Genomic DNA, 56,503 nt, shown 5'->3' on the forward strand with positions numbered 1-56,503 from the left:
CCAGCAGGAGCAAGCGGAAAGCATGCTGACGGCGATCATGAACGAGCTGAACTACGTCGGCGTGATGGCGATGGAGTGCTTCGTCACCGCCGAGGGGCTGCTGATCAACGAGCTGGCGCCGCGCGTACACAACAGCGGCCACTGGACGCAAAATGGCGCCTCCATCAGCCAGTTTGAGCTGCATCTGCGAGCGATGACCGACCTTCCTCTGCCGCCGCCGGTGGTTAACAGCCCGTCGGTGATGATCAACCTGATCGGCACCGATCTCAATTACGACTGGCTGAAGCTGCCGCTGGTCCACCTGCACTGGTACGATAAAGAGGTGCGCCAGGGTCGTAAAGTCGGCCACCTGAACCTGACCGACAGCGATACAGACCGTCTGAGCGCGACGCTGGAAGCGTTGAAGCCGCTGCTGCCAGCGGAATACGCCAGCGGTATCGTCTGGGCGCAGGCGCAGCTCAGCTAAGCCCTTCGTGCCGGGGATTTGATCTATCCCCTTCCCCGGCACACCTTGAGGCGCGTACAATCCCCCCCTTGCTGTAAAGCCCATTTCTGTTTTGACTTCAGAGGATACCCCATGACCAATGGGACGGATTATCGCGCCATTCTCGCCAGCGATACGCCACTGATTGACGTGCGCGCCCCGGTGGAGTTTAGCCAAAGCGCGATGCCGGCGGCGATCAACCTGCCGCTGATGAATGATGAAGAACGCGCCGCGGTCGGCACCTGCTACAAGCGCCAGGGGCCGGAAGCGGCGCTGGCGCTCGGCCATAAGCTGGTCCAGGGCGACCTGCGCGCCAGCCGGATCCAGGCCTGGCTGGAAGCGTGCGCTCATTACCCGCACGGTTTCCTGTGCTGCGCTCGCGGCGGCCAGCGCTCGCATATCGTCCAGCAGTGGCTGAAAGAAGCTGGTGTGGATTACCCCCTGATCGTCGGCGGCTATAAAGCGCTGCGCCAGGCGGCGATCCAGGCCACCGACGCGCTGGTACAGCGACCGATCGTGCTGATTGGCGGCTGCACCGGCAACGGCAAAACCCAGCTGGTTTGCTCGCGCCCGGACGGTATCGATCTGGAAGGCCATGCCCACCACCGCGGCTCTTCGTTTGGCCGCACGCTACAGCCGCAGCATCCGCAGGCCACCTTTGAAAACCATCTGGCGGTTAGCCTGCTCAAAAAAGCCGAACAGCAGACGCGCTGGGTGCTGGAAGATGAAGGCCACATGATCGGCGCCAACCATCTGCCGGAGTGCCTGCGCATCCGCATGGCGCAATCGCCGCTGGCGGTGGTGGAAGATCCGTTTGACGTTCGCCTCGAACGGCTGCGCGAGGAGTATTTCGATCGCATGTATCGCGACTTTATCGCCGCCTATGGCGAAGAGAAAGGCTGGCAGGCATATGGCGAGTATCTGCATCACGGCCTGTTCGCCATCCGCCGTCGCCTGGGACTGCAGCGTTTTGCTCAGCTCACCGCCAGGCTTGATGAAGCGCTGCTTGAACAGCAGAGAACCGCCGACACCGAGGCGCACTTCGCCTGGCTGGTGCCGCTGCTGGAAGAATACTACGACCCGATGTATCGCTATCAGTTGGGGAAAAAAGCCGGGAAGATTATTTTTCGCGGCAACTGGCAGGAGGTCGCCGCCTGGCTGGCGGAGTAATCACACCCTCTCTTGTCCCGGCTTGCGGCGTAAACGCCTTAGCCGGGCTACGGGTCCGCAGACGGCGGTGAACCTGTAGCCCCGGTAAGCGCAGCGTCACCGGGGAATGGTTTCCGCTTAGAAGTCGTAGCGCAGACGCACCAGGTTCATATCGCCCAGGTTGTCGGTGCTGGAGGTAAACACGTGCTCGTAGTCAACGCGGAAACCATAATCCAGCTGGAAGCTGATCCCCAGACCGTTATCAATACGCTGGTAGTTACGGCCGTTCACATATTCCAGACGGTCGCCCATAAAGTACGGCTGAATAGATTTAACGGCATATTGATTGATCGGGAATTTATAGCCCGCAAAATATTCAATCCCCCAGGCGTCGCCGGCGAAGTAATTATGGACATCGGTTTTTTTGGTAGTGAGGAAGTTCTGATACCAGCCGCCGCCAAAGGAGAAAGTCCAGTTATCCGGGGTCCAGCTCAGCGCGGTACCGACGATGTTCTGGTCATAGGTTTTGCTGTCGGAACTTGACGGGTCGCGCATTTCGGCGCGGGTGTAGTTCCACGCGGTCCCCCAGGTCAGATCCTTCATGATGTGGTAGTCCGCGCCAACAGAACCGCCGCCTTTACGTTTATAGCGCAGACCATTACCCGGCAGGTATTCGCTGTCTTCGAACAGATAGGAGCCGTAAAGATCGACATCGCCAACGGTTTTCTTATATTTCAGCATATTACGTGAACGATAAGAGCCATCGTAATCGCCGTTAATACCGTTGCCTGGCGCCTGGGCAATCATATCGTAGTCCCAGATATCGGTTTTCACCCCGACCACATCATAGTAAATACTGTTTTGCTGACCGTAGGTTAACGTCCCCCAGGTATCGCTTTTCAGGCCGGTATACAGCATGCGGCGGGTGGTATTGTTCGCCCCTTCCGCGTAGTGATTATCCCAGTCGAACAGCGCCGGAATATTCACCCCCAGCTCGTAGTAGCTGATCCAGCTAATATCATCGAACAGATAGTAGTCCGCGGCGAAACGAAAGCGGGTGCCGCCGTCGAAACCGTTGCGCTTATAGGAGCCTTTATCCCCGTCGCCGGTCATCATATTGAACTGCGGGCGGATACTTCCGCCGACGGTAAAGTTAAGCCGGCTTAACGGATCCCCCGCCTGCGGATCCTGTTTTAGCAGGGTGATCTCCGCGTGGGCAGCCAATGACGTTAACGCTAATGCTGCGCCGATCGAGATCGCCAGCGTTTTTATTGTGTGTGCCATAGTTTTTCCTTGATTAATAAGCAACCTTATATTTTCCAGTTGAATATTAACCGCGAATCAGCACAGCGTGTTGCTGGGTTTTTAATGTTTCGTGCGCTTAAAAATCAATGATTTATCAATTTGTGCGCTTAAAATAAAAGCGCCGCCAAAAACGGCGGCGCATCATCAACATGTAATATTCTTACTGGCTAAACTGACGGAATAGCGCTTTTCCTTTTAATAAACGCAGCCCCAGCCCGCCGCCGCACAGGGATAACAACACCGCTCCCGTCAGCGGCAGCATCACCCACAGCCGCCAGTCCGGCGCCCAGGGAAAATCAAAGACTTTGGTCTGCAGCATCGCCAGCGCCACTTCGGCGCCTATCGCCGCCACCAGGCCGGAGACCAGCCCCAACAGGGCAAACTCCGCCCACAGCGTGGCGCGCAGCAGCGATTTCCCGGCCCCCAGCGTGCGCCAGACCACCAGCTCCTGATGACGCTGACGCATACCGACCTGCACCTGCGCCAGCAACAGCAGCACGCCGCAGGCCGTCACCAGGCCTACCATCACCTCCAGCGCCCGGCTGACCTGGGAGAGCACCTGGCCGACCTGGCGCAGGATAGCGCCAATATCCAGCAGACTGACGGTGGGAAACTCGCGGTTCAGCTGGGTCAACATCGCGGGACCGTTATCCCAGCGGAAGCTGGTGAGCCAGCTCTGCGGCTGCCCGTCCAGCGCCCCGGTGGGGAAAATAAAGAAGAAGTTTGGCCGCAGGCTCTCCCAGTCGACTTTGCGCACGCTGCTCACCTTCGCGCTGAACTCCTGCGTATCGCCGTTAAAGGTCACCGTATCGCCGATTGTCACTCCCAATCGCTGCGCCAGCCCCTCCTCAATCGATACCTCGCCCTGCTTCGGCGGCCAGCTGCCGGCCACCAGCGGATTATGATCCGGACGCTGTTCGCTCCAGGTGAGATTAAGCTCGCGATTCAGCGCTTCGTCTTTATTCCCGTCCGTGGACTGGCCGTTGATCTGCGTCAGACGAGCCCGGACGATCGGATAGAATTCCGCCGCCCGCGTCTGATGTTCGGCGAGGAAGGTCTTCACCGGCATTATCTGCTCAGGGGCGATATTGATCAGGAAGTAGTTCGGGCTCTCCGGGGGCAGCTGCTGCTGCCAGCGGTCGAGCAGATCGCCGCGCAGCACCAGCAGGAGCGCCAGCAGCATAAATGACAGGGAAAACGCCGCCAGCTGGCTGAGGGTCGACCACGGCTGGCGCAGCAGGCGATTCACCGCCAGACGCAGCGGCAAGGCGCTGAGCGTCAGGCGTTTGAGCAGCCACAGCAATCCCCAGCCCACCAGGCCGCACAGCAGCGCCAGCACCACCGCCCCGGCCAGCACTGACCACAGCAGCGGACTGCCGCCCATCAGCCACGCCAGCAGGCCCACCACCACGGCGCTGACCGTCGGGATCCAGATTTTTAACGGCCAGACGCTGGCCACCACGTCCTGGCGCAGCACTCGCAGCGGCAGGGTCGCCAGCAGCAGCCGATACGGCCGCAGGCCCACCAGCAGGGAAATCACGCCGGTCGCGCCCACCGCCCACAGCCACGGCCAGCCGCTGGCCGGCGGGAGCGCGGCGGGCAGAACCGGTTTGAGCACCAGCAGCAGCAGGCGCTCCAGCGCCAGCCCCGCCACCCCGCCGGTTATCACCGACAGCGCCAGCAGCAGCAGCCACTGACCGACAATCAGCTTGCGCAGCTGCGCCCGTCCGGCGCCCAGCGTCTTGAGTATGGCGACCAGATCGTAGCGGCTGCGGCAGTAGTGGCCCATCGCCACGGCCACCGCCGCGACGGCCAGCAGCAGCGTCAACAGCGCGGATAACAACAGGAATTGCTGCGAGCGTTCGAGGGATTTGCCCAGTGCGCTGTCGTCCTGTTCAAGACCAATCCAGCGATGCTCCGGGCCGAGTTTCGGCAGCAGCCACTGCTCATAACGGGCCAGCTGTTCAGCGTCGCCGGCGAACTTATAACGCCATGCGACGCGACTGCCGGGCTGCACGGCGCCGGTCTTTGCCACGTCGGCCATATTCATCATCAGCCGCGGCGCCATCTGGAAGGGGTTAAACCCCGCATCCGGCTCCTGAATCACTTCCCCGGCAATGCGCAGCGTGGCGTCGCCAACGTCAATCGTATCGCCGGTTTTCAGGTTCAGCAGCGCCATCAGCCTTGGCGCCAGCAGGACGCTGCCCGCCCGGGGCTTCAGCCCCGGCGGCTGCGTCTCGAGAGTGCCATACAGCGGATAGCGGTCATCCACTGCCTTGACGTCCGCCAGCTGCGGCGTATCGCCCGCAAAGGTCATGGTGGCGAAGCTCAGCTGTTCGCCGACACTCAGCCCTGACTTCCGCGCTTGCGCGATCCACTCAGCGGGCACCTCGCGCGAACTGCGCAGCGTCCGGTCGCCCGCCATAAACTCACGGCTTTGCTGGCTGAGGCCTTTCTCCATTCGATCGCTTATCGACCCCAGGGCCAGCACGCAGGCCACGGCGAGGCTTAACGCCAGCCAGACGATCAGCAGCGACGGCGAGCGCCATTCGCGCCAGAACCAGCGGGCGATCATGCTTCCTCCCGCAGCTGGCCATCCACCAGGCGCAGACGGCGGTCGCAGCGCGCCGCCAGCAGCGGATCGTGAGTGACGAGGATCAGGGTGGTGCCGTGTTCGCGATTAAGCGAGAACAGCAGATCGGCAATTTTGTCCCCGGTCTGGCGATCGAGGTTGCCGGTGGGCTCATCGGCGAACAGAATGGCCGGACGCCCATTGAAGGCCCGGGCCAGCGCCACCCGCTGCTGTTCGCCGCCGGAGAGCTGCGCCGGCAGGTGGTGCAGGCGTTTGCCAAGCCCCAGCTGCTCAAGCAGCGCCCGGGCATCGCCCCGGCTCTGGCTATCGCTGGCGCCGCGCAGCAGCGCCGGCAGCTCGACGTTCTCCAGGGCGTTGAGCGTTGGGATCAGCATAAACGACTGAAATACAAAACCGACGTGCTGCGCCCGCAGCGCCGCCCGCGCCTCCTCATCCATCCGATGCAGCGGTTTGCCCAGCATCGATACTTCCCCGCTGCTGCCATCGTCCAGGCCGGCGAGGATCGCCAACAGGGTCGATTTACCGGAGCCCGACTCGCCGATCAGGGCGATGGTCTGCCGCGGTTTGACAACCAGCTCAACTCCGGTAAGGATGGTGAGCTGATGCTCCCCCTGACCGACGGACTTCTTAAGATGATGAACTTCAAGTATGTTTTCCGCTGGCATGTGCCTTTCCTGTTTTTGTTCCTGTTTACCTGCCGCGCGATGGCGGCGGACACGCTGCTGATCCTCGGCGACAGCCTGAGCGCTGGCTATCGGATGGCGGCCAACGCCGCGTGGCCTGCGCTGCTCAATGAGAAGTGGCAGGCGAAAACGCCGGTGGTGAACGCCAGCATCAGCGGCGATACCTCCCAGCAGGGACTGTCCCGTCTGCCAGCGCTGCTTAAGCAGCATCAGCCGCGCTGGGTGCTGGTTGAGCTCGGCGGCAACGACGGGCTGCGCGGCTTTCCGCCGCAGCAGACCGAGCAGACGCTGCGCACCATCATTCAGACGATCAAAGCGGCCAACGCCGAACCGCTGCTGATGCAAATTCACCTGCCGGCGAACTATGGCCGCCGCTATAATGAAGCCTTCGGCGCGATTTACCCGGCCCTGGCCAAAGAGTTCGCTATTCCTCTCCTGCCCTTTTTTATGGAGGAGGTGTATCTGAAACCCCAGTGGATGCAGGACGACGGCATTCACCCGAATCGCGACGCGCAGCCGTTTATCGCCGACTGGATGGCGAACCGGCTGGCTCCCTTAGTTAATCATGACTCCTGAACGCCAGGGGTCGCTGACAGGTAAAGTTATGCAAAAAACGGTTTTAGTGACAGGCTGTTCCAGCGGAATTGGTCTGGAAAGCGCGCTGGATTTAACCCGCGAGGGCTTTCGCGTGCTGGCGGCCTGCCGCAAAGCGGAGGACGTGGCGCGAATGCAGGAGCTGGGGCTAACCGGTATTTTGCTCGATCTGGACGACCCGCAGAGCGTGGAGCGCGCGGCGGCGGAGGTGCTTGCGCTGACCGATAATCGTCTCTACGGCCTGTTCAATAACGCCGGATACGGCGTCTATGGCCCGCTGAACACCATCAGCCGCCAGCAGATGGAACAGCAGTTTTCCGCCAACTTTTTTGGCGCCCATCAGCTCACCATGCTGCTGCTGCCGGCGATGACCCCGCACGGCGAAGGGCGCATCGTGATGACCTCCTCGGTGATGGGGCTTATCGCCAGCCCCGGCCGTGGGGCCTACGCCGCCAGCAAATATGCCCTTGAGGCATGGTCCGATGCGCTGCGCATGGAGCTGCGCCACAGCGGTATTCAGGTCAGCCTGATTGAACCGGGCCCGATCCGCACCCGCTTTACCGATAACGTCAATCAGACGCAAAGCGACAAGCCCGTTGAAAACCCGGGCATCGCCGCCCGTTTTACCCTCGGGCCGGAGGCGGTGGTGGAAAAAGTGCGCCACGCTTTTACCAGCGATAAGCCGAAGTTGCGCTACCCGGTCACCCTGGTCACCCACGCGGTGGCGCTGCTCAAACGCCTGCTGCCAGCCCGCGCGATGGACAAAATTATCCACGGCTGAGTTGAAGCGCGGAATGCCGCCCCCATGTAAAACAGAAATCGACTAACGAGAAATGCCCATGTCCGAACAGAATATTGTCAACATTAGCGAAGCGAACCTGCAGCAGACGCTACAGCAGTCTATGAACGTCCCGGTGCTGTTTTACTTCTGGTCTGCCCGCAGCCAGCACTGCGAACAGCTGACCCCGGTTCTTGAGCGTCTGGCCGCGCAATACAATGGCCAGTTTACGCTGGCGAAGGTCGATTGCGACGCTGAGCAGATGCTCGCTTCACAGTTTGGTCTGCGCGCCATCCCTACGGTTTATCTGTTCCAGAACGGCCAGCCGGTGGACGGTTTTGAAGGCCCGCAGCCGGAAGAAGCGATCCGCGCCCTGCTGGATAAAGTCCTGCCCCGCGAAGAGGAGCTGAAAGCTCAGCAGGCGCTGGCCCTGATGCAGGAAGAAAAATACGCCGATGCCCTGCCGCTGCTGAAGGAAGCCTGGCAGCTGTCGAATCAGGAGAGCCAGATTGGCCTGCTGCTGGCGGAAACGCTGATTGCCCTGCACCGTTCCGATGAAGCGGAAAGCGTGCTGAAAACCATCCCGCTGCAGGATCAGGATACCCACTATCAGGGTCTGGTGGCGCAGATTGAGCTGCTCAAACAGGCCGCCGACACGCCGGAAATCCAGCAGCTGCAGCAGCAGGTGGAACAGAATCCGGAGGATGCGCTGCTGGCCTCCCAGCTGGCACTACAGCTGCATCAGGTCGGGCGTAACGAAGAAGCGCTGGCGCTGCTGTTCAGCCATCTGCAGAAGGATTTAGGCGCCGGCGACGGCCAGGCGCGCAAGATGCTGCAGGAGATCCTCGCCGCCCTCGGTACCGGCGATGCGCTGGCCGCCAAATACCGCCGTCAGCTCTATTCGCTGCTGTACTAATTCGTTGCCTGCCCCGGATAGCGCTGCGCTATCCGGGCTATGCGAACGAGGCGCAACGCAGCCTTAGTAACCCGGGATCGTTCACGGGCGTTTTTTCAGCTGCGTCACCACCAGCTGATGGCGGGCGTTGAAGAACTTCCGGTAGGTCAGATAGCCGGCGATAATCGTCGACAGGCTGGCGGTCGACAGCAGCATAAAAGTTACCATGATCTGGTACTTAATCGCCTTCACCGGGTCAATACCGGCAAAAATTAGTCCCGACATCATCCCTGGCAAACTCACCAGGCCGACCGTTTTCGCTGAATCGACGGTGGGAATCAATGACGCGCGGATGCTGTCGCGGATCAGCCGCGCCGAGGCCATCTTCGGCGTCGCGCCGAGGCTGAGCTTCTCCTGAATCTGCTGCTGCTCGCTGCTGAAGCGCTGGCCCATATTGTTGTAGCACAGCCCCACCGCCACCATGGCGTTCCCGGCCACCATCCCGGCAATCGGAATCACCTGCATCGGCACGAAGGCTATCGATCCAGAGAACACCAGCACCGCCAGCGTCAGCCCGGCGCCGGTGGTGATGGCGATAAATGACGAGACAAACGCCTTATCGATATATTTACTGCGCTTTTTGGCATTCCACGCCGCGTTAAAGCAGATAAACAGCACCATCAACAGCGTCAGAACCGCATGGTTGACGTTAAAGATATATTTCAGCACATAGCCGACGATAATCAGCTGCACGATCGCCCGGCAGATGCTCCAGAGAATATCTTTTTCCAGCGCCAGCTTTTCCCGATAGCTCACCAGAATAGCGATCAGCACCAGCACCATCGACAGCGCCAGCGATTCGTTCGTAATGTTATGCCCGTTCATGCTGTGCCTCCTGCATGTTTCCGCCGGCAGGTTGCAGCGTAATTACTTCATCGGCATGCGAAATTTCATTGCGATCGTGGGTGACCCATAGAACAGCGACCTGTTTTTCCGTCGCGTAGCCATGAATAATGTCATTCACATTCTGTTTATTACTGTCATCCAGCGCGCTGGTAATTTCGTCCAGCAGCAGCACGCGCGGCAGAAATTGTAAATTGCGGATCAGCGATACGCGCTGCTTTTCACCGCCCGACAGTTCGTTAATCGATTTTTCCAGCATATTTTCGCCAAGACCAAAGCGCTGCAGATCGGCCACCAGCGCCTGCGGATCCGGTTGTTTATTACGGATCTGCCACGGAAAAATCAGGTTATCGTAAACCGAATCCCCGAACAGCGCCGGCGTCTGCGCACAATAAGAGACCTGCTGGCGATACCTTTCCGGCGACAGCGTCGCGACATCGGCATCGTCGAAAAACAGACGTCCGGAGGTCGGGCTGAGCAGCGAGGCGATAATTTTCAGCAAGGTGCTTTTCCCGCAGCCGGAAGGCCCGGTAATCAACTTGAATTCCCCGGGTCTGAGCTGAAGGTTGATATTATGTAAAATAACTGCGTCGTCGGTCTTAAATCCCACATCCTCGAGACGCAAAAGCGCGTTATTTTCCTTCATGAGTCTTCCTGATTATTTTCTGAAACACCGCTAGTTTACCCCACTTTCCTTTCTCCAGGATGAGGAGAAAGATATACTCAATTTAAACATGCGCTATTTCCTTGTAGCGCCCCACCAGGCAACAAGACAGGAGGTTTTTGATGCTGATTTTTATTCCTATCCTTATTTTCGTCGCGCTGGTCATTGTGGCCGCGGCGGTGAAAATCGTCCCGCAGGGCTACCAGTGGACGGTGGAGCGCTTCGGGCGTTTTACCCAGACGCTGCAGCCGGGATTAAGCTTAGTCGTGCCGTTTATGGACCGCATCGGCCGCAAAGTGAACATGATGGAGCAGGTGCTCGACATCCCGTCACAGGAGGTGATCTCCCGGGATAACGCCAACGTCACTATCGACGCCGTTTGCTTTATTCAGGTGGTTGACGCGCCGAAGGCCGCCTACGAGGTCAGCAATCTTGAGCAGGCGATCGTCAACCTGACGATGACCAACATCCGTACCGTGCTCGGCTCGATGGAGCTGGACGAAATGCTCTCCCAGCGTGACAGCATTAACACCCGCCTGCTGCATATCGTTGACGACGCCACCAACCCGTGGGGGGTGAAAATCACCCGCGTCGAAATTCGCGACGTTCGCCCACCGGCGGAACTTATCGCCTCGATGAACGCCCAGATGAAAGCCGAACGAACCAAGCGCGCTTATATTCTCGAGGCCGAAGGGGTGCGTCAGGCGGAAATACTGAAAGCGGAAGGGGAAAAGCAGTCGCAGATCCTCAAGGCGGAGGGCGAGCGGCAGTCCGCGTTCCTGCAGGCGGAGGCCCGCGAGCGTTCCGCTGAAGCGGAAGCCCGCGCCACCCAGATGGTCTCCTCGGCGATCGCCTCAGGCGATATTCAGGCGATCAACTACTTCGTGGCGCAGAAATACACCGATGCGCTGCAGCAGATTGGCGCCGCCAACAACAGTAAAGTGGTGCTGATGCCGCTGGACGCCAGCAGCCTGATGGGATCGATCGCCGGGATCAGCGAGCTGATCAAAGAAGGCGCTGGCGATCGGAAAAAATCATGATCGACCTGATCCTCGCCCACCCCCATATGTTCTGGCTAAGCCTCGGCGGGCTGCTGCTGGCGGCCGAGATGCTGGGCGGCAGCGGATACCTGCTATGGAGCGGCGTCGCCGGCGTGGTGACCGGCGCCCTGACCTGGCTCCTGCCGCTGAGCTGGGAATGGCAAGGCACGCTGTTTGCCGTCCTCACTCTGCTGGCGGCGTGGCTGTGGTCGAAGTGGCTGCGCAAGCGCGTCAAACTGCAGCGTCCTGCCGATGCTCAACTCAACCAGCGCGGGCTACAGCTGATTGGCCGCCGTCTGACGCTGGATACCCCGCTGGTAAACGGCCGCGGCCACGTGCGCGTGGGCGACAGCTCCTGGCCGGTGATGGCTGACGAAGACCTCGCGGCGGGCAGCAAGGTCGAAGTGGTCGCCGTGGAAGGGATTACGCTGCGGATCAGACCCGTTGTTCGTTAAGCCTGCGCCTTGCGATGACAACAGCCGGAAAGATTATCGATAATCGGGCACTCCGCGCTGTCGTCGCCGGGGCAGGATTCAGCCAGCGCCAGCAGGTGCGCGCGCATATTTTGCAGCTCGCGGATATGGTTCTCGATATCCGCCACTTTCTCCAGCGTGCGTTTTTTCACATCGGCGCTGTGCCGTGACGGGTCGTTGAATAGCGCCACCAGCTCGCGGCACTCTTCCAGATTAAACCCCACCTGCCGCGCCTGGCGCAGCAGCGTCAGCTCATCGAGATGCTGCTGACCGTAGGTGCGGTAGCCGTTTTCGCTCCGCAACGGCGGCGTCACCAGCCCCTTCTCTTCGTAAAAACGAATCGCTTTGCTGGTTAAGCCGGTTTTTTTCGCCACATCGCTGATATTCATTTTTTCTCCTTGACCTTCCCCTTGCTGGAAGGTTTAACCTTCTTAATACTCGATGAAAGAGTGGTTCTGGTCAATCGTTGACCGGAAAATTATTCAGGAGTTATTTATGTCTAACACTATCGACCTGACGCTGGATGGCCTCTCCTGTGGCCACTGCGTTAAACGCGTGAAAGAGAGTCTGGAGCAGCGTCCTGACGTTGAGCAAGCGGAAGTCACCCTCACTGAAGCCCATGTGACGGGCAGCGCCAGCGCACAAGCGCTGATTGAAACCGTTAAACAAGCCGGATACGGCGCGGAGCTCAGCCACCCAAAGGCTAAACCGCTGGCAGAATCATCAATCCCGTCGGAAGCACTGACAGCGGCCACTCCTGAGCTTCCGGCAGCCCATGACGAAGATGACAGTCAACAGCTGCTGATCAACGGCATGAGCTGCGCCAGCTGCGTCTCCCGGGTACAGAACGCGCTTGCCGCGGTGCCGGGCGTCTCACAGGCACGGGTTAACCTGGCGGAACGCACGGCGCTGGTGATGGGCAGTGCGTCCGCCGCAGAATTAGTGCAGGCGGTGGAGAAAGCGGGCTACGGCGCGGAGGCGATCGAGGACGATCTGGAACGCCGCGAACGGCAGCAGGAAACCGCCATCGCCACCATGAAACGTTTTCGCTGGCAGGCGATTGTCGCCCTGCTGGTCGGCGTGCCGGTGATGGTCTGGGGCATGATCGGCGATAACATGATGGTCAGCGACGACAACCGTTCGCTGTGGCTGGTCATCGGCCTCGTCACCCTGGCGGTAATGGTCTTCGCCGGCGGCCACTTCTACCGTAGCGCGTGGAAAAGCCTGAAAAACGGCACTGCCACCATGGATACGCTGGTGGCGCTCGGTACCGGCGTCGCCTGGCTGTACTCGATGAGCGTCAACCTGTGGCCACAGTGGTTCCCGATGGAAGCCCGCCATCTCTATTACGAAGCCAGCGCAATGATTATCGGCCTGATTAACCTCGGCCATATGCTGGAGGCCCGCGCCCGCCAGCGCTCCTCAAAAGCACTGGAGAAACTGCTCGACCTGACGCCGCCTTCGGCGCGGGTCGTCACGCCCGAGGGCGAGAAAGATCTGCCGCTCGCTGAAGTTCAGGCCGGCATGACGCTGCGCCTGACGACCGGCGACCGCGTCCCGGTCGACGGCGTGATAAGCCAGGGGGAAGCCTGGTTTGATGAAGCGATGCTCACCGGCGAACCGGTACCGCAGCAAAAAGGCGATGGCGACGCCATTCACGCCGGCACCGTAGTGCAGGACGGCAGCGTGCTGTTCACCGCCAGCGCCGTCGGCAGCCAGACCACGCTGGCGCGTATTATCCGCATGGTGCGCCAGGCGCAGAGCAGCAAGCCGGAGATCGGCCAGCTGGCGGATAAAATCTCCGCGGTGTTTGTCCAGGCGGTGGTCGCCATTGCGCTGATTAGCGCTGCGATCTGGTACTTCTTCGGCCCGGCGCCGCAGATCGTCTATACCCTGGTGATCGCCACCACGGTACTGATTATCGCCTGTCCGTGCGCCTTAGGCCTGGCGACGCCGATGTCGATTATCTCCGGCGTTGGCCGGGCGGCGGAGTACGGCGTACTGGTGCGCGACGCCGATGCTCTGCAGCGCGCCAGTGAACTCGACACCCTGGTATTCGATAAAACCGGCACCCTGACCGAAGGCAAGCCGCAGGTGGTGGCGGTGAAAACTTTCGCAGACGTTGATGAGATGACCGCGCTGCGTCTTGCCGCCGCGCTCGAGCAGGGTTCAAGCCATCCGCTGGCGCGAGCGATCCTTGATAAAGCCGGAGACAGCCCGTTGCCGGAAGTGAGCGGCTTCCGCACCCTGCGCGGCCTGGGCGTCAGCGGCGAAGCGGAAGGCCATCGCCTGCTGCTCGGTAACCAGGCGCTGCTCAACGAGCAACATATCGCCACCGGCGATATAGAAAGCGAGATGATGGCGCAGGCCTCGCGCGGGGCTACGCCGGTGCTGCTGGCGGTAGATGGTCAGGCGGCCGCGCTGTTCGCCATCCGTGACCCGCTACGCGAAGACAGCGTCGACGCTCTGGCGCGCCTGCATCGTCAGGGCTACCGCCTGGTGATGCTCACCGGGGATAACCCCACTACCGCGAATGCTATCGCCAAAGAAGCCGGCATTGATGAGGTGATTGCCGGCGTGCTGCCGGACGGTAAAGCCGACGCCATTAAGCGTCTGCAGAGCCAGGGGCACAAAGTGGCGATGGTGGGCGATGGGATTAACGACGCCCCGGCGCTGGCGCAGGCGGATGTCGGGATCGCCATGGGCGGCGGCAGCGATGTCGCCATTGAAACGGCGGCGATCACCCTGATGCGCCATAGTCTTCACGGCGTGGCCGATGCGCTGGCGATTTCGAAGGCGACCTTACGCAATATGAAGCAGAACCTGCTGGGGGCCTTTGTTTACAACTCGCTGGGCATCCCGATTGCCGCCGGGATCCTCTGGCCGCTGACCGGCACGTTGCTCAATCCGGTGGTCGCCGGCGCGGCGATGGCGCTGTCGTCGATTACCGTGGTGAGTAACGCTAACCGCCTGCTGCGCTTTAAACCAAAAGCGTAAGCGCTGTCCAGGAAAGCGGGCGCTGACAGGGTCGGCGCCCGCTTTTTTACCGGGACAAGAAAAGCCCGCCGGAAGGGTGACGTGTATCACCATATGCGCTAGCATGAATGCCTCACACTTCGGAGCGCGTATGGGCCTGTTAAACCGGATAAAAATGCTGTGGCGAGCCGCCGTCGGCTCGTCTTATTCCTGGCCTGCGATGGATATCGTCCTGCCCGGCGAACGCTATCTGCACCTCGTCGGCAGCATCCATATGGGCACCCGCGATATGGCGCCGCCGCCAGCGAAGCTGCTGAAAAAAATACGCCAGGCCGATGCGTTAATCGTTGAGGCCGATATCAGCGGCAATGAAACCCCGTTTAGCCATCTCCCCGCTTATCCGCCGCTGGCGGAGCGCCTGAGCGACGCGCAGCTGAGCGAGCTACAGACGCGAGCCGGTGAACTCGGCCTGTCGGTCGCGCTATTCGACAGCCAGCCGCTGTGGCAGGTGGCGATGGTTCTGCAGGCCACCCAGGCGCAGAAGCTGGGGCTGCGGCCGGATTACGGTATCGATTATCAGTTGCTGATGGCCGCCCGCGAGAGCAACATAGCGGTGATGGAGCTGGAAGGCGCCGACAGCCAGATCGCGCTGCTGCGCGACCTGCCCGATGGCGGAATGGCGCTGCTGGAGGATACGCTGACCCACTGGCGCACCAACGCCCGTTTACTGCAGGTCATGATCGGCTGGTGGCTGGAGCAACCGCCGTCGCGCGGCGCGGTATCGCTGCCGACGACCTTCAGCCAGTCGTTATATGATGTGCTGATGCACCAGCGCAATCTCGCCTGGCGCGAGACGCTGCTGGCCCTGCCGCCGGGGCGCTACGTGGTCGCCGTCGGCGCGCTGCATCTGTATGGCGAAGGGAATCTGCCGGATATGCTGACATAAAAAAATGGCCAATATTGCTATTGGCCCGTCAAAGAGGAATTTCATCATTATTATTATCCCGGGATTTGCATCCCGGATCGTCTGATTGTCGCTCAAAGTGACCATCACTGCCAACACTATTGCGCAAGATGGTACTATTTTTTAGACAACCTGCGGGCGTATTCTGACGTCACGCAAAACCGGTTGGTAAGAAGGATAGCTATGACTCCCGCCGTTAAATTACTCGAAAAAAACAAAATCCCCTTTCAGATCCACAGTTACGATCACGATCCCAATGAGACCAACTTCGGTGATGAAGTGGTGCGCAAGCTCGGCCTCAATGCCGACCAGGTTTACAAGACCCTGCTGGTCGCCATAAATGGCGATATGAAGCATCTGGCGGTCGCCGTCACCCCGGTCGCCGGGCAGCTGGATTTGAAGAAAGTGGCGAAAGCGCTGGGCGCCAAGAAAGTCGACATGGCCGACCCGATGGTGGCGCAGCGTATCACCGGCTATCTGGTGGGCGGTATCAGTCCGCTGGGGCAGAAGAAGCGCCTGCCGACGGTGATTGACGCCCCGGCGCAGGAATTTGCCACCATTTACATTTCCGGCGGCAAACGCGGGCTGGATATTGAGCTGGCGGCCAGCGATCTGGCGCAGCTGCTGGATGCGAAGTTCGCCGATATCGCCCGCCGCGATTGATGACGCGCCCCGTGCCCGGTAAGCGCAGCGCCACCGGGAAAGCGCCCGGATAGCGACGCAGCGCGCTTTATCCGGGCTTCCCCTCAGGGTTACTGCCAGCTCACCTCGCCTTTCGGCTCATAGGCGGCGGCATCCAGCGGCGAGTTCTTCTCGATATACTCTTTCAGCACTTCGGCATCGATAAAGCCGGTATTCACATACCCGGGTTTATCGGCGATGTTCGGATAGCCATCGCCGCCGGTGGCGTTAAAGCTCAGCGTCGCCATCCGGTAGGTCTTCGCCGGATCCACCGGTTCGCCTTTGATTTTCAGATCGTTCAACTTGCCGTCTTTGGCCACAAAGCTGACGTTCGCAAACTGCGGATAGGCGCCGGAATCCGGCTTCATCTGCGCGACGGCGGTCAGGTAATCCACCACCTCTTTGCCGCTCATATCGACATAGGTCAGCACATTGCCGAACGGCTGGACCTTCATCACATCCTTGTAGGTGATATCGCCCGCCTCGATGGAGTCGCGGATCCCGCCGCCGCTCATCACCGCGAAATCCGCGTTACTGCGCGCCATCTGCGCCGCCAGCAGCAGGTGGCCCATATTGGTCTGTACGAAGCGCACTTTACTGCGATCGCCCTCCAGATGACCATTCACGCTGCCGATCTTGACCTGCAGTTGCGCCTTACCTTTGTTCTGGAACGGCGTCAGCAGCGACATCATCTGCGGGTTCTCCGCGATCTGCGGCGTATACAGCACCCGCTCGCTTTGGCCGTTATCGTATGTCACTTTTTTCTTCAGGTTGACCGGGATCAGCTGATAGTGCACCAGTTTCATCTCGCCGTTGCGGAACTCAAAATCGGCGCGGCCGACGTATTTGCCCCACTCATGCGCCTGGACGATCCAGATACCGTTCTGACGATCCGGGGCGCACGGCGTCCCTGGCACATAGTCGACCTGTTTTTTATTTTCCGACGCCATGCACACCGGATCCTGCGAGTGACCGCCGACGATCATCGCCAGCGAGCCCGCGGGTAAACTGCGTGCCATCTCGACATCCCCCGGCGCGTTAGAGCCGTGGTTGCCGTTGTCATAGTGGCCCATATGGGTGGTGGCCAGGATCACGTCCGGCTTTTCATTCTGCTGCAGCTCCTGGATCACCAGCTTCGCCTCTTCCGCCGGTTTGCGGAATTCGATATCGGTGAAATATTCCGGATTGCCAATCTTGGCCGTATCGTCAGTGGTTAAGCCAATTACCGCGATTTTTAACCCGCCGCGTTTAAACAGCGCCCAGGGTTTGAACAGCCGTTCGCCGGTGCTTTTCTGATAAATATTGGCCGACAGGAACGGGAACTTCGCCCACTTTTCCTGCTGGCGCAGCACGCTCAGCGGATTATCAAACTCATGGTTCCCCACCGCCATCGCGTCGTAGCCGATCAAGTTCATGCCGCGAAAATCGGGCTCTGCATCCTGTAAATCAGACTCCGGCACCCCGGTATTGATATCCCCGCCGGACAGCAGCAGAACGCTACCGCCTTCGGCCGCCACCTCTTTACGAATACCGTCCACCAGCGTTTTCTGCGCCGCCAGGCCATATTCGCCGTAGTCATTGCGCCAGAAATGGCCGTGGTGATCGTTGGTGTGCAGGATGGTAATTTTATAGGTTTTATCCTGCTCATAGGCCTGCGCGGACAGGCTGCCCAGCGATAAAGCGGCGAATAACGCCAGCGCCACGCTGTGTTTGAAATAATGCATGCTTCACTCCCTGACTTAATCCCAAGTGCCGAAAGTATAGCGAGTTAGCCGCGTTGACAAATATGTTTTCAGAATTGCGACTTCCTTCAAACCTTATCTGCAGGTATGTTAGTCGGATAATAATTCTACCCGTCATACTTCAAGTTGCATGTGCGTTGGCAATAACTCGGCCCATCCCTGGGCCTCGCCCTTACGGGCGCAGTGAACTGCGTTCAAATTCGTTCCTGACGAATTTGTCCTCGCTCACCCCAGTCACTTACGAGAGTAAGCTCCTGGGGATTCGCTGCGTCGCCGCCTGCCTGCAACTCGAATTATTTAGGGTAACAACCTGCATTCTCTACAACAAATCGAACTCGCTGAAGTGAACCTATGACAACCAACCAATCCGCTCAGACCTTACCCAGTACCGACGCGCCGCCGCAAAAAGCGCGCACCTCGTTTGGCATCTTAGGCGCGATCAGCCTGTCCCATTTGCTTAACGATATGATCCAGTCGCTCATACTCGCTATCTACCCGCTGCTGCAGGCCGAGTTCTCCCTTACCTTCGTGCAGATTGGGATGATCACCCTCACCTTCCAGCTCACCTCATCGCTGTTCCAGCCGGTGATTGGCTACATCACCGATAAACGATCGATGCCGTGGTCGCTGCCGGTGGGCATGTGCTTTACCCTCTGCGGTTTGATCCTGCTGGCGCTGGCCGGTAGCTTCGGTATGGTGCTGCTGGCCGCCGCGCTGGTGGGTACCGGCTCCTCGGTTTTCCATCCGGAATCATCCCGCGTGGCGCGAATGGCCTCCGGTGGCCGTCACGGCCTGGCCCAGTCGCTGTTCCAGGTCGGCGGCAACTTCGGCAGTTCGCTTGGCCCGCTGCTGGCGGCGGTGATCATCGCCCCGTATGGTAAAGGCAACGTCGCCTGGTTCGTGCTGGCCGCCCTGCTGGCTATCGTCGTGCTGTCGCAAATCAGCCGCTGGTACGCCGCGCAGCACCGGATGAATAAGGGCAAACCGAAGCCGGCGATCGTCAATCCGCTGCCGCGCAATAAGGTGATTCTGGCGGTAGGTATTCTGCTGATGCTGATTTTCTCGAAATACTTCTATATGGCGAGCATCAGCAGCTATTACACCTTTTATCTGATGCATAAGTTCGGCTTATCGGTGCAAAATGCCCAGCTGCATCTGTTTGCCTTCCTGTTCGCGGTGGCCGCCGGGACGGTGATTGGCGGGCCCGTTGGCGATAAGATTGGACGAAAATATGTTATTTGGGGCTCTATCCTCGGCGTGGCGCCTTTCACCCTTGTTTTACCCTATGCCAGCCTTGAATGGACCGGGATTTTAACGGTGATCATTGGTTTTATCCTCGCCTCGGCCTTCTCCGCTATTCTGGTCTATGCCCAGGAGCTGCTGCCGGGACGTATCGGCATGGTTTCAGGCCTGTTTTTCGGCTTCGCCTTTGGTATGGGCGGCCTTGGCGCCGCGGTGCTGGGCCTGCTGGCGGACCATACCAGCATCGACCTGGTGTATAAAATCTGCGCCTTCCTGCCGCTGCTGGGATTCCTGACGATATTTCTTCCTGATAACCGGCAAAAAGCCTGATTATCCGGCGGCCAAAGTGTAACGCTGGCCGCCGTTACCCCTTGCGCCATCGGCCTGATGCGCGCATTCCTCTCTCGATTTTTCCTTCTGTGCCTTTTCAGCGTCCAATTGTATTTTTTTGCACAATTCAAGAATTATTCATAAACAAAGTGAACGTTTTTGTCATAAACTATTACGCGGACAGGGTAGCAAAATGGACCGATTCACCACTGGAAAGGAGACGGAATGCACCACGCAACACCGCTAATCACCACCATTGTCGGCGGCCTCGTGCTCGCCTTTATTCTCGGCATGATTGCCAATAAGCTACGTATTTCTCCTCTGGTGGGATATCTCTTAGCGGGCGTGCTGTCCGGCCCTTTCACCCCTGGCTTTGTTGCTGACACCAAACTGGCTCCGGAACTGGCGGAGCTCGGCGTGATCCTGCTGATGTTCGGCGTCGGCCTGCATTTCTCCCTCAAGGATCTGATGGCGGTAAAGTCGATCGCCATTCCCGGGGCCATCGCCCAGATAGCCGTGGCGACGCTGTTGGGTATGGCGCTCTCCGCCGCCCTTGGCTGGTCGCTGATGACCGGCATCGTCTTTGGTCTGTGCCTCTCCACCGCCAGTACCGTGGTGCTGCTGCGCGCCCTGGAGGAACGACAGCTGATTGACAGTCAGCGCGGGCAGATCGCCATCGGCTGGCTGATTGTGGAAGACCTGGTGATGGTCCTGACGCTGGTCCTGCTGCCGGCGGTGGCCGGTATGGCGGAGAAAGGCAACCTCGGCTTCGCTTCCCTGGCCCTCGACCTCGGGATCACCATTGGCAAAGTGGTGGCCTTTATCGCCATCATGATGCTGGTCGGCCGTCGGCTGGTGCCGTGGATCATGTCGCGCAGCGCGGCCACCGGCTCGCGCGAGCTGTTCACCCTGTCGGTGCTGGCCCTGGCGCTGGGCATCGCCTTCGGCGCCGTGGAGCTGTTTGATGTCTCCTTCGCCCTCGGCGCCTTCTTTGCCGGCATGGTGCTTAACGAATCCGAGCTGAGCCACCGTGCCGCTCATGACACCCTGCCGCTGCGCGACGCCTTCGCGGTGCTGTTCTTTGTCTCCGTCGGCATGCTGTTTGACCCGATGGTGCTGGTCCAGCAGCCGCTGGCGGTGCTGGCGACGCTGGCGATCATTATCTTTGGTAAATCCGCAGCCGCCTTTTTCCTCGTGCGTATGTTTGGCCACTCGCCGCGTACCGCACTGACCATTGCCGCCAGCCTGGCGCAGATAGGTGAATTTGCCTTTATTCTCGCCGGCCTGGGGATGGCGCTTAACCTGCTGCCGCAGGCCGGGCAAAACCTGGTGCTGGCCGGAGCGATCATCTCGATTATGCTCAACCCGGTACTGTTCACTCTGCTGGAGAAATATCTCGATAAAACCGAAACCCTCGACGAGCAGACCCTGGAAGAGGTGCTGGAAGACGAGAAGCAGGTGCCGGTCGATATCTGCAACCACGCGCTGCTGGTCGGTTTCGGCCGCGTCGGCAGCCTGCTGGGCGAGAAGCTGATGGCCCAGGGGATCCCGCTGGTGGTGGTTGAAACCTCGCGCACCCGCGTGGATGAGCTACGCGAGCGCGGGATCAGCGCGGTGCTGGGCAATGCCGCCAATGAAGAGATCATGGAGCTGGCGCATCTCGACTGCGCCCGCTGGCTGCTGCTGACCATTCCCAACGGCTATGAGGCCGGCGAGATTGTCGCTTCCGCACGAGAAAAATGTCCGCATATCGAGATTATCGCCCGCGCCCATTATGATGACGAAGTGGATTACATTATCGACCGTGGGGCCAATCAGGTGGTGATGGGCGAGCGGGAAATTGCCCGCGCCATGCTGCAGCTTCTGGAAACGCCACCCGCCGGTGAAGTGGTCACCGGCTGATGTTCTGCCCTCTCCCGTCGGGAGAGGGACTCGCTTACCGATCCCAGTACGCCTCTTCCAGGCTGTCCTCACGTTCCGGCAGGCCGCGGGTTAAGCGCGGCGAGTGCTGGTTCAGCACCTGATAGCTCACGCGGTTGGCATATTTACACACCTGCGCCAGCGAGGAGTAGGTCAGCCATTTGCATTTGTGTTTGCTGGAGTTGGGGACGTTATTGCGATGGTAGTTATTGGCGGTGATGTCATGCAGCAGCGCCGCCAGCGCGCCGTCCCCTGCGCCGTTGGTGTTCATGATCTTCTCCGGGCCGCCCATATACGGCGCAATATGCGAATAAATCCGCAGCGGATTGACGCAGTCCTGGTGACGCATCGCGCGACTGAATTCGAACTGGTTAAATTCCGGGATCGCCCCCGGCAGCAGCGGATGCTGGGTCTTACGCTTCGCCTCTTCTTCAGTGAAGCCCGCCATATACAGCCCCGCCGGTCCGGCGGTGCACAGCACCAGGTCGACCCAGTCCAGCGCTTTATCCGCCGCCGACAGCGGATCGGCAAAGCCGGTCAGCGCTTCCCCTTCCTCTTCATTCATTGCCAGAATCGAGACATGCTCCTGCAGGAACTGCTGCCACCACGCCGGGTTATCGGCAATCACGTATTTGGTTCCAAGAGTCAACACCACCGGCACATCATGCTTTTTGGCATACTCGATGGCTTTCATCGTCGCGTCCGGCATCGGCTCGCCCGGCTTGCAGCGAACCAGGTAGGAGGTCAGCACCAGCGCCGAGGCGCCGGCGATCACCGCTTCCGGAATGCTTTCCGGGCGCAGCTTGTTCATATGACCCGGGCTGATGGCGAAGGTGCGCTCGCCGCTGTCGCTGATCAGGGTGAAGCAGCGGCCAATGGCGCCGTCCACGCCCTGCAGATAGTTCAGATCGGTACGGCTGGAGGTATTGCACAGGTAGCGATAGGCATAGCCGCCGATTTCGATATTGCTGCACATGACGCCAAGCAGCACCGAGCGATCGTCCGCCAGCACCGAGTAGTTGTGCATGGTATTGCCGATCGTGCCGCCGGCAAACTGATGGGTAATAAGATTATTGCGCACCAGCTCCTGGTACAGCGCCTCGGCGACGTCATCTTCAATCACCAGCGAGTGGCCCGCGCTCAGGCCGTAGCGCACGATAAACGCCTCATCCACTTTCGCTTCGATATCCACCAGCGTCTGGTCGATACCCACCACCCAGGAGACGCTGGATTCATTCTCCGGCTGAATTTGCTGCAGCAGCGGGTCGCGGGCGTTAACGGGAAAATAGTGTTTGGATTTGCGTTTACCGGGAAATTTCATAGTGGCGCTTAAATAACAGGGAACAAGCGGGAAATAGTAGCATATTCCCCGCCCTGCGCGCGATCAGCGATAAGGCGCCGTCAGGTTGACCATCATCTCAATATGCGCGGCGTCCGCGTTAAGCGCTGGAATGTATTCATATTGCTTTCCGCCCGCTTCGAGGAATATTTCCCGGTTCTGGACGGCGATCTCTTCCAGCGTTTCGAGACAGTCGGCGGCAAACCCCGGGCACAGCACCTGAATATGCTTCGTCCCTTTCTCGCCGAGCATCTTCAGCGTCTCATCGGTGTACGGCGTCAGCCAGGGTTCCCGACCAAAGCGCGACTGGAAGGTCATCATCACCCGCTCCGGCGGCAGCCCCAGCGCGGAGACCAGTTCCCGAGTGGTATCGCGACAGCGCTGAGGATAATCATCCCCCTGATTGGCATAGCGCTGCGGGATCCCATGATAGGAGAGCAGCAGCAGATCCGGTTCCCCATGAACGGCAAACGAGGCGCGCACGCTGGCCGCCAGGGCATGGATATAGTCCGGGTGCCCGGCGTAATCGCGAATAAACGAGATACCGGGAATGGCGCGTTTCTTCGCGAGGATCCGCGCCAGCTCATCCCAGACGGCAGCCACCGTCGAGCAGGAATATTGCGGATACAGCGGCAGCACTACGATGTGCCCCACCCCCTGCGCCAGTAAATCATCCACCGCGCTGGCCAGCGACGGCGATCCATAGCTCATGCCCAGCGCCACCGGGATATCCGGCAGTCTGGCGGCCAGCGCCTGCTGCTGGCGACGGCTGTATACCATCAGCGGCGACCCCTCTTCCATCCAGACGGACTGATAGAGTTTAGCCACGCGGGGAGAGCGAATCGGCAGTATGACGCCGCGCAGCAGCGGCCACCATAGCAGACGAGACGTATCCACCACCCGTTTGTCGCTGAGGAATTGTCGCAGATAGCGCTTCACCGCACCGGGGGTGGGCGCATCGGGAGTGCCTAAATTGGCCAGCAAGATACCTGTTTTCGTCTGATGCATTACCGCCTCTTAACCATTTGAATCGCAGCCAATTGTAGCTGAAATGGCGCTAAACGGAACCAATCATAGCAAAAGGTAGGAATGAGAGGAGTTCTCATCCTGCCGCAGCAGGATGAGAAAAGGCTTTATCAGCCGAGAATTTTTTCCAGTTCGGCGCGCACGTCAGCCACCGCTTTGGTGCCGTCGACTTTGGCGTATTTGGTGTTGCCCGCCTGCGCTTCTTTGGTGTAGTAGCCGATCAGCGGCGCCGTCATCTGATGATATTCCACCAGACGCTTACGCACGGTCTCTTCCTGGTCGTCTTTACGGGTGGTCAGCTCTTCGCCGGTCACGTCGTCTTTGCCTTCCACCTTCGGCGGATTAAATTTGATGTGGTATACGCGACCGGATGCCGCGTGAACGCGACGGCCAACGATGCGGTCGACGATCAGTTCGTCCGGCACATCGAATTCCAGCACGTAATCAACGGTAATGCCCGCTTCTTTCATGGCGTCAGCCTGCGGAATAGTGCGCGGGAAGCCGTCCAGCAGAAAGCCGTTACGGCAATCTTCCTGGGCGATACGCTCTTTGACCAGCGCGATAACCAGCTCATCGGTCACCAGCTTGCCGGCGTCCATGATGTCTTTCGCTTGCTTACCGAGCTCGGAGCCGGATTTTACCGCAGCGCGCAGCATATCGCCGGTGGAGATTTGCGGAATACCGTATTTCTCCATGATGAACTGAGCCTGAGTTCCTTTACCCGCGCCCGGAGCGCCAAGCAGAATAATACGCATTACGAAAATCCCCTCAAAAGTCGATTTAATTTTTCAAAAACGCTAAACCATACCACCAGAACGGCGATGGCTCAAGGAAGGCGGTGCGGCTGAAACGGTTAATGGTGAGATATTTTATGCCATCCAATGTGAAATGCCCCGCCGGAGCAAATCGCTCAGACGGGGCATTTATCCCGTTCCCGGCGTCGCGTCGCTCGGCCGGGCTACTCGTTCAGGTTCGCGTCAGGAAGCCAGCAGCTGGTTCATACGGCGGATAAACTGGTTCGGATCTTCCAGCGTGCCGCGCTCGGCCAGCAGCGCCTGATCCAGCAGCAGTTCCACCCATTCGCCGAACTGCGCGTCATCCTGGGTATCGGCTGCGCGTTTCACCAGCTGATGAGCCGGGTTCAGTTCGAAGATGTATTTCACTTCCGGCGCCGCCTGGCCCGCAGCCGCGAACAGCTTCGCCATCTGGGTGCTCATCTCGTCGGCATCGGTGGTGACAATCGCCGGGGTATCGGTCAGACGATGGGTCAGACGCACCTCTTTGACCCGGTCGCCAAGCAGGTTTTTCACACGCTCAACGAACGGCTCCAGCGCTTTTTCGGCTTCTTTGGTGGACTCGTCCACTTCGTCCGCCAGTTTGTCCAGCGACTCGTCGGCTTTAGCGACAGACTGGAGCGCTTTGCCGTCGAATTCGGTCAGGTAGCTCATCATCCACTCGTCGATGCGATCGGAGAGCAGCAGCACTTCGATCCCTTTCTTACGCAGCAGTTCGAGGTGTGGGCTGCTTTTCGCCGCCGCATAGCTGTCGGCAGTGATGTAGTAGATCTTCTCCTGACCGTCTTTCATACGCGAGACGTACTCTTCCAGCGACACGGTCTGCGCGGAGGAGTCGGTATGGGTGGTCGCGAAGCGCAGCAGTTTGGCGATCGCCTCCTGGTTGCTCGGATCTTCCGCCGGGCCCTCTTTCAGCACCAGGCCGAACTGTTTCCAGAAAGTCTGATATTTTTCGGCGTCGTCTTTCGCCAGCTTATCCAGCATCTGCAGCGCGCGTTTGGTCAGCGCGGTGCGCAGGTTACGGGTCACGCTGCTGTCCTGCAGGATTTCACGGGAGACGTTCAGCGGCAGATCGTTGGAGTCTATCAGGCCGCGTACGAAGCGCAGGTAGTTCGGCATAAACTGCTCGGCGTCATCCATAATGAACACACGCTGGACGTACAGCTTCAGGCCGTGTTTATGATCGCGGTTCCACATATCCCACGGCGCCTGCGACGGGATATACAGCAGGCTGGTGTACTCCTGCTTACCTTCCACGCGGTTGTGGCTCCAGGTCAGCGGGTCGCTGTAGTCATGGGCAATGTGCTTGTAGAACTCTTTGTACTCGTCGTCGTTAACTTCAGACTTGCTGCGGGTCCACAGGGCCTGCGCCTTGTTGATTTTTTCCCAGCTGATAACGGTTTCGCCGTCTTTCTCTTCCTGTTTTTCAATCTCAACCGGCAGCGCGATGTGGTCGGAATACTTGCTGATGATGGAGCGCACGCGCCAGTCGTTGAGGAAATCGTCCTCACCTTCGCGCAGATGCAGGGTGATTTCGGTCCCGCGATCGGCTTTGGTGATGTCGGCCACGGTATATTCCCCTTCGCCGGCGGATTCCCAGAACACGCCGTTTTCAGGTTTATCGCCTGCCGCACGGGTGCGCACGGTCACTTTGTCCGCCACGATGAAGGCCGAATAGAAGCCGACGCCGAACTGGCCAATCAGCTGGCTATCTTTTGCCTGGTCGGAACCCATGGATTCCAGGAACGCTTTGGTGCCGGATTTGGCGATGGTGCCGAGATGGTCGATAACCTCTTCCCGGTTCATGCCGATACCGTTATCGGCGATGGTCAGGGTACGGTTGTCTTTATCAAACGAAACCCGCACGCGCAGCTCGCCGTCTCCCTCATACAAATCCGGCTGCGACAGCGCGCGGAAACGCAGCTTATCGGCCGCATCAGAGGCGTTGGAAATCAGCTCACGCAGAAAGATTTCTTTGTTGGAATAGAGGGAATGGATCATCAGGTGCAGAAGCTGTTTTACTTCTGACTGAAAACCACGAGTTTCTTGTCCTTTCATCTGATTCAACCTCAACAATGCCATTTTAAATGGGTAAAAAACCGTTGAGTGGGAGATGGGGACAGCGGGGAAATTTTTCAAGCGGAGGCGGCGATGGCCGCCTCCATTTGTTCAGAAAGTAATCTTGTGGCGACCGGCCAGCGAGTGGGACAGCGTAGTGCCGTCGACCATCTCCAGCTCGCCGCCCACCGGCACGCCGTGGGCGATTCGGCTGGCGTCGACGCCATACTGCGCGCACAGCTCTGCGATGTAGTTGGCCGTCGCCTCGCCCTCAACGGTCGGGTTAGTGGCAAGGATCACCTCGGTGATCGACTCCGCCTCCAGCCGTTGTTCCAGGCGATCGAGCCCGATGTCGTCAGGCCCGATGCCGTCGAGCGGCGACAGGTGCCCCATCAGCACGAAGTAGCGGCCGGAATACTGCCCGGTCTGCTCAATGGCGTAGATGTCCGCCGGACTCTCCACCACGCAGATTTGGCCGTTTTCCTGGCGACGCGGGTTGCTGCAGATATTGCACACCTCCTGCTCGGTGAAGGTGCGGCAATCGGCGCAGTGGCCGATCTCCGACATCGCGCGCGTCAGCGCCTGCGCCAGACGCATCCCGCCGCTGCGATCGCGCTGCAGCAGGGTAAACGCCATGCGCTGCGCGGACTTCGGGCCGACGCCCGGCAGACAGCGCAGCGCTTCCATAAGCTGAGTTAACAGCGGGCTGGTTTGCATCAGAACGGCATCTTGAAGCCTGGCGGCAGCTGCATACCGGCAGAGACGGAAGCCATCTTCTCTTTCTGGGTCTCTTCGATACGGCGCGCGGCGTCGTTGAACGCGGCAGCCACCAGATCTTCCAGCATCTCTTTGTCATCTTCCAGCAGGCTTGGGTCGATCTCCACGCGGCGGCAGTTGTGCGCGCCGTTGATGGTCACTTTCACCAGACCTGCACCGGACTCGCCGGTCACTTCCAGCTGAGCGATCTCTTCCTGCATCTTCTGCATTTTGTCTTGCATCTGCTGGGCCTGCTTCATCAGGTTACCCAGGCCGCCTTTTCCACCAAACATAGGCTTCTCTCTCAGTCAGTCATCATTAAAGGTACTGACTGCAAGTCAAACTTGCAGTCAAATGGGGCGGATACTCTCTTCATCCAGATCGGCGTCGAAGAAACGACGCAGGGTCTGGATGTTATTATCCGCAATAATCGCGTCGCGCGCCTGCGCGAGCTTCTCTTCATAAATAGCCTGCCGCCACTCCAGCGGCGTGCGCATCGCGGGATTATCGTCTTCCACGATGGTCAATTCAACCGGCGTACCGTACAACACCCCCAGCGCTTCAGCCAGCTTTTGCTGCGCGCCGGCGGAATTGAGGTGGCGCTGACTGGGGCGCAGATGCAGACAGACGCGATTGCCCTCCTGCTCTTTCCACGCGTTGAGCGCCACCTGCTCGACCAGCTTCGGTACCGCCAGCTGGCTCACTTCCGCCGCCCAGCTGTCGCGCTCGACCGCTTCAACGGCAAGCTTAGCCGCCAGCTCCGGCGTTTTTTCATGCTCCAGCGCTTTTTTCAGCGCTTTAGGCGTGGCGACTTCGACTTTGGTCTCTTCAACCACCGTCGTCGCCTTCCAGCGATAGGCCTCTTTCTTCGCCGGGGCCTGCTCCAGCGCCGCCGCGGCCGGACGAGCCTGGACGCGCTCGGTAATCGAACTCAGTCGCTCCAGCGCAGCGTTATTCACCGGCCGCGCGCGGGAAGCGGCTGCCGGTTCACTCTTTTTTGGGGTGGTTGCTCCCTGGCTGCGCTGCAGGTGGCTGCGGGCCGCCAGCACCTGGCTGGTGGTCGGCGGCAAACTCTGCGACGGCTGCGGCGGCATCGCTGCGGGGGAAACCGGCTGGCGCGGCGCGGGCGCGGCGGCCAGTGCCGGCTGCACCTCCGGCTCGGGCAGCGGCTTACGCGGATGAAACGCCAGGGCGCGCAGCAGCGTCATTTCGACGCCCATCCGCCGGTCCGGGGCATAGGGCAGCTCTTTGCGGCCAATCAGCAGCGTTTGGTAGTAGAGCTGAACGTCGCCCGGCGGTACGGTGCGCGCCAGTTCGCGCATTCGCACTTCGACCGCGGCCATGTCGGCGCCCAGCGCCGAAGGGGACAGCTGAACCATGGCGATGCGGTGCAGCAGGCTCTGCATCTCCACCAGCAGCGCCTCCCATTCAACGCCGCGCGCGGCGGCGTCATTGACGCCCGCCATGACCCGCTCGCCATCGGCGGCGACCAGGGCTTCAATCAGCGACAGCGCCTGATCGTCATCGAGGGTGCCGAGCATGGCGCTCACCGACGCCGCCGTCAGTTGCCCTTCTCCACTGGCAATAGCCTGATCGGTCAGACTTAATGCATCACGCAGACTGCCGTCGGCGGCGCGCGACAGAAGCTGCAGCGCGCGGGGCTCGAAGGCAATCTGCTCTTCGCCAAGAATATGCTCCAGCTGATGGCGGATCTGTTCAACGTCCAGCGCCTTCAGGTGGAACTGCAGGCAGCGGGATAAGATCGTCACCGGCAGCTTCTGCGGATCCGTCGTCGCCAGCAGGAATTTGACGTGCGCCGGCGGCTCCTCCAGCGTCTTTAATAACGCGTTGAAGCTGTGGCGCGACAGCATATGGACTTCGTCGATGAGATAGACCTTAAAGCGGCCGCGGGCCGGCGCGTACTGGACGTTATCCAGCAGGTCGCGAGTATCTTCGACTTTGGTTCGCGAGGCGGCGTCAATCTCAATCAGATCGACAAAGCGCCCCTGTTCTATTTCCCGGCAGTTATCGCACACGCCGCAGGGGGTGGCGGTGATGCCGGTTTCACAGTTTAACCCTTTCGCCAGCAGGCGGGCGATGGAAGTCTTACCGACACCGCGGGTACCGGAAAAGAGATAAGCGTGATGAATGCGCCCTAACGACAAGCCGTTCGCCAGTGCGGTCAGCACATGTTCCTGGCCGACGACGTCAGCAAAGGTTTGTGGGCGCCATTTACGGGCTAAGACCTGATAACTCATGGGCTGGCTCTGAAACGCTGGAAGGTGAAATCACGAAGGGGTCATGCTATCACAGCCCCGCCCGATCGGCGAGGCTATGTGGAGGGATTTGCTTAGTGGCCCGGGAACGGCACCAGACTGTAGCAGTGGACCCCCAGCTTCTCCAGGCGCTGTTCGCCGCCCAGATCGAAGAGATTGATAATGAAAGCGGCATCCTGTACTTCGCCGCCGAGACGGCGGATCAGTTTGACCGTCGCGTCGATGGTTCCGCCGGTCGCCAGCAGATCGTCCACCACCAGCACTTTGTCGCCCGGTTTGATGGCGTCAACGTGGATCTCCAGCTGATCGGTGCCGTACTCCAGCTCATAGCTCTCAGCGATGGTTTCACGCGGCAACTTACGCGGCTTGCGTACCGGAACAAAGCCCACGCCCAGCGCCAGCGCAACCGGTGCGCCGAAAAGGAAGCCACGCGCCTCAGTCCCTACCACTTTGGTAATTCCCGCGTCTTTGTAGCGCTCGGTCAGCAGTTCAATGCTGAGCGCGTAAGCTTTCGGGTCTTCCAGTAAACTGGTGACATCGCGGAAAAGAATGCCAGGTTTTGGATAATCCTCGATACTCTGGATGCTGTTCTTCAGATATTCAAGCTGCTGTGCAGTTGCGGTCATAAGTGTATGCCTGATTGAAACGGTGTTACCCACGGGCGTGCAAAAGGGGCCAAAGAAACATTTGTTTAACCTTTGACCAGGCTTACCCGCGCTCGAAAACGCCAGAATTTACTGGCTGTCAGCAACAATTGCAACAGGCATTATTGCGCATCAGTGCTTTTGTTGCTTTGCGTCAACCACCGGAATGCGCCACATAAAGATCAGCAGACAGGCCAGAATGACCAACAGCATGATGCGCACCCACGTAAGCTTAACCAGCCACAGTGAAATAGCAAAAGTCGCTACGATCATGGCAATGGCACGCGGTTTGGCGCCGCGGGGCATGGCGCGGTACTGCTGCCAGTGGCGAAGATAGCCGCCGAACCATGAGCGATACAGCAGCCACTGGTGAAAGCGCGGCGATGAGCGGGCAAAGCACCAGGCGGCGAGCAGAATAAACGGCGTCGTCGGCAGCAACGGTAAGAAAACGCCCAGCGTACCCAGCGCTACCGCCAGCCAGCCGATAATGGTTAAAATAACAGGTGGCATAATGCGAATCGTTATCAAACAGATACGGCTACTGTAGCACAGTTGGCTGATGGAAAATGGAGGGGGCGGGTGAAAACAGCTCAACTTTTACAAACGCTGAACAATCAGCTCAGCGAGCTGGCCGCGCTGGTGGCGCCGCTGGCGGAGCACGCGACCCTCAGCCCGCGCTTTGACCGCCAGCTCTTCCACACCCGCAGCACGCTGATGCAGGCCTATCTGGCGGAAGCCCAACACAACTTCAGCCAGCTCCGCCAGGCCGTCGAGCGCCAGCAGCTGCCGCAGGTAGCCTGGATCGCCGAGCGGCTGGCGGCGCAAATCGCCGCGCTGCGTCGCGAAACCGCCACCTGGTCGCTGCGCAGTTGGGACCATGCCTCGCCAACGCTGAGCCGCTGGCAGCGCCGTCGCCTGCAGCATCAGGAGTATGAGCGCCGCCTGCTGGCGATGCGCGACCAACGCCAGCGCCAGCTGACGCAGGCTACCAGCCTTGACGAGCAGCAGCGGCTGGCCAGCGAAGTCGAGGTCTACAGCGGACGGCTGGCGCGCTGTCGACAGGCGCTGGACAAGATTGAAAACGTACTGGCGCGGCTGACGCGCTAACAGGAGAGTCTGATGTCGCTGGAAAATGCCCCCGATGAGGTCAAACTGGCCGTCGATTTAATCATGTTGCTGGAGTCGCATCAGATCCCGGCGCAAACGGTGCTGGACGCGCTGGAAATTGTCAGGCGGGATTATGCAAACAAGTTAAAAAACGCGGAAAGCGCCTCGCAAACGCCGCAGAAGTAAGATGTTGCCCACGACGAAGTGCTGGCAGAGTGGTCCTCTGCGCATGACGCCGATGGAGGCAATATTGATGGAAAAGGTCAGTCAAACCCCGCACGATGCGGTTTTTCGCCAGATGCTGATGCATCAGGCGGTGGCGAAGGATTTCCTGCAGCTGTATCTGCCCGCGCCGTTTCTGGCAATTTGCGAGCTGGATTCACTGCAGCTGGTCTCCGGTAGCTTTGTTGAAGAGGACCTGCGCGCCAGCTATTCCGATATCCTTTACTCACTGCGCACCCGCCACGGACCGGGCTATGTTTACGCGCTGATTGAGCACCAGAGTACCCCGGACAAGCTGATGGCGTTTCGCCTGCTGCGCTACGCGCTGGCCGCCATGCAGCGTCATCTGGACGCTGGCCACGACACGCTGCCGCTGGTGGTGCCAATTCTGTTTTATCACGGCAAGGTCAGCCCCTGGCCCTGGCCCCGCAACTGGCAACAGCTATTCGCCGAACCGGCGCTGGCGAAGGCGCTCTATAGCGGTGATTTTCCGCTGGTGGACCTCACCGTTATGCCAGATAATCAGATCGTCCGTCATCGGCGTATGGCCATGCTGGAGCTGTTGCAAAAGCATATCCGCCATCGCGATCTGGCCGAGCTGCAGGTGCCGCTGATTGCGCTGATGACGCAAGGCTATCTGACAGAAGCGCAGTTAAATACGCTGCTGCGCTATATGTTGCAGGCGGGTACCACGGAACATCCGGGGGCGCTGATCCGCGCGCTGGCGGCGCAGTCGCCCAGACATAAGGAGCTGATGATGACCATTGCCGAATGGCTGGAAGAGAAAGGCCGTAAACAGGGGCAGCAGGAGGGCGAACAGGAAGCCACTCGCAGCATCGCCGTCAGAATGCTGGCGCGCGGCCTCGAACGTCAAATCGTGCGGGAACTCACCGGGCTTAGCGACGAAGAGCTCGCCGCGCTGACGCCCTGATGCAGCAGGGGCGGCTTTGCGCCGCCCCTTTTCAGTTAAGACGCGACGGAGGGCGCTAAATCGTCACCCTTTCCGTCCCGCTTCACTTCCGTGACCTCGTCGCCCTTTTCATTTCGCAGATGGACTTCCAGCTGGTTAAAGGCAATGTTGATGTCATTCTCCCGGCACAGACGGTCGATGGCGCGGTTGAGCTCATCCACCGTGTAGCTGCGATCGCGCAGTTCACGGACATACAGACGCAGTTCATGATCCAGGGTACTGGCCCCGAAGGTGGTGAAGAAGACCGCTGGCGCTGGCTCCTGCATCACTTTCGGATGATCGTGCGCGACCTTCAGCAGCACCTCCTTCACCTTATCCAGATCGGAACCGTAGGCGACGCCGAGGCGGATCACCACGCGGGTCACGGTGTCGGAGAGCGACCAGTTGATCAAGCGCTCGGTAACGAACGCCTTGTTCGGGATGATCACCTCTTTGCGATCGAAATCGGTGATGGTGGTGGCGCGAATACGGATTTTGCTTACCGTACCGGAGAAAGTGCCGATAGTCACCGTATCCCCAATGCGCACCGGACGTTCGAACAGAATAATCAGGCCGGAGACGAAGTTACCGAAGATCTCCTGCAGACCAAAACCTAAACCAACCGACAGCGCGGCCGCCAGCCACTGCAGTTTATCCCATGAGACGCCCAGCGACCCGAATACCGTCATCGCCCCGATGGCGATAATCGCATAGTTAAGAATGGTGGTGATGGCGTAGGAAGTCCCCTGGCGCATGTTGAGACGCGACAGGACCAGCACCTCCAGCAGCCCCGGCAGGTTGCGGATCAGCGCCCAGGCAACCATCGACGCCACAATGGCAAACAGCAGGCTGCCCATCGTGACGCTGCGCACCACGCTGGCCCCTGCCTCGGTGCCGTTGTAATGCCAGAGGGTAATGCTGTCGAGATAGGCGAAAACGGTGATCAAATCCGACCAAATCGCCCAGAACATGACCGCGAACAGCGCGATCATCACCAGCATGGTGATGCGTAACGTCTGCTGGTTGACCTGCTCGAGGGCGATAGTCGGCTCCTCCTGCGGCTCGGCGCCTTCCGCGCCCTCCTTCACCAGATGCTGACGGCGCGCCAGCGCCCGGCGCCAGGCGATGCGCCGCGCCGCCACGCTCAGGCCGCGCAGCACAGTCTGGTACAGCAGGTTCCAGATCATGACCAGATAGACGGTCTCGATCCAGCGTCCCGCCAGGCGCAGCGTGGTGTAGAAGTAGCCGGTCGCCGTTAGCACCATCAGGGCCACCGGAACGATAGACAGCACTGTGATCGTCAGCAGGCGCAGGCTGTGCGACTCTTTATCGCGCCAGCTTTCCCGGCACATCGGCCAGACCAGCACCGCTATCAGCAGTAAGTTGAAGAAAATCACCAGCTGCCCCAGCACGTCGTCCATCAGGTTCAGCGGCGACAGCTCGGAAATCACCGACCAGAAATTCAGCGGCAGCAGCGCCAGGCTGACGCGAACAATCTGCCGCCGCCAGTGGCTGGTCAATTGCGCCGGCATATTAAAGTGGCTGACCGCTACGCCGTTCTTTTCCAGCACTTTCCAGCACAGGCCAAACACCAGCCAGAACATCGCCAGCTTTTTACTGTATGCCCACAGTAGAGCACTGATATTGAGCTGCATGGTGAGTAAGATCAGGCCAATCGCCAGAATCACCAGCACCACCGGTAAGGCGCGGATCAGGTCGATAAGGATCGCCTTCGGCGTATGCAGTTGGGTATCATTCCGCAGCTGGCCTACCTGGGAGGCAAGCTTTGCCTGATAATCCTTGAGCCACTGCAAACGCCAGCGGATCAGGCCGGCAATCAGCAGCAGCGGTAATCCGGCAAGAAAAGCGACAAACACCGCCGGCCACGCTTTTTCCCAGTTCACGGTGATTTTCATCGCCTTAAACTGACCTTTCAGCGCTTCCGGGAAGGCCTTAATCCACTCCCAGTCCATCGGTTTATTGCTGTTCACCCAGAAAATTTGCTGGGTCAGAATTTCTTTCAAGCTGCTCGAGACGCTCATCAGCTGCTGCTGGTTGATCTGCAGGTTGATGGCCATCATCAGCTGATTCCCCAGCTGTTTATTGAACTGGTCGAGCAGCTCCCGGCGCATGTCGATCACTTCCAGCAGCGCGGCGTGCACTTCATCGTTTACTTCAGCGCTGTGCCCCTCTTCCAGCTTAGCGACATAGGCATCGCTCTGGAACAGCGCGTCGCGTTTCTGATTCACCTCGAACTGTTCGAGCCGCAGATCGGCAATGCGATTGGTCATATCCTGCAGCTCATCCGCCGACGGCAGCGTCTGCTGCTGCTGGTAGAGAATGCGCGACAGCAGCAGGCTGCCCTTGAGCACGGAAATTTGCTCTTTAATATCCCGCTCAGACTGCAGGGCGCGGTCGAGCCAGTTCTTCACCTGAATATTGCGCTGCACCAGCTGGTTGCCGTTCTCCGTCGCCTGAATCAGTTTCTCGCTCAGCTGGTGGTTGATATCCAGCTCCTGCTTGACCAGCGGGTTGGCCTGAATACGCGCCGTTTCGTCGGGCGTGACCGCCTCCTGGGCGGTTTTCTCAGTCAGGGTCAGCCGCTTGCTGTTCACCGCCTCCTGCAGCAGCTGCAGCTGATGCTCCAGCCGGTTGCTCCAGGCGGTGACGTAGTCACGCTGCTTCTGCAGGGTATCCTGCAGCACCGTATTGCCTTCGAGGCTCTTGCGCTGCTGCTCGATCTGCGCGTTAAGCAACGCCTGCTGGGCCTGCAGCAGCACCTGCTGGGTCGGACGCAGAGTCTCATCCCCCACCGAGGTGCCATTCAGACGATTGCGGATCTGCTGCAGCTGCTGGGAGGCTTTGTACATCGCATTTTGCACGCGTTCCGGCTGCGTTTGCAGGGAAACCAACTGGCTGTTGTAGGTCGCCAGATCGTTTTGCGCATTCTGCAGATCGTCCAGCGTTTGGGTGACGCGCGATTCCAGCTGACGCAGGGAGAGCGTGCTCAGCGTTTTGCGCGTCGCGTCGTCGTTCGGGACATCGCTCAGATTGTTAAGGCTGTCCACCGCCTGGCGCAGCTTCGCCGGGGCTTGCTCGACCTGCTGGCGGAGCTGCGTCGTCTCGCTCTTGATGCGATCGATTTTATCCAGCGTTTCCAGGGTCTGGGTCAAATCCTGCTGGACCAGTTTGTCCTGCGGAGTCAGTTCTTTTTGCTTGTTTAATGTATTGAGCTGACTCTGCACCTCCGCCCGGTCAGGGAGGTCCGCGGCGCGGCCCTGAACTGGACTGAAAAGGCCAATAAAACAGAGCAGCATAATGATAAAGATGAACGTGGCGCGTTGCCTGGAGATCGTGTGCAGCATAGTTAATATGAATGAATGCAAATGCCGGAGAATACCGGGGGTCGTCGCAAGCGCGAAGAATAGCACTTCTCATCGCTGGCGAATAGCGGCGGACGGCGCTAAAAATTCACGTCCCTCCGCGCGCGACGTTTACGCTGACAGGTTCTCCGGGCCGCGCAGCGTGGGGCAGAACTGATACATCTCCAGCAGGATGGCGACATAGTCGCGCGCTTCCGCATGCAGGTCGAACGAGTCGGGGGCAAACAGCCAGTTCTCCATCAGGCCGGAAAGATAGCTGCGCATTAAAATCGCCGCTCGCCGGGTGAGTAAATTGGCGGGCAACAGCTTCGCGGCGATGCACTCTTTCAAGGTCTGCTCGATGCGCTCGTAGCTCGCCAGGGATAACTGCCGCTGGGCCTGCTGCACCACGGTCATTTCACCGACGAATTCACACTTATGGAAGATAATCTCCATCATCAACCGACGGCGCTCCTCTGTCACCGTCGCTTCAAGAACATAGACTAGTATCTCCCTGATAACTGAGAGTGGATCGTTAGGGAATTTTGCCCGATACTCAATTTCGAGATCGCTAATACTGGCGTCTGACAGCTCCCAAATTTCGTTGAATAAATCTGATTTATTCTTGAAATGCCAGTAGATAGCCCCCCTCGTTACACCCGCAGCTTTTGCAATTGTTGCCAACGAGGTAGATGATACGCCTTGCTGCGAAAACAGACGCAGAGCAACATCCAGAATCAGTTGCCGGGTTTCACGTGCCTGTTGTTTGGTTTTTCGTGCCATAGGTTAATGACTTTACAGAGGTTACGTTTACATACATTTGTGAATGTATGTACCATAGCACGACCATAATAGAAAGACTGTAGTGGGTTTGTGGTTGTTTGAGCCACTGAACATTTTGAAATTGGACACTCGAGGTTTACATATGAACAAAAACAGAGGGTTAACGCCTCTGGCGGTCGTTCTGATGCTCTCAGGCAGCTTAGCGCTAACAGGATGTGACGATAAACCGGCTCAACAGGGAGCCCAGCACATGCCGGAAGTCGGTATTGTGACGCTCAAATCCGCACCTCTACAAATGACCACCGAACTGCCAGGCCGCACCAGCGCCTATCGCATTGCGGAAGTCCGCCCTCAGGTCAGTGGCATTATTTTGAAACGTAACTTCGTCGAAGGTAGCGATATCCAGGCCGGCGTCTCCCTGTATCAGATCGATCCAGCCACCTATCAGGCCAGCTATGACAGCGCCAAAGGCGACCTGGCAAAAGCCCAGGCGGCGGCAAACATGGATCAACTGACGGTCAAGCGTTATCAGAAACTGTTAGGCACTAAGTATATCAGTCAACAAGACTACGATACCGCCGTCGCGACGGCGCAGCAGAGCAATGCGGCCGTGGTCGCGGCGAAAGCGGCCGTGGAAACCGCGCGCATCAATCTGGCCTACACCAAAGTCACCTCGCCGATCAGCGGCCGCATTGGTAAATCCGCGGTGACCGAAGGGGCGCTGGTGCAGAATGGTCAGTCAACCGCTCTGGCAACCGTTCAGCAGCTGGATCCGATCTATGTTGACGTCACCCAGTCGAGCAATGATTTCCTGCGCCTGAAACAGGAGCTGGCCGATGGCCGTCTGAAACAGGAAAACGGTAAAGCGAAAGTGGAGCTGGTGACTAACGACGGTCTTAAGTATCCGCAGTCCGGCACCCTGGAGTTCTCGGATGTGACCGTCGACCAGACCACCGGCTCTATCACGCTGCGCGCCATTTTCCCCAACCCGGATCACACCCTGTTACCGGGGATGTTTGTCCGCGCGCGTCTGGAAGAAGGGGTTAACCCTGACGCCCTGCTGGTGCCGCAACAGGGCGTGACCCGTACGCCGCGCGGTGACGCCAGCGTCATGGTAGTGGGTGAAGGCGATAAGGTCGAAGTCCGCCAGGTCACTGCTTCTCAAGCGATTGGCGATAAATGGCTGGTCACTGACGGTCTGAAATCCGGCGATCGCGTTATCGTCACCGGCCTGCAAAAAATCAAACCAGGCGTGCAGGTAAAAGCGCAGGAAGTAGCTTCTGATGATAAACAGCAAGCCGCAGGCAACGCGCCATCAGAACAAACCAAGTCTTAACTTAAACAGGAGCCGTTAAGACATGCCTAATTTCTTTATCGATCGCCCCATATTTGCATGGGTGATCGCCATCATCATCATGCTGGCTGGGGGATTATCGATCCTCAAATTGCCGGTGGCGCAATATCCGACGATTGCGCCGCCAGCAATTTCCATTACCGCCATGTACCCCGGTGCTGACGCCGAAACCGTGCAGAACACCGTGACTCAGGTTATCGAACAGAATATGAACGGTATCGATCACCTGATGTACATGTCCTCGAATGGCGACTCCACCGGTACGGCGACCATCACCCTGACCTTCGAATCCGGTACCGATCCGGACATCGCCCAGGTTCAGGTTCAGAACAAGCTGGCCCTGGCCACCCCTCTGCTGCCGCAAGAAGTACAGCAGCAAGGGATCAGCGTTGAGAAAGCGTCCAGCAGCTTCCTGATGGTTGTCGGCGTCATTAACACCAACGGCACCATGAACCAGGACGACATTTCGGACTACGTGGCGGCCAACATGAAGGACCCGATCAGCCGTACCAGCGGCGTCGGCGACGTTCAGCTGTTCGGTTCCCAGTACGCGATGCGTATCTGGATGGATCCGAATAAACTGAATAACTTCCAGCTCACGCCGGTGGACGTGATCAGCGCGCTGAAAGCGCAGAACGCCCAGGTAGCCGCTGGTCAGTTAGGCGGTACGCCGCCGGTGAAAGGCCAGCAGCTCAACGCCTCCATCGTCGCGCAGACGCGTCTGACCAATACGGAAGAGTTTGGCAACATTCTGCTGAAGGTGAACCAGGATGGTTCCCAGGTTCGTCTGCGTGATGTCGCCAAAATTGAACTGGGTGGCGAAAGCTATGACGTGGTGGCGAAGTATAACGGCCAGCCTGCGTCCGGTCTGGGTATTAAACTGGCTACCGGCGCGAACGCGCTGGATACCGCCAACGCGATCCGCGCTGAACTGGCGAAGATGGAGCCGTTTTTCCCGTCGGGGATGAAAATCGTTTACCCGTATGACACCACCCCGTTCGTGAAAATCTCTATTCACGAAGTGGTTAAAACGCTGGTGGAAGCGATCATCCTGGTCTTCCTGGTGATGTATCTGTTCCTGCAGAACTTCCGCGCCACCCTGATCCCGACCATCGCGGTGCCGGTGGTCCTGTTAGGGACCTTCGCGGTGCTGGCGGCGTTTGGCTTCTCGATAAACACCCTGACGATGTTCGGGATGGTGCTCGCCATCGGCCTGCTGGTGGATGACGCCATCGTGGTGGTCGAGAACGTCGAGCGCGTCATGGCCGAAGAAGGCCTGCCGCCGAAAGAAGCGACGCGTAAATCGATGGGGCAGATTCAGGGCGCGCTGGTAGGTATCGCCATGGTGCTGTCGGCGGTATTTATCCCGATGGCGTTCTTCGGCGGCTCAACCGGGGCCATCTATCGCCAGTTCTCCATCACCATCGTTTCCGCGATGGCGCTATCGGTACTGGTCGCGCTGATCCTGACGCCGGCGCTGTGCGCCACGATGCTGAAGCCTATTCAGAAAGGCAGCCATGGCGCGACCACGGGTTTCTTCGGCTGGTTTAACCGCATGTTCGATAAGAGCACGCACCATTACACCGACAGCGTAGGCAACATTCTGCGCAGCACCGGTCGTTATCTGGTGCTGTATCTGATCATCGTGGTGGGTATGGCGTGGCTGTTCGTTCGTCTGCCGAGCTCGTTCCTGCCGGACGAAGACCAGGGGGTGTTCCTGAGTATGGCCCAGCTGCCTGCCGGTGCCACCCAGGAGCGCACGCAGAAAGTGCTGGATGAGATGACGAATTACTATCTCACCAAAGAGAAGGACAACGTGGAATCCGTGTTTGCGGTTAACGGCTTCGGCTTCGCCGGCCGCGGCCAGAACACCGGTATCGCGTTCGTCTCGCTGAAAGACTGGAGTCAGCGTCCAGGCGACGAAAACAAAGTTGAAGCGATCACCGGTCGGGCGATGGGCTATTTCTCGCAGATTAAAGACGCGATGGTCTTCGCCTTTAACCTGCCGGCTATCGTTGAACTGGGTACCGCGACCGGCTTTGACTTCCAGCTGATTGACCAGGGCGGCCTGGGACACGAAAAACTGACCCAGGCACGTAACCAGCTGTTTGGCATGGTGGCGCAGCATCCTGACGTGCTGACCGGCGTGCGTCCTAACGGTCTGGAAGATACACCGCAGTTCAAAGTCGATATCGATCAGGAAAAAGCCCAGGCGCTGGGCGTCTCCATCAGCGACATTAACACCACGCTGGGCGCCGCCTGGGGCGGAAGCTATGTCAACGACTTTATCGACCGCGGCCGTGTGAAGAAAGTGTACATCATGTCCGAAGCGAAATACCGTATGCTGCCGGAAGACATCGGCAAGTGGTATGTTCGCGGCAGTGATGGCCAGATGGTGCCGTTCTCCGCCTTCTCCACCTCGCGTTGGGAATACGGTTCGCCGCGTCTGGAACGCTACAACGGTCTGCCATCAATGGAAATTCTTGGCCAGGCAGCGCCAGGCAAGAGTACCGGTGAGGCGATGAGCCTGATGGAAGAGCTGGCGGGTAAACTGCCGTCGGGTATTGGCTACGACTGGACCGGGATGTCTTATCAGGAGCGGCTGTCCGGTAACCAGGCCCCTGCCCTGTATGCCATCTCGCTGATTGTCGTCTTCCTGTGTCTGGCAGCGCTGTATGAGAGCTGGTCGATTCCGTTCTCGGTCATGCTGGTCGTACCGTTGGGTGTGGTCGGCGCGCTGTTAGCCGCCACCTTCCGCGGTTTAACCAATGACGTTTACTTCCAGGTTGGCCTGTTGACCACCATCGGCCTGTCGGCGAAGAACGCGATACTGATCGTTGAATTCGCCAAAGACCTGATGGAGAAAGAGGGCAAAGGGCTGATTGAGGCGACGCTTGAAGCGGTACGTATGCGTCTGCGTCCAATCCTGATGACCTCCCTGGCGTTTATCCTTGGGGTTATGCCGCTGGTTATCAGCTCCGGAGCGGGCTCCGGTGCGCAGAACGCCGTAGGTACAGGCGTAATGGGCGGGATGGTGACCGCGACGATCCTGGCAATCTTCTTCGTGCCGGTGTTCTTTGTGGTGGTGCGACGCCGCTTTAGTAAGAAATCGGAAGATATTGAGCACAGCCATCAGGTTGAGCATCATTAATCTGCACTGATGAACAAAGGGCCGCTACTGCGGCCCTTTTTTTGATCATTACCCACAGGGCACATATTGCCATTGTTTATTTTTCGCGCTGCATTTAATATATATTGATGTGTTCCCTGCTATATCTATCACGCTGTTTAGCCCTTAGGATCTTCTTACGCTCATTTACCAGGAATAATCCTAATATCATCATCACGGCCGGCGGTTTCTGAACGCGACGACTGCCTGCCTTAAGCCAATGATTGATAAGACATCTCTATTTTTCAGGCTGCGCGCCCGGGTCGGAGAATTTAATTGGTCTATTTTTAAGATAATTTCTCTCTGATAATTGTAATTTTTCGTAATAGCACGATGAAATCTGTTGGAGAGTGGATTATAGTTAAATCAGCAGGATTACTCAGTTAGTGTCAGGTCAGTTAGTCGTGTTCATCCCACAACGGTGTTTGTTAGTCGTCGTTTAAACCACTCAAAAGGGGATGCGTTATGGACGAATACTCGCCAAAAAGACATGATATCGCACAACTACGCTTTCTCTGCGAAACGCTGTATCATGACTGCCTTGCAAACCTGGAAGAGAGCAACCATGGCTGGGTCAACGACCCGACATCGGCTGTCAATCTCCAGTTAAATGAACTGATCGAGCACATTGCCACATTCGCCCTTAATTATAAAATTAAGTACGCTGAGGATAATAAGCTGATCGCTCAGGTTGACGAATATCTGGACGATACATTTACGTTGTTCAGTAACTACGGCATTAACTCTACGGATTTGCAAAAGTGGAAAAAATCCGGTAATCGGTTATTTCGTTGTTTTGTCAACGCCAGCCGGGAAAATCCGGCCAGTCTTTCGTGTTAGGATTATTACAATCAAAAGGTGGAATTATGTCTGATAAGCCATTAACTAAAACAGACTATTTGATGCGCTTACGCCGTTGCCAGACAATTGACACGCTGGAGCGCGTCATTGAAAAAAACAAATATGAACTTTCTGATAATGAGCTGGCGGTATTTTACTCAGCCGCCGATCATCGTCTGGCTGAACTGACCATGAATAAGCTGTACGATAAGATCCCGACGTCCGTCTGGAAATTTATCCGCTAATTACCGCGCCCGACGCGATCTGCTGACCGGGCGGTAATCGCCAGCCTCAGCAGGGTATCTTTGTGATAGTCATCACATCATTTAGCCAACAGCAAACCTGTAATCGGTTTCTTTTTTATACTGCTGCGGCCATCTAACGTCAGGTATAAGGAAGACCAATGAGTGAAGAAAAACGCAAAATGATCGCCGGTGAGCTCTATTTATCTGGCGACCCAACGCTACGCGCCGATCGCCTGCGCGCCAGACAGCTGCTGCACCGTTACAATCATTCCGCCCCGGATGCGCAGGAAGAACGTCAGCGTATTCTCGCCGAGCTGCTCGGTCGCGCTGGCGATGCGTATATCGAGCCAAGCTTTCGCTGCGACTACGGCTACAATATCTTTCTCGGCGCCGGTTTTTACGCCAATTTTGACTGCGTGATGCTGGACGTCTATCCTATCCATATTGGCGATAACTGCATGCTGGCCCCGGGCGTCCATATCTATACAGCCACCCATCCGCTGGATGCGGAGGCCCGAAACAGCGGCCAGGAATATGGCAAACCGGTGACCATTGGCCACAATGTGTGGATTGGCGGTCGGGCGGTGATCAATCCCGGGGTGACCATTGGCGATAATGCGGTCATCGCGTCCGGAGCGGTGGTCACTAAAGACGTCCCCGCCAGTACCGTTGTCGGCGGCAACCCGGCGCAGATCATCAAGCGCCTTCCGCCGCCAAATGCGTAACTGTTATGCTTTTCTGTAACCGATCTGTTACTTTCTCCGCAGAATACTGCAACATAAAATAGCCTTCAGGCTGAGCCTGCCACGCCCGAACCACCGGGCGCACGGGGCAGGCTTATTGCAGAATTCGGGGACCAAGATGACAGAAATACAACGCCTGCTAACTCACACCATTGACGAACTGAACGTGCAGGAAAAACGCGATAATCGCCCGCGTTTTAGCATCAGTTTTATCCGTAACCATCCGGGCCTGTTTGTTGCCATGTATGCCGCGTTTCTGGCGACGCTGGTGGTGATGCTGCGCTCTGAAACGCTGGTGGATTCGGTCTGGTTGTTGGTGGTGCTGTTCATCCTGTTCAACGCTTTTTTCTTCTTTGACGTCTATCCACGCTATCGTTACGAAGATATCGATGTCCTCGACTTTCGCGTGTGTTACAACGGCGAATGGTACAACACCCGCTTTGTCCCCCGACAGCTGATCGACCGTATTATGCAGTCGCCGGACGTCGATAGCGAGCAGAAGGCGCAGCTTAAAAAAATGGTCGACACCAAAGGCGATCTCTCCTTTTACGATGTCTTTACGCTGACCCGAGCCGGTACTGCGCAATAAGACGATTCAGCGTCCGCAGCGCCAGCGGATAGCGGGAAGCAGAAGTATTGCCATACCCCAGCACCAGCCCGCTCCGCCCCCGCCGCGGGTCGAGATAGAAATGACTTAGCGCAGCGGGCGCCAGCTGAAACTGACGCGCCTGCTGCGCTATCGCGCGATCGTCGATCCCCTCGATGGCCAGCGTCAGATGGAGCCCCCCTTCCCCACCAAGGACTTCGCACGGCACGGTGATCTCTTGCGCCAGCGCCTCGCGCAGCAACTGCTGACGTTTGCGGTACAGACGACGCATCGCCGCCAGATGACGCGCATAGTGCCCCTTCTCGATAAAGCTGGCCAGCGCCCGCTGTTCAGCGCGGTGCCCCCCGCGCAGCAGCGCGCCAATGGCCTCCTGAGCGGCATCCGCCAGCGCGGGCGGCATTACCATAAAACCGATACGCAGCGCCGGAAAAAGGGTTTTGCTGAAGGTGCCGAGATAGACCACCGGGGCATCCGGGACCATTCCCAGCATCGCCGGGATCGGCTCTCCGCTGTGGCGAAACTCGCTGTCGTAGTCATCCTCCACAATCCACGCGCCGTGCCGATGGGTATACTCCACCAGCGCCAGACGCCGCGCGGCGCTCATAACGCTCCCAAGGGGATACTGATGAGAGGGAGAGGTGAAAATCAGCCGGGGTGGTTCTGCCGCGCCGTTGGCTATACACATCCCTTCATGATCGACGGCCATCCCACAGACCTGCAGCCCCGCCCGCTGGAAACCACTCCTGGCGCCCAGGTATCCCGGCTCTTCCTGCCACACGGTGTCGCCCGGGTTAGTCAACAGCGAGGCGCATAAGTTGACCCCTTCCAGCGCCCCCTCGGTGATGACGATCTGCCGGATGTCGCACTGAATACCCCGGGAGAGCGCCAGATGGCGAGCGATCGCCTCCCGCAGTTGGGGATCGCCCGCGGCCTCACCGTAACCCAGCAGCATGCTGCCCTCGTCGCGCAAAGCCTTATCCATTAACCGCCGCCACAGCGGCAGCGGGAAATAGTTCACCGCCGGCATGCCAGGGGTAAACGGCAGCGCCGGCGAGTCACGGCGCATAGCGGCTGGCAGCCCCTGCAGCCGCTCAGACAGCACAACGGGTGGCGCGATTACCTCCTGCCGGCGGCTGGCGGCGAGCGGCACAACCTGCGTCCCCTGACGGCTTCGCGTCAGGTATCCTTCCAGCGTCAGCTGCTCCAGTGCGGCATTCACCGTATTGCGCGACAGATGCAGTCGATCGGCAATCATGCGCGATCTTGGCAAACGGCAGCTGGCCGCCAGGGTTCCCTGCAGGATGGCATGGCGCAAAGTGTGGTAAAGGGCGCGCTGCAGGGTTTCGTCCGTTCGCTGCCGCATCCCCTGCGTCACCAACCCATAAAACGCATCGTCCGGTATGTTCATGTCACCTCCTCGTGGATCCATAAGAACATACTCTGGTGGCACTTTTTATGGAACCAGCCAGCGCGTACGCTGCCTGTACATCCCCAATAAGGAAACCGCAATGTGTGAATACAATCAGTTTGGACAGGCGCTCGGCGCCGCGCTGCCCGACTGGCAACCCCGCCCCTGGCCAACGCGGCAGGTACTGCAGGGCAGCCGCTGTCGGCTCGAACCGCTCACCCTCGCCCACGCCAGCGATCTGTTTGCTGCCCACCAGCTGGCGCCCGACGCCCGCAGCTGGACGTGGCTGCTGCGCGAACCGGAAACCAGTCTGGCTGAATTTAGCGCCTGGGTGGCGCAGGTTGCGACGCTGACCGATCCTATCCATTTCGCCGTCGTTGACCAGCAGCGCGGGACGGCGGTCGGGTCGCTGGCGTTAATGCGTATCGATGCCAACCACGGCGTGGTCGAGGTGGGGCATGTCCATTTCTCTCCGTTGCTGAGCCGAACGGCTATGGCCACCGAAGCGCACTGGCTGTTGATGCAGTATGTTTTCGGGACGCTCGGCTACCGTCGCTATGAATGGAAATGCAATAGCCTCAATACGCCGTCAGGCCGGGCGGCAAGGCGACTGGGATTTCAGTACGAAGGACGTTTTCGTCAGGCGCTGGTAAGCAAAGGACACAACCGGGACACGGACTGGTTTTCAGTGATTGATGGCGAATGGCCGCAGCTGGATAGCGCCATGCGCCAATGGCTGGCCGCCGACAATTTTACCGCCGACGGCCAGCAGCGCCGTCCCCTGGAAAGCTTCCGTTAACGACGTTTTTTGCGCCCCTGCACCGCTTTAAAGCGGGGGTTGCTCTTACAGATCACGTACAGCCGCCCTTTGCGTTTGACCAGCTGGCAATCCGGGTGGCGCTGTTTGGCGCTGCGTAATGAGTTAACGACCTGCATCATGCCTTCCTTTTTGCATCAATAAAGCCGCCGAAGCGCTGGCGGAAACGGGCCGCGCTACCCTCGCTGGCGAACGTTTTTTGTTTGCCGGTGTAGTAAGGATGCGATTTCGATGAGACATCGATCGTCACATACGGATACGTCTCACCGTCGAGCTCAATCACGCGTTCGGTGCGGATGGTTGAGCCAACTTTAAAATATTCATTGGCGCTGGTGTCGTGAAACACCACCGTGCGATAGGGAGGATGGATATGGGCTTTCATGATGACCTCGTAATTATGTTATAACATAACAATTAAGTTACGCCGTTCCACGACAAAGATCAACCATGGTTATAGCAGGGGTAATAACAAAGAGGCGAGTTTCCTCGCCTTTGGCTTCAGGGAGCCAGACGGTGGGCGATAGCGCGAAGTTGCTCCGCGATAGCCTGCAGATCTTTCCCCTGCTCGACTCTGGCGCCGCTGGAATGGCGAATCACCAGGCGCGCCGGCAGGATGGATGAGGTATGCGCCGCGCCGCTGGTACTGCCGAGGATCCGCCGCACCGCCTCTTTACCCTGCAGGTCGAGGTCCAGCGATACCGTACTCAATGCCGGATAGAAAAAGGAGCTTTCGTAGGTATCGTCATAGCCAATCACCGATTTCTCTCCCGGCACCGCCACCTGATGCTGATGGAAGGCGCTGAGCACCCCCAGCGCCATTTGGTCATTGCCCACCAGCACAGCGCTGAAGTTCGGCGTTTCACGCAGCATCTGCAGCGCGCCGGCGTAGCCGCTTTGCGCATCCCAGTTGCCGTGCAGGACGGTCACCGGCTTCAGGCCGTAGCCATCCAGGGTCTCCAGCCAGCTTTTCAGCCGCAGTTTGGCCGATACGGAGCTGTCCGGCCCCGCCAGCAGCGCGATCTCCCGATGCCCCATCTCGTAGAGATATTTGACGCTGGCCCGGGTGCCGTCCGCCGGGTTAAACGAAACGTTAAACACGGAGCTGTAGGGATCAACATCGAGAAACAGGCAGACGATATCATCGTTGTCAGCGGCGATTTTCTGCGCCTGTTCGGTCTCCAGCGGCACGTTGATAATGACCTTATCCACCCGCTGAGACTTCAGCTCATTGATGGAATCCTGGATGCTTTGGTTGACGCTCTCATCGATCATCGAAATCAGGACCTGGTAACCTTCCAGATTGGCATAGCGTTTTACCGCCGCCGCTACCTGGGAGGGGGCATGCCAGGCCAGCGAAATCGTCACCAGCCCCACCGTCTGGCTCTCCTTCCCCACCAGCTGCTGCGCCAGCCGGTTGGGCACATAGCGTAGAGCCTCTATCGATTTCTCCACCTTGCGGCGCGTCGCTTCGGATACATTGGCAGATTTGTTGAGTACCCTGGACACGGTCTGGTAAGAGACACCCGCATGACGTGCGACGTCTTCCAGAGTAGCGCTTTTAGACTTCATGGTCCGGTTCCTTATGTTGTTATCCCATGATTGTAACAGGGGCCATTTGAAAAAACGCTCACCGCCACTTCTCACCGCAAAATTAGACCACAAAAAGTATTACGTTCACAACCAGGTTAATTGTGAATCACCTCACTCATCACAACAAAAACCAGCGTTATTATTTGCACTTAGTCACACAATAATCATATCTCGTTTGCCTGAAGTTACATTTAGGCATTTTATGACATCAGTTATGTGAACGTAATACAAAACAATAAGAGGATAGAGATGAATACGACACTGCGCGCCCTTTCCACAGCATTAGCCGCTGCGCTAATCACCCCTTCCGCCTTTGCGGCTACCGCTGCGATCCCGACCGTTGATTTTCATGGCTATTTGCGCGCCGGGGTTGGGGTCTCCGGCGACGGTAGCGAAGCGGAATGGCAAAAGAACAAGCTGGGCCGGTTGGGGAACGAATCGGATACCTATGGCGAACTGGAATTGGGCTCCGAGGTCTACAAAAAAGATGATGTCAGTTTCTATCTCGACAGCATGGTCAGCATGGTCTCCGATGGCTCTAACGATAATGAAACCACGTTGAACGATGACGCGCAGTTCGGCTTACGTCAGCTGAATCTGCAGATCAAAGGGCTGATCCCGGGCGATCCAAATGCGGTGATCTGGGGCGGCAAACGTTACTATCAGCGTCACGATCTGCACATCATCGATACCAAATACTGGAACATTTCCGGCTCCGGGGCCGGGGTGGAAAACTACACCCTTGGCCCGGGCGCCGTCTCGCTGGCGTGGATCCGCGGCGATGCCAACGACGTTGACTATCGCGTCGATGGCGACAGCAACGTCAATATCAACTATATCGATTTACGCTATGCGGGATGGAAGCCGTGGTCCGGGTCGTGGACCGAATTCGGCATCGACTACGCCATGCCGAACACCACCAAAAAACAGGACAGCTACGGCGGGCTGTACGATGCCGAAAATGGCGTGATGCTAACCGGTGAAATCAGTCAGGATATGCTGGGCGGCTATAACAAAACCGTGCTGCAGTATGCCAACAAAGGGCTGGCGCAGAATATGGTCTCCCAGGGCGGCGGCTGGTACGATATGTGGAACTACGTGAATGACGCCACCGGCTATCGCGTGATTAACACCGGTCTGATCCCCATTACCGAGAAGTTCTCCATCAACCACGTTCTGACCTGGGGCTCGGCGGATGATATTACCGACTACACCGACAAAACGCGGATGCTGTCGCTGGTCGCCCGCGGGCAGTATCAGTTCACCGACTATGTGCGCCTGATTGGCGAAGTCGGCGGTTTCTATCAGAAAGACAGCTACAACAATGGCACCAGTTACAAACAGGCCGGTGAGAAATATACCATTGCGCTGGGTCTGGCGGACGGGCCGGACTTTATGTCACGTCCGGAATTACGTATTTTCGCGTCGTATCTGAATGATTCCGAAGATGGTAAACCATTTGAAGACCAGACGGCGAATAATACCTGGAATTTCGGCGTGCAGGTTGAGGCCTGGTGGTAATATCGCTCTGGTAAGAAAAATACGTTATTGATATCTCCAACGCTAAGGTCATTAATTACCCTCCGGTAATCATTATTGCCACTGCTGTCTTTGTCTTATTTTCGGGATAACCTGTTTTCAGGTTATCCCGTTTTATTTATTTCCGCGCGGCAAAATGGTCATCCAGCAATTGACGTAGCGCATCGGACTGCTTACCGAAAATAGCATGAACCTGCTGACCAAGAATAATGACGCCCAGCGCGCCCTGCTGCTGTAATGCGTCAGAGTCCACGGCCGACAGATGACGAACCGTTACCCGCAGACGGGTAATACAGGCGTCCACTTGGGTAATATTCGCTTCACCGCCGAAGGCCTGAATCAGCGCCTCGATTTGCTGTTTTTCCGCTTCGCTTAACGGTTGTGCCGGACGCGCAGGCGAAAAATAGTGCAGGAAAGATTTTAAACTCACCATCATAAACTCCAGGGTAATAGATAAAAAAAAGCCTGCTCGGCAGAGCAGGCGTGGAGAAAAAGGATTACGCGTGGCGACGGAGAATACGGCAATCCCATGCTGACAGGGTCAGCGGGTCCGACACCGCCGCGTCGGTCAGGCAATCCCGATACCCTGGCGGCAGGCTCAGGGTATGGCTTTGCGCGCTGTAGTTCTGCAGGAAGACAAACGTACTCTCACCGTCGGTGCGCGCGGTGGCCACCACTCCGGGCGGTAAATCCGCCGCGATCGCCCGCGGCAGCGCCAGCTCCTTGCTCAGGGCGGCAAAAAAGTCGCGCTGGAAGGCCAAATCGTTGCGGGAGGCCACATGCCAGGCTTTACCTTTCCCGAAGCCGTTCACCGTCACCGCTGGCCTTCCGGCATAAAAATCATCCCGGTAGGTGGCCAGCGTCTGCGCGCTTTCGGTATGGATCAGTTCACAGAGATGGCGCACCTGATAGGGGCCCTGAAGTCCGCACTGATTCCCGGCCAGGCCCTGCACCAGATTAAACTCGCCGTCATTCAGACAGTCGATCTCCTCCGCCCAGATGCCCAGAAGATTGCGCAGCGGGCCCGGGAAGCCGCCGAGATAACAGAGATCGGACTCGTTGACGATGCCGGTCCAGTAGGTAGTCACCAGATGGCCGCCGCTGGCGACAAACGCCTCCGCCCGCCCGGCAAAGCCGTCGCGCACCATGTATAACATCGGGGCAATCACCAGCCGGTACGGCGTTAAATCAGCGTCGGCGTCAATCACATCGACGGCGATGCCCTGCTCCCAGAACGGACGGTAGTGCTCATTGACCGTCTTCTCATACTCCATACCCAGATTGCGCGGCCCCTGGGCGTCATCAAGCGCCCAGCGGTTCTGCTGGTCGAAGATAATCGCCACTTTCGCCTCGGTGCGACACCCCCTCACCGCCGGCAGCTTGCTGAGGATCTCGCCGAGCTGGCTGACTTCACGGCCAATGCGGGTATCAATATGCCCAACGTGGTCGACCACCGCGCCGTGGAATTTCTCAACCGAACCACGGCTCTTGCGCCACTGGAAATACTGCACCGAGTCGGCGCCATGCGCCACCGCCTGCAGCGAAGAGAGAATATGCATCCCCGGTTTCTTCAGTTTGCTGGTCGGCTGCCAGTTGGTGGCGCCCGGCGTGGACTCCATCAGCACAAACGGCTGGCCGCCCTTCAGGCTGCGCATCATGTCGTGATACATCGCGGTATAGCAGGCCAGCGCGGTTTCGTCTTTGTCGCGGTGCCACATCGGATAGCTGTCCCAGGAGATAAAGTCCAGCACCTCCGCCAGCTGCCAGTAGTCGTAATCGTAAAAATACTCCATAAAGTTGGTGGTCACCGGCAGGGCGGCATTCGCCGCCTTCAGCGGGGCGATTTCATGGCGGCAGAAATCGGTCACCTGGGCGGTATTAAAGCGATGCCAGTCCAGATTCAGGCCGTGGATCGACACCTCGCCCTGCGGCGCAGGCGATTCAATCTGCGACCAGTCGCTGTAGGTATGGCTCCAGAAAGTGCTCCACCAGGCCTGGTTGAGATTCTCCAGGGTCTGGTACCGCGCCTTCAGCCAGTCGCGAAAGCGAGTCTGGCAGCGCTCGCAATGACATTCACCGCCATATTCATTGGAAATATGCCAGCCCAGCACCGCCGGATGCGCAGAATAGCGCTCCGCCAACAGGGTATTGATTTTAAGGGTCTTCTCACGATACACCGGCGATGACATACAGTGGTTGTGACGGCCGCCGTGCAGGGCTGGCACCCGATCGCGCCCCACCCGCAGAACCTGCGGATAGCGCTGTGACATCCACGCCGGACGCGCGCCGCTCGGCGTGGCCAGAAAAACATGAATGCCGGCGGCATACAGTTTATCGAGGATAGTATCCAGCCAGGCGAAATCAAATACCCCTTCGCACGGCTCAAGTTTCGCCCAGCTAAATATTCCCACCGACATCACATTACATTTTGCCTGCTGCATCATGGCAATGTCTTTATCAATAATATCGGGGTCATTCTCCCATTGTTCCGGGTTATAATCTGCGCCATGCAGCAGCGTATTAACCTTTGGATGTAAAGGTGCAAATTTATTCATAATAAACTTCCTGAAAAGAACGACAAAAAATTAATTAAATACTTTTACCGACGGCAATACTTTTCCCTGGCAATCAAATAGCGCCTGATTTTCACGCGCATTGCCCTCTTTCCATTCGTCATGGATATATTTCATCCCCGCCGGGGTGGCCCAGGTATTTCCCGGAACGGCAATCCACGTGGGCTCCCAGTAAAAAATCCCTTTGCCGCGCTGGTCGGGAACATCGACAACCGCCTGCATCAGATCGTGGATATAGCGATATTGTCCCTGCACGCTGGCGGGATATCCCCCGTCCTTTTCCTCTTTGGCCTGGAAACTGTTTTCCGCGTTATCGCAGTTGGCCAGGGTATAGGCATAGGCCGCCTCGACGACAATAACGTCTTTGTTATAGCGTTTGCTGATGTCATCCATATTGGCCTTCAGGGCGCTGATCGGCCCGTTCCAGTAGGTGTACATCGACAAACCGATCACGTCATACGGCACATGGCGTTTCTCTATTTCGTCAAACCACCAGCGGAAGGTATCGTTTTTGGTCCCTTCAGCCAGATGCAGCATGATTTTCACCTGCTCGCCGTTGTGCAGGTTCGCCTTCAGGCCATCAATGGCCGCGTTCAGCAGACCAGCCAGCCGGTCGAACTCTCCGCCCCCCTGCCCCCAGCTTTTCCCTTCCGGCCACAGCATACCGCCATTGATCTCATTGCCGATCTGCACCATATCCGGCAGGACGCCCGCCTGCTTAAAGCGGGCGATGGTATCCCGGGTATAGTCATGAATCGCCGTTTTCAGCTGTGGGTAATCCATCTTTTCCCAGCCCTTCGGTTTGAACTGCTTGCCGGGATCGGTCCAGAAATCGCTGTAATGAAAGTCGAGCAGCAGCTTCATTCCCTGGGCTTTCGCGCGTTTCGCCAGCGCCAGGGTCGTGGCCAGATCGTTATTCCCGCCGCCATAGCCCTCGCCGCTTGCCGATTGCGGATCCACCCACAGGCGGAGGCGAACATAGTTGACGCCGTTCTCTTTCAGAATGGCGATCGGATCCTTACGCTGGTTATTCTGGTCGTAGAAGGTCGCCCCGTGCTTTTCAGCATCCAGCAGCGTGGAGATATCCGCGCCTTTAATAAAGTCCGCCGGCATGCCCTGAAAGGCGCGGGTTTCAAGCGCGTCCGCCGCCAGCGAAGGGGGGGAAAAACTGCATGCCAGACAAACCGCAAGCCATGCGGGTGTAAATCTTTTCATGTGCTTATCCTTTAGTACTGCCCGAGGTCAGGCCGGAGACGAAGTATTTTTGTAACGCCAGATAGAGGATCGCGACCGGCACGGCAATCAGCACCGCCCCCGCCGCGTAGGTGGTGTAGCTGGCCCCCATTTTTTGCGCCACCAGGTTATACAGACCGATAGGCAGGGTGTATTTATCCGGGGTACGCAGGATGGTGCTGGAGAGGATGAAATCCCCCAGCGGGCCGGTGAAGGAGAACAGCGCCACCACCGCGAGGATCGGCCTCGACAACGGCATGATGATCTCGATAAAGATGCGAAAGCTGCTGGCGCCGTCCATGCGGGCGGACTCATCCAGATCTTTGGGGATCGCGTCGAGATACCCCTTCATCAGCCAGGTGTTCATCGGGATCATTCCCCCGACGTAGATCAGCACCAGCGCCAGATGGCTGTTAATCAGGCCAAGCAGTTGCGACAGCACAAAGATGGCAATCAGCGCGGAAAACTGCGGGATCATCTGCAGCAGCAGGAACAGCATCAGCCCGTTCTGCCGCCCTTTAAAGCGGAAGCGGGAGAAGGCGTAGGCGGTAAAGCTGACGCTAATCAGGGTCAGCACCATGGTCAGGAAGCTGATTTTCATCGAGTTCCAGTACCAGGTAAGGTAATTCACATTGCCATTGAACAGATCGGCATAGTGCTGGAACGACAGATTTTCCGGAATGATCGAGGTACTCAGCAGGCTATTGCCGGCGTTCAGCGACGCCCCGACGGTCCAGACCAGCGGATAGATAATCACCACCGAGACCAGGATAACCACCAGCCAGGTGAGAGAGAGTCGGATCCACTTTTCGCGTTTAATACTGGGTGATTGAGCCATGTTGCTTCCCTTACGCCATGTCGTCATTTTTGAAGGATTTGGTGGCGCGGAACTGCCACAGCGCCAGGCCGACGACGAAGATCGACAGCAGGATAGTGATGGTCGCCGCGATGGCGTACTGCGACGAGGACATCGTCAGCTTATAGATCCACGACACCAGAATATCCGTCCCGCCGGCGTTAGATCCCGCCACTGCAGGGCCGCCGTTGTTAAACAGATAAATGATGTTGAAATTATTAAAGTTGAAGGTGTACTGGGTGATGATGATCGGCGCGATCGCGTACAGCACCAGCGGCAGGGTGATGGTGCGCAGGCGGGTAAAGGCGCTGGCGCCGTCCATCGTCGCCGCTTCATACAGATCGTCCGGGATCGCCTGCAGCACGCCGGTGGTCATGGCAAAGACAAACGGGAAGCCAAGCCAGGTCTGCATCATGATCAGCGCGGTTTTGGTCCAGAACGGGTCGGTCAGCCATGCCTTTGGACTGATGCCGAAGAATGACAGGATCGCGTTGTTAATCACCCCGAAGGAGTCATTGAACATCCCGGCAAAGACGAGGATGGTGACAAACCCCGGCACCGCCCACGGCAAAATAAAGATAGTGCGGATCAGCGGCTTAAAGCGCAGATCTTTTTGGTTCACCAGAATCGCCAACAGCACGCCCACCGTACACTGCAGGGTGGTCGCCAGCAGCGTCCACACCACGGTCCACTGCAGCACATCCAGGAAGGTGGAGCGCCAGATGGAGAGGGTGAAAATATTGACGAAGTTTTTCAGGCCCACCCAGTCCACCAGCTTCGCCGGCGGCGTGTGGTACAGGTTATAGTTGGTGAAGGCGATGGCGAAACCAAACAGAATGGGAAAGATCACCACAAAGACCAGCAGAATAAAGCCTGGCGTGATCATCAGGTATGGGAAGCCATCGCTCAGCAGCATCTGGTACTGCTTACGCACGCTGTTCAGCGCGACCCCCTCATCGCGTTTTTTGCCGTTCAGCCACGCGTCCCGCAGCGAGAGAAAATAGATCAGCACGCCAAAAGCGACGATCAGCACGCTGATAATCCCCTCCGCTAACAGGAAGATAGAGTTATCCCGGGGCACCTCTTCACCCAGGGTATAGAGCCCCCACAGCCCCTCGCGCAGGAAGTCATAAAAAATACCCAGAAAGCTGCTCAACAACACCAGGAAGACCAGCCCCTTCAGCCACTGGCGATGATAAAACTGGCCGAAACCCGGCACGATTGCCAGCAGCAGGCCGCACCACGCATGGCGCCCGGGCCCGCGCGCGTCGCTAAAATTTTCGCTGGAATGGATGCTCACACTCGACTCCTTCTACAAACGGGAGGTCCCCCTCCCGCTCGGTGACTTCACGTGACGGTAAATTACTGATTGCTGGCCTGCATCGCTTCGATCTGCATCTTGATCTGTTTCACCGCGTTATCGAGCGCGGCCTGCGGCGCCTGCTTGCCGGTGAGGCTCAGTTCAAGCGCGGCATTAGCTGGCCCCCACACTTCCCCCATCTCCGGAATGCCCGGCATGGCCATCGCCCGCGCCGACTGTACGGCGACGGCGCTGGCCTTTTCGTCATTTTTAATCACCGGGTCGTCAATCATCGCCTTCAGCGGCGGGATTTCGCCGGTGGCGACATAGCGGGCTTTTACATACTGCGGCTGGTTGATGAACTCGATAAACTGTTGCGCCAGCGCCTTGTCTTTACTCCAGGTCGATACCACGTAGCCCTTAACGCCGAGGAAGGAGCTCATCGGCTTGCCGTCCGGCAGGGTCGGCAGCGGCACCACGCCATAGTTGATACCGGCGGCTTCATACGGCTGGAAGGCCCAGGGGCCGTTGATCACCGCCGCCGCTTTTTTCTCGGTAAACAGCGAATCAATGGCGTTCAGCCCGTTATCGCCGAGGATCCCTGCAGGGAAAGCCTTCTCGGCATAGAATTTTTTCAGGAAGGTCACGGCTTCCACAGCGCCGGGAGTATTGAGCCCCACCTGCTGCGGGTTGAAACCGCCGCCGTCGTTCTTCGCGAAGATATAGCCGCCCATCGGGCCAATGGCTCCCCAGCTGTAGTAGATCTGATCAAACTTCGCCAGCAGGCCGTATTTGTTCTGCTCGCGCTGGGTCTTCGAGTAGTCCAGCCAGGCCTGCAGGCTGTCCAGCGGCTTGTCGATCAGGTCCTTGTTGTAGATAAGCACCAGGGTTTCCACCGCTTTCGGGATGCCGTACAGCGCGTTGTCCATGCGGAAGGCATTGATAGAGGCTGGCGTAAAGGCATCCTGTTTCGCCTGCTCGACGTTGAGCGGCGAGAGAAGCCCCTGAACGACGGCGCCGCCGAGCTGGTCATTCGGGATCACCAGCACGTCCGGCCCAATGCCCGCCGGGCCGTCGAGGCGCAGCTTTTCCAGCTGCTGGGCATAAGGCATCTCCTGCAGATTGACCTTCACGTTGTACTGCTTCTCAAAATCGCTGACCGCGGTTTTGATGCCAGTGGATTTTTTAATGTCTTCCCAAACGTTGAGCTGCCCGGCGGCATGCGCCTGCAGGCTGGTAAGTTGCCCCGCCGCGAGGGTGGTAAGGATCAGTGCAGCAAGCGTGTTCTTTTTCATTATCAACCTCATGTGAAGGTATAACAATTTAATGGTTTTTATTTGAATTACGTCTGTCAGCTAGAAAAAAAATCATTTCAAACTGCGTTGTTACATAGAAAACAGACGCTGATTCGCTTTTGTTATACGCTACGCTTTGATTAGGGATAAAACTACCATAAGCTGCCAGTTGTGTGATCATCCTTGCAGAAATGAAACGCCG

General features: G+C 58.2%; 53 protein-coding genes and 1 other annotated feature (1 of these 54 cut by a window edge). Of the genes, 24 read left to right on the top strand and 29 right to left on the bottom strand.

The window, feature by feature from the left end:
- Window positions 1-466: the 3' end of a 5-(carboxyamino)imidazole ribonucleotide synthase gene (gene purK, locus K5R89_RS06485; protein ID WP_044521324.1), read on the top strand. It extends 602 nt beyond the left edge of the window; the window shows 466 of its 1,068 coding nt (coding positions 603-1,068); the start codon falls outside the window, past its left edge; its stop codon occupies window positions 464-466.
- Between the two features lie 111 nt (window positions 467-577).
- Window positions 578-1,654: a tRNA 2-selenouridine(34) synthase MnmH gene (gene mnmH / locus K5R89_RS06490; protein ID WP_217259251.1), complete on the top strand. Its 1,077-nt coding sequence runs from the start codon at window positions 578-580 to the stop codon at window positions 1,652-1,654.
- Between the two features lie 117 nt (window positions 1,655-1,771).
- Here mnmH and K5R89_RS06495 read toward each other — a convergent pair whose 3' ends face one another.
- Window positions 1,772-2,917 (bottom strand): porin, encoded by a 1,146-nt coding sequence (locus K5R89_RS06495; protein WP_032454269.1) that lies wholly within the window; start codon window positions 2,915-2,917, stop codon window positions 1,772-1,774.
- Window positions 2,918-3,008: 91 nt separating this feature from the next.
- Here K5R89_RS06495 and K5R89_RS06500 point away from each other — a divergent pair, with 91 nt between their 5' ends.
- Window positions 3,009-3,122 carry a hypothetical protein gene (locus K5R89_RS06500; protein ID WP_048296901.1) on the top strand — a complete coding sequence of 38 codons (114 nt, stop codon included), beginning with the start codon at window positions 3,009-3,011 and terminating at the stop codon, window positions 3,120-3,122.
- Here the strand turns inward: K5R89_RS06500 and ybbP are convergent.
- Window positions 3,099-5,513, bottom strand: a complete 2,415-nt coding sequence (ybbP, locus tag K5R89_RS06505) for a putative ABC transporter permease subunit YbbP (protein WP_217259252.1) — start codon at window positions 5,511-5,513, stop codon at window positions 3,099-3,101. The two genes, K5R89_RS06500 and ybbP, sit on opposite strands and share 24 nt — an antisense overlap.
- A complete protein-coding gene (gene ybbA, locus K5R89_RS06510) occupies window positions 5,510-6,196 on the bottom strand; it encodes a putative ABC transporter ATP-binding protein YbbA (RefSeq protein ID WP_032454210.1) in 687 nt (228 codons plus the stop codon). The genes ybbP and ybbA overlap by 4 nt, the downstream gene beginning before the upstream one ends.
- Here ybbA and tesA point away from each other — a divergent pair.
- From tesA to K5R89_RS06525, 3 genes are read left to right on the top strand one after another with little or no spacing between them, the layout of a single operon-like run.
- Window positions 6,167-6,790, top strand: a complete 624-nt coding sequence (tesA, locus tag K5R89_RS06515) for a multifunctional acyl-CoA thioesterase I/protease I/lysophospholipase L1 (RefSeq protein ID WP_044521318.1) — start codon at window positions 6,167-6,169, stop codon at window positions 6,788-6,790. The genes ybbA and tesA overlap by 30 nt on opposite strands.
- Window positions 6,780-7,589, top strand: a complete 810-nt coding sequence (locus K5R89_RS06520; RefSeq protein WP_217259253.1) for an SDR family oxidoreductase — start codon at window positions 6,780-6,782, stop codon at window positions 7,587-7,589. The genes tesA and K5R89_RS06520 overlap by 11 nt, the downstream gene beginning before the upstream one ends.
- Window positions 7,590-7,647: 58 nt before the next feature.
- Window positions 7,648-8,502 carry a co-chaperone YbbN gene (locus tag K5R89_RS06525; protein WP_023288662.1) on the top strand — a complete coding sequence of 285 codons (855 nt, stop codon included), beginning with the start codon at window positions 7,648-7,650 and terminating at the stop codon, window positions 8,500-8,502.
- Between the two features lie 81 nt (window positions 8,503-8,583).
- Here K5R89_RS06525 and fetB read toward each other — a convergent pair whose 3' ends face one another.
- A complete protein-coding gene (gene fetB, locus K5R89_RS06530; protein ID WP_004204721.1) occupies window positions 8,584-9,366 on the bottom strand; it encodes an iron export ABC transporter permease subunit FetB in 783 nt (260 codons plus the stop codon).
- The gene (gene fetA, locus K5R89_RS06535) at window positions 9,353-10,030 is read right to left on the bottom strand and encodes an iron ABC transporter ATP-binding protein FetA (protein WP_023288661.1); all 678 of its coding nucleotides are present in this window, start codon (window positions 10,028-10,030) and stop codon (window positions 9,353-9,355) included. Before fetA ends, fetB begins: the two co-directional genes overlap by 14 nt.
- A gap of 140 nt (window positions 10,031-10,170) precedes the next feature.
- Here fetA and K5R89_RS06540 point away from each other — a divergent pair, with 140 nt between their 5' ends.
- Entirely contained in the window at window positions 10,171-11,088 is a 918-nt protein-coding gene (locus tag K5R89_RS06540; RefSeq protein ID WP_004204723.1) for an SPFH domain-containing protein, read from the top strand.
- Entirely contained in the window at window positions 11,085-11,543 is a 459-nt protein-coding gene (locus K5R89_RS06545; RefSeq protein ID WP_217259254.1) for an NfeD family protein, read from the top strand. The genes K5R89_RS06540 and K5R89_RS06545 overlap by 4 nt, the downstream gene beginning before the upstream one ends.
- On the opposite strand, the gene cueR is transcribed toward K5R89_RS06545, so the two are convergent.
- Window positions 11,540-11,950, bottom strand: a complete 411-nt coding sequence (gene cueR / locus K5R89_RS06550; RefSeq protein WP_004204725.1) for a Cu(I)-responsive transcriptional regulator — start codon at window positions 11,948-11,950, stop codon at window positions 11,540-11,542. The genes K5R89_RS06545 and cueR overlap by 4 nt on opposite strands.
- A 106-nt stretch (window positions 11,951-12,056) precedes the next feature.
- Here cueR and copA point away from each other — a divergent pair, with 106 nt between their 5' ends.
- From copA to ybaK, 3 genes are all read left to right on the top strand, one after another.
- Window positions 12,057-14,558, top strand: a complete 2,502-nt coding sequence (gene copA / locus K5R89_RS06555) for a copper-exporting P-type ATPase CopA (RefSeq protein ID WP_217259255.1) — start codon at window positions 12,057-12,059, stop codon at window positions 14,556-14,558.
- A gap of 130 nt (window positions 14,559-14,688) precedes the next feature.
- Window positions 14,689-15,483 (top strand): TraB/GumN family protein, encoded by a 795-nt coding sequence (locus K5R89_RS06560; protein WP_023288658.1) that lies wholly within the window; start codon window positions 14,689-14,691, stop codon window positions 15,481-15,483.
- 201 nt (window positions 15,484-15,684) lie between these two features.
- Window positions 15,685-16,164, top strand: a complete 480-nt coding sequence (ybaK, locus tag K5R89_RS06565) for a Cys-tRNA(Pro)/Cys-tRNA(Cys) deacylase YbaK (protein WP_101992034.1) — start codon at window positions 15,685-15,687, stop codon at window positions 16,162-16,164.
- 89 nt (window positions 16,165-16,253) lie between these two features.
- Here the strand turns inward: ybaK and ushA are convergent, their stop codons facing one another.
- A complete protein-coding gene (gene ushA / locus K5R89_RS06570) occupies window positions 16,254-17,906 on the bottom strand; it encodes a bifunctional UDP-sugar hydrolase/5'-nucleotidase UshA (protein WP_032734896.1) in 1,653 nt (550 codons plus the stop codon).
- Window positions 17,907-18,275: 369 nt separating this feature from the next.
- On the opposite strand from ushA, the gene K5R89_RS06575 reads away from it, so the two are divergent.
- Window positions 18,276-19,496, top strand: a complete 1,221-nt coding sequence (locus K5R89_RS06575; protein WP_023288656.1) for an MFS transporter — start codon at window positions 18,276-18,278, stop codon at window positions 19,494-19,496.
- Window positions 19,497-19,721: 225 nt separating this feature from the next.
- A complete protein-coding gene (gene ybaL, locus K5R89_RS06580) occupies window positions 19,722-21,398 on the top strand; it encodes a YbaL family putative K(+) efflux transporter (RefSeq protein ID WP_023288655.1) in 1,677 nt (558 codons plus the stop codon).
- 34 nt (window positions 21,399-21,432) lie between these two features.
- Here ybaL and K5R89_RS06585 read toward each other — a convergent pair whose 3' ends face one another.
- The 9 genes from K5R89_RS06585 to K5R89_RS06625 all read right to left on the bottom strand — a co-directional run bounded on the left by K5R89_RS06585 (window position 21,433) and on the right by K5R89_RS06625 (window position 30,819).
- Complete coding sequence (locus tag K5R89_RS06585; RefSeq protein ID WP_032454205.1) at window positions 21,433-22,737, bottom strand: inosine/guanosine kinase; 1,305 nt, start codon at window positions 22,735-22,737, stop codon at window positions 21,433-21,435.
- Window positions 22,738-22,800: 63 nt separating this feature from the next.
- Complete coding sequence (gene hemH, locus K5R89_RS06590) at window positions 22,801-23,763, bottom strand: ferrochelatase (protein ID WP_044521309.1); 963 nt, start codon at window positions 23,761-23,763, stop codon at window positions 22,801-22,803.
- A gap of 128 nt (window positions 23,764-23,891) precedes the next feature.
- Window positions 23,892-24,536, bottom strand: coding sequence for an adenylate kinase (adk, locus tag K5R89_RS06595; protein WP_002892184.1), 645 nt, complete (start codon window positions 24,534-24,536; stop codon window positions 23,892-23,894).
- 222 nt (window positions 24,537-24,758) lie between these two features.
- Window positions 24,759-26,633: a molecular chaperone HtpG gene (htpG, locus tag K5R89_RS06600; protein WP_217259256.1), complete on the bottom strand. Its 1,875-nt coding sequence runs from the start codon at window positions 26,631-26,633 to the stop codon at window positions 24,759-24,761.
- A gap of 111 nt (window positions 26,634-26,744) precedes the next feature.
- Window positions 26,745-27,350, bottom strand: a complete 606-nt coding sequence (gene recR, locus K5R89_RS06605; RefSeq protein WP_002892177.1) for a recombination mediator RecR — start codon at window positions 27,348-27,350, stop codon at window positions 26,745-26,747.
- Window positions 27,350-27,682 carry a YbaB/EbfC family nucleoid-associated protein gene (locus K5R89_RS06610; RefSeq protein WP_008805448.1) on the bottom strand — a complete coding sequence of 111 codons (333 nt, stop codon included), beginning with the start codon at window positions 27,680-27,682 and terminating at the stop codon, window positions 27,350-27,352. The genes recR and K5R89_RS06610 overlap by 1 nt, the downstream gene beginning before the upstream one ends.
- A gap of 57 nt (window positions 27,683-27,739) precedes the next feature.
- Window positions 27,740-29,647: a DNA polymerase III subunit gamma/tau gene (dnaX, locus tag K5R89_RS06615; RefSeq protein WP_217259257.1), complete on the bottom strand. Its 1,908-nt coding sequence runs from the start codon at window positions 29,645-29,647 to the stop codon at window positions 27,740-27,742.
- Window positions 28,343-28,407: a sequence feature (DnaX frameshifting element), on the bottom strand. (Overlaps the previous gene by 65 nt.)
- Before the next feature lie 92 nt (window positions 29,648-29,739).
- Entirely contained in the window at window positions 29,740-30,291 is a 552-nt protein-coding gene (apt, locus tag K5R89_RS06620) for an adenine phosphoribosyltransferase (RefSeq protein ID WP_023288650.1), read from the bottom strand.
- 150 nt (window positions 30,292-30,441) lie between these two features.
- On the bottom strand, window positions 30,442-30,819 hold the full coding sequence (locus tag K5R89_RS06625) for a DUF454 family protein (protein ID WP_004204740.1): 378 nt from the start codon (window positions 30,817-30,819) through the stop codon (window positions 30,442-30,444).
- A 69-nt stretch (window positions 30,820-30,888) separates the two neighbouring features.
- Here K5R89_RS06625 and priC point away from each other — a divergent pair, with 69 nt between their 5' ends.
- The 3 genes from priC to K5R89_RS06640 all read left to right on the top strand — a co-directional run bounded on the left by priC (window position 30,889) and on the right by K5R89_RS06640 (window position 32,569).
- Window positions 30,889-31,416: a primosomal replication protein N'' gene (priC, locus tag K5R89_RS06630; RefSeq protein ID WP_048296890.1), complete on the top strand. Its 528-nt coding sequence runs from the start codon at window positions 30,889-30,891 to the stop codon at window positions 31,414-31,416.
- A gap of 12 nt (window positions 31,417-31,428) precedes the next feature.
- Window positions 31,429-31,602, top strand: a complete 174-nt coding sequence (gene rsmS / locus K5R89_RS06635) for a pleiotropic regulatory protein RsmS (protein ID WP_004204742.1) — start codon at window positions 31,429-31,431, stop codon at window positions 31,600-31,602.
- A 67-nt stretch (window positions 31,603-31,669) separates the two neighbouring features.
- On the top strand, window positions 31,670-32,569 hold the full coding sequence (locus tag K5R89_RS06640; protein ID WP_217220199.1) for an Rpn family recombination-promoting nuclease/putative transposase: 900 nt from the start codon (window positions 31,670-31,672) through the stop codon (window positions 32,567-32,569).
- A gap of 35 nt (window positions 32,570-32,604) precedes the next feature.
- On the opposite strand, the gene mscK is transcribed toward K5R89_RS06640, so the two are convergent.
- Window positions 32,605-35,952 carry a mechanosensitive channel MscK gene (gene mscK, locus K5R89_RS06645; RefSeq protein WP_048334197.1) on the bottom strand — a complete coding sequence of 1,116 codons (3,348 nt, stop codon included), beginning with the start codon at window positions 35,950-35,952 and terminating at the stop codon, window positions 32,605-32,607.
- A 129-nt stretch (window positions 35,953-36,081) separates the two neighbouring features.
- Window positions 36,082-36,732, bottom strand: a complete 651-nt coding sequence (gene acrR / locus K5R89_RS06650; RefSeq protein WP_023288646.1) for a multidrug efflux transporter transcriptional repressor AcrR — start codon at window positions 36,730-36,732, stop codon at window positions 36,082-36,084.
- 142 nt (window positions 36,733-36,874) lie between these two features.
- Here acrR and acrA point away from each other — a divergent pair, with 142 nt between their 5' ends.
- The 5 genes from acrA to maa all read left to right on the top strand — a co-directional run bounded on the left by acrA (window position 36,875) and on the right by maa (window position 43,065).
- Complete coding sequence (acrA, locus tag K5R89_RS06655; protein ID WP_023288645.1) at window positions 36,875-38,068, top strand: multidrug efflux RND transporter periplasmic adaptor subunit AcrA; 1,194 nt, start codon at window positions 36,875-36,877, stop codon at window positions 38,066-38,068.
- Between the two features lie 22 nt (window positions 38,069-38,090).
- Window positions 38,091-41,237, top strand: a complete 3,147-nt coding sequence (gene acrB, locus K5R89_RS06660) for a multidrug efflux RND transporter permease subunit AcrB (RefSeq protein ID WP_023288644.1) — start codon at window positions 38,091-38,093, stop codon at window positions 41,235-41,237.
- Between the two features lie 483 nt (window positions 41,238-41,720).
- Window positions 41,721-42,095 (top strand): Hha toxicity modulator TomB, encoded by a 375-nt coding sequence (tomB, locus tag K5R89_RS06665; RefSeq protein ID WP_002892066.1) that lies wholly within the window; start codon window positions 41,721-41,723, stop codon window positions 42,093-42,095.
- A gap of 26 nt (window positions 42,096-42,121) precedes the next feature.
- On the top strand, window positions 42,122-42,340 hold the full coding sequence (locus tag K5R89_RS06670) for an HHA domain-containing protein (protein ID WP_002892050.1): 219 nt from the start codon (window positions 42,122-42,124) through the stop codon (window positions 42,338-42,340).
- A gap of 158 nt (window positions 42,341-42,498) precedes the next feature.
- Window positions 42,499-43,065 (top strand): maltose O-acetyltransferase, encoded by a 567-nt coding sequence (maa, locus tag K5R89_RS06675; protein ID WP_217259258.1) that lies wholly within the window; start codon window positions 42,499-42,501, stop codon window positions 43,063-43,065.
- On the opposite strand, the gene K5R89_RS06680 is transcribed toward maa, so the two are convergent.
- Window positions 43,037-43,168, bottom strand: a complete 132-nt coding sequence (locus tag K5R89_RS06680; protein WP_162543094.1) for a hypothetical protein — start codon at window positions 43,166-43,168, stop codon at window positions 43,037-43,039. The two genes, maa and K5R89_RS06680, sit on opposite strands and share 29 nt — an antisense overlap.
- A gap of 33 nt (window positions 43,169-43,201) precedes the next feature.
- Between K5R89_RS06680 and K5R89_RS06685 the strand changes: the two genes are divergently transcribed.
- Entirely contained in the window at window positions 43,202-43,672 is a 471-nt protein-coding gene (locus tag K5R89_RS06685) for a YlaC family protein (RefSeq protein ID WP_064155186.1), read from the top strand.
- Here K5R89_RS06685 and K5R89_RS06690 read toward each other — a convergent pair.
- The gene (locus K5R89_RS06690; RefSeq protein ID WP_087827730.1) at window positions 43,641-45,098 is read right to left on the bottom strand and encodes a PLP-dependent aminotransferase family protein; all 1,458 of its coding nucleotides are present in this window, start codon (window positions 45,096-45,098) and stop codon (window positions 43,641-43,643) included. The genes K5R89_RS06685 and K5R89_RS06690 overlap by 32 nt on opposite strands.
- A 100-nt stretch (window positions 45,099-45,198) precedes the next feature.
- Between K5R89_RS06690 and K5R89_RS06695 the strand changes: the two genes are divergently transcribed.
- A complete protein-coding gene (locus K5R89_RS06695) occupies window positions 45,199-45,897 on the top strand; it encodes a GNAT family N-acetyltransferase (protein WP_044521289.1) in 699 nt (232 codons plus the stop codon).
- On the opposite strand, the gene ykgO is transcribed toward K5R89_RS06695, so the two are convergent.
- The 3 genes from ykgO to K5R89_RS06710 all read right to left on the bottom strand — a co-directional run bounded on the left by ykgO (window position 45,894) and on the right by K5R89_RS06710 (window position 47,484).
- Entirely contained in the window at window positions 45,894-46,034 is a 141-nt protein-coding gene (ykgO, locus tag K5R89_RS06700; RefSeq protein WP_002892018.1) for a type B 50S ribosomal protein L36, read from the bottom strand. The genes K5R89_RS06695 and ykgO overlap by 4 nt on opposite strands.
- The gene (locus K5R89_RS06705; protein ID WP_004204754.1) at window positions 46,034-46,297 is read right to left on the bottom strand and encodes a type B 50S ribosomal protein L31; all 264 of its coding nucleotides are present in this window, start codon (window positions 46,295-46,297) and stop codon (window positions 46,034-46,036) included. The genes ykgO and K5R89_RS06705 overlap by 1 nt, the downstream gene beginning before the upstream one ends.
- A 116-nt stretch (window positions 46,298-46,413) precedes the next feature.
- Window positions 46,414-47,484, bottom strand: a complete 1,071-nt coding sequence (locus K5R89_RS06710) for a LacI family DNA-binding transcriptional regulator (protein WP_064157819.1) — start codon at window positions 47,482-47,484, stop codon at window positions 46,414-46,416.
- A 270-nt stretch (window positions 47,485-47,754) separates the two neighbouring features.
- Here K5R89_RS06710 and K5R89_RS06715 point away from each other — a divergent pair, with 270 nt between their 5' ends.
- Window positions 47,755-49,026, top strand: coding sequence for a maltoporin (locus K5R89_RS06715; protein ID WP_023288638.1), 1,272 nt, complete (start codon window positions 47,755-47,757; stop codon window positions 49,024-49,026).
- A gap of 136 nt (window positions 49,027-49,162) precedes the next feature.
- Here the strand turns inward: K5R89_RS06715 and K5R89_RS06720 are convergent, their stop codons facing one another.
- The 6 genes from K5R89_RS06720 to K5R89_RS06745 all read right to left on the bottom strand — a co-directional run bounded on the left by K5R89_RS06720 (window position 49,163) and on the right by K5R89_RS06745 (window position 56,301).
- The gene (locus tag K5R89_RS06720) at window positions 49,163-49,477 is read right to left on the bottom strand and encodes a glucose PTS transporter subunit EIIB (protein ID WP_072413902.1); all 315 of its coding nucleotides are present in this window, start codon (window positions 49,475-49,477) and stop codon (window positions 49,163-49,165) included.
- Window positions 49,478-49,541: 64 nt separating this feature from the next.
- Window positions 49,542-51,599 (bottom strand): beta-galactosidase, encoded by a 2,058-nt coding sequence (locus tag K5R89_RS06725; protein ID WP_065812393.1) that lies wholly within the window; start codon window positions 51,597-51,599, stop codon window positions 49,542-49,544.
- A gap of 30 nt (window positions 51,600-51,629) precedes the next feature.
- Window positions 51,630-52,832 carry an arabinogalactan endo-beta-1,4-galactanase gene (locus tag K5R89_RS06730; RefSeq protein WP_117145660.1) on the bottom strand — a complete coding sequence of 401 codons (1,203 nt, stop codon included), beginning with the start codon at window positions 52,830-52,832 and terminating at the stop codon, window positions 51,630-51,632.
- A gap of 4 nt (window positions 52,833-52,836) precedes the next feature.
- Window positions 52,837-53,688 (bottom strand): sugar ABC transporter permease, encoded by an 852-nt coding sequence (locus tag K5R89_RS06735; protein ID WP_004204761.1) that lies wholly within the window; start codon window positions 53,686-53,688, stop codon window positions 52,837-52,839.
- A 10-nt stretch (window positions 53,689-53,698) separates the two neighbouring features.
- Complete coding sequence (locus K5R89_RS06740; RefSeq protein WP_017898898.1) at window positions 53,699-55,006, bottom strand: carbohydrate ABC transporter permease; 1,308 nt, start codon at window positions 55,004-55,006, stop codon at window positions 53,699-53,701.
- 62 nt (window positions 55,007-55,068) lie between these two features.
- Window positions 55,069-56,301: a maltodextrin ABC transporter substrate-binding protein gene (locus tag K5R89_RS06745; RefSeq protein WP_017898899.1), complete on the bottom strand. Its 1,233-nt coding sequence runs from the start codon at window positions 56,299-56,301 to the stop codon at window positions 55,069-55,071.
- Window positions 56,302-56,503: the final 202 nt, after the last annotated feature.

Origin of the sequence: Klebsiella sp. TF21-TM (assembly GCF_019753495.1) — a bacterium.
Classification (GTDB): domain Bacteria; phylum Pseudomonadota; class Gammaproteobacteria; order Enterobacterales; family Enterobacteriaceae; genus Klebsiella; species Klebsiella quasipneumoniae.

What these genes read in the sequence shown, in the direction of transcription:
- mnmH (WP_217259251.1), top strand. Translation starts at nt 578, where the DNA reads ATGACCAATGGGACGGATTATCGCGCCATTCTCGCCAGCGATACGCCA.
- K5R89_RS06495 (WP_032454269.1), bottom strand. Translation starts at nt 2,917, where the DNA reads ATGGCACACACAATAAAAACGCTGGCGATCTCGATCGGCGCAGCATTA.
- ybbP (WP_217259252.1), bottom strand. Translation starts at nt 5,513, where the DNA reads ATGATCGCCCGCTGGTTCTGGCGCGAATGGCGCTCGCCGTCGCTGCTG.
- tesA (WP_044521318.1), top strand. Translation starts at nt 6,167, where the DNA reads ATGAACTTCAAGTATGTTTTCCGCTGGCATGTGCCTTTCCTGTTTTTG.
- ybbA (WP_032454210.1), bottom strand. Translation starts at nt 6,196, where the DNA reads ATGCCAGCGGAAAACATACTTGAAGTTCATCATCTTAAGAAGTCCGTC.
- K5R89_RS06520 (WP_217259253.1), top strand. Translation starts at nt 6,780, where the DNA reads ATGACTCCTGAACGCCAGGGGTCGCTGACAGGTAAAGTTATGCAAAAA.
- K5R89_RS06525 (WP_023288662.1), top strand. Translation starts at nt 7,648, where the DNA reads ATGTCCGAACAGAATATTGTCAACATTAGCGAAGCGAACCTGCAGCAG.
- fetB (WP_004204721.1), bottom strand. Translation starts at nt 9,366, where the DNA reads ATGAACGGGCATAACATTACGAACGAATCGCTGGCGCTGTCGATGGTG.
- fetA (WP_023288661.1), bottom strand. Translation starts at nt 10,030, where the DNA reads ATGAAGGAAAATAACGCGCTTTTGCGTCTCGAGGATGTGGGATTTAAG.
- K5R89_RS06540 (WP_004204723.1), top strand. Translation starts at nt 10,171, where the DNA reads ATGCTGATTTTTATTCCTATCCTTATTTTCGTCGCGCTGGTCATTGTG.
- K5R89_RS06545 (WP_217259254.1), top strand. Translation starts at nt 11,085, where the DNA reads ATGATCGACCTGATCCTCGCCCACCCCCATATGTTCTGGCTAAGCCTC.
- cueR (WP_004204725.1), bottom strand. Translation starts at nt 11,950, where the DNA reads ATGAATATCAGCGATGTGGCGAAAAAAACCGGCTTAACCAGCAAAGCG.
- copA (WP_217259255.1), top strand. Translation starts at nt 12,057, where the DNA reads ATGTCTAACACTATCGACCTGACGCTGGATGGCCTCTCCTGTGGCCAC.
- K5R89_RS06560 (WP_023288658.1), top strand. Translation starts at nt 14,689, where the DNA reads ATGGGCCTGTTAAACCGGATAAAAATGCTGTGGCGAGCCGCCGTCGGC.
- ybaK (WP_101992034.1), top strand. Translation starts at nt 15,685, where the DNA reads ATGACTCCCGCCGTTAAATTACTCGAAAAAAACAAAATCCCCTTTCAG.
- ushA (WP_032734896.1), bottom strand. Translation starts at nt 17,906, where the DNA reads ATGCATTATTTCAAACACAGCGTGGCGCTGGCGTTATTCGCCGCTTTA.
- K5R89_RS06575 (WP_023288656.1), top strand. Translation starts at nt 18,276, where the DNA reads ATGACAACCAACCAATCCGCTCAGACCTTACCCAGTACCGACGCGCCG.
- ybaL (WP_023288655.1), top strand. Translation starts at nt 19,722, where the DNA reads ATGCACCACGCAACACCGCTAATCACCACCATTGTCGGCGGCCTCGTG.
- K5R89_RS06585 (WP_032454205.1), bottom strand. Translation starts at nt 22,737, where the DNA reads ATGAAATTTCCCGGTAAACGCAAATCCAAACACTATTTTCCCGTTAAC.
- hemH (WP_044521309.1), bottom strand. Translation starts at nt 23,763, where the DNA reads ATGCATCAGACGAAAACAGGTATCTTGCTGGCCAATTTAGGCACTCCC.
- adk (WP_002892184.1), bottom strand. Translation starts at nt 24,536, where the DNA reads ATGCGTATTATTCTGCTTGGCGCTCCGGGCGCGGGTAAAGGAACTCAG.
- htpG (WP_217259256.1), bottom strand. Translation starts at nt 26,633, where the DNA reads ATGAAAGGACAAGAAACTCGTGGTTTTCAGTCAGAAGTAAAACAGCTT.
- recR (WP_002892177.1), bottom strand. Translation starts at nt 27,350, where the DNA reads ATGCAAACCAGCCCGCTGTTAACTCAGCTTATGGAAGCGCTGCGCTGT.
- K5R89_RS06610 (WP_008805448.1), bottom strand. Translation starts at nt 27,682, where the DNA reads ATGTTTGGTGGAAAAGGCGGCCTGGGTAACCTGATGAAGCAGGCCCAG.
- dnaX (WP_217259257.1), bottom strand. Translation starts at nt 29,647, where the DNA reads ATGAGTTATCAGGTCTTAGCCCGTAAATGGCGCCCACAAACCTTTGCT.
- apt (WP_023288650.1), bottom strand. Translation starts at nt 30,291, where the DNA reads ATGACCGCAACTGCACAGCAGCTTGAATATCTGAAGAACAGCATCCAG.
- K5R89_RS06625 (WP_004204740.1), bottom strand. Translation starts at nt 30,819, where the DNA reads ATGCCACCTGTTATTTTAACCATTATCGGCTGGCTGGCGGTAGCGCTG.
- rsmS (WP_004204742.1), top strand. Translation starts at nt 31,429, where the DNA reads ATGTCGCTGGAAAATGCCCCCGATGAGGTCAAACTGGCCGTCGATTTA.
- K5R89_RS06640 (WP_217220199.1), top strand. Translation starts at nt 31,670, where the DNA reads ATGGAAAAGGTCAGTCAAACCCCGCACGATGCGGTTTTTCGCCAGATG.
- mscK (WP_048334197.1), bottom strand. Translation starts at nt 35,952, where the DNA reads ATGCTGCACACGATCTCCAGGCAACGCGCCACGTTCATCTTTATCATT.
- acrR (WP_023288646.1), bottom strand. Translation starts at nt 36,732, where the DNA reads ATGGCACGAAAAACCAAACAACAGGCACGTGAAACCCGGCAACTGATT.
- acrA (WP_023288645.1), top strand. Translation starts at nt 36,875, where the DNA reads ATGAACAAAAACAGAGGGTTAACGCCTCTGGCGGTCGTTCTGATGCTC.
- acrB (WP_023288644.1), top strand. Translation starts at nt 38,091, where the DNA reads ATGCCTAATTTCTTTATCGATCGCCCCATATTTGCATGGGTGATCGCC.
- tomB (WP_002892066.1), top strand. Translation starts at nt 41,721, where the DNA reads ATGGACGAATACTCGCCAAAAAGACATGATATCGCACAACTACGCTTT.
- K5R89_RS06670 (WP_002892050.1), top strand. Translation starts at nt 42,122, where the DNA reads ATGTCTGATAAGCCATTAACTAAAACAGACTATTTGATGCGCTTACGC.
- maa (WP_217259258.1), top strand. Translation starts at nt 42,499, where the DNA reads ATGAGTGAAGAAAAACGCAAAATGATCGCCGGTGAGCTCTATTTATCT.
- K5R89_RS06685 (WP_064155186.1), top strand. Translation starts at nt 43,202, where the DNA reads ATGACAGAAATACAACGCCTGCTAACTCACACCATTGACGAACTGAAC.
- K5R89_RS06690 (WP_087827730.1), bottom strand. Translation starts at nt 45,098, where the DNA reads ATGAACATACCGGACGATGCGTTTTATGGGTTGGTGACGCAGGGGATG.
- K5R89_RS06695 (WP_044521289.1), top strand. Translation starts at nt 45,199, where the DNA reads ATGTGTGAATACAATCAGTTTGGACAGGCGCTCGGCGCCGCGCTGCCC.
- ykgO (WP_002892018.1), bottom strand. Translation starts at nt 46,034, where the DNA reads ATGCAGGTCGTTAACTCATTACGCAGCGCCAAACAGCGCCACCCGGAT.
- K5R89_RS06705 (WP_004204754.1), bottom strand. Translation starts at nt 46,297, where the DNA reads ATGAAAGCCCATATCCATCCTCCCTATCGCACGGTGGTGTTTCACGAC.
- K5R89_RS06710 (WP_064157819.1), bottom strand. Translation starts at nt 47,484, where the DNA reads ATGAAGTCTAAAAGCGCTACTCTGGAAGACGTCGCACGTCATGCGGGT.
- K5R89_RS06715 (WP_023288638.1), top strand. Translation starts at nt 47,755, where the DNA reads ATGAATACGACACTGCGCGCCCTTTCCACAGCATTAGCCGCTGCGCTA.
- K5R89_RS06720 (WP_072413902.1), bottom strand. Translation starts at nt 49,477, where the DNA reads ATGGTGAGTTTAAAATCTTTCCTGCACTATTTTTCGCCTGCGCGTCCG.
- K5R89_RS06725 (WP_065812393.1), bottom strand. Translation starts at nt 51,599, where the DNA reads ATGAATAAATTTGCACCTTTACATCCAAAGGTTAATACGCTGCTGCAT.
- K5R89_RS06730 (WP_117145660.1), bottom strand. Translation starts at nt 52,832, where the DNA reads ATGAAAAGATTTACACCCGCATGGCTTGCGGTTTGTCTGGCATGCAGT.
- K5R89_RS06735 (WP_004204761.1), bottom strand. Translation starts at nt 53,688, where the DNA reads ATGGCTCAATCACCCAGTATTAAACGCGAAAAGTGGATCCGACTCTCT.
- K5R89_RS06745 (WP_017898899.1), bottom strand. Translation starts at nt 56,301, where the DNA reads ATGAAAAAGAACACGCTTGCTGCACTGATCCTTACCACCCTCGCGGCG.